At 59.8% G+C, this 54,448-nt stretch carries 42 protein-coding genes; 14 read left to right on the top strand and 28 right to left on the bottom strand.

Annotated features, from left to right (window positions below; genetic code table 11):
* The first annotated feature begins 12 nt into the window (after positions 1-12).
* Positions 13-147 carry a hypothetical protein gene (locus D0550_RS36880; protein ID WP_206606367.1) on the top strand — a complete coding sequence of 45 codons (135 nt, stop codon included), beginning with the start codon at positions 13-15 and terminating at the stop codon, positions 145-147.
* Positions 148-173: 26 nt separating this feature from the next.
* Here D0550_RS36880 and D0550_RS17590 read toward each other — a convergent pair whose 3' ends face one another.
* The 8 genes from D0550_RS17590 to D0550_RS17555 form a co-directional block, all read right to left on the bottom strand.
* Positions 174-896 carry an HAD family hydrolase gene (locus D0550_RS17590; protein WP_161965892.1) on the bottom strand — a complete coding sequence of 241 codons (723 nt, stop codon included), beginning with the start codon at positions 894-896 and terminating at the stop codon, positions 174-176.
* Positions 880-2,214 carry a coproporphyrinogen-III oxidase family protein gene (locus D0550_RS17585; protein ID WP_116810500.1) on the bottom strand — a complete coding sequence of 445 codons (1,335 nt, stop codon included), beginning with the start codon at positions 2,212-2,214 and terminating at the stop codon, positions 880-882. Before D0550_RS17585 ends, D0550_RS17590 begins: the two co-directional genes overlap by 17 nt.
* A gap of 74 nt (positions 2,215-2,288) precedes the next feature.
* Positions 2,289-2,924 carry a nicotinate-nucleotide adenylyltransferase gene (nadD, locus tag D0550_RS17580; protein WP_116810499.1) on the bottom strand — a complete coding sequence of 212 codons (636 nt, stop codon included), beginning with the start codon at positions 2,922-2,924 and terminating at the stop codon, positions 2,289-2,291.
* A gap of 18 nt (positions 2,925-2,942) precedes the next feature.
* Positions 2,943-3,971 (bottom strand): beta-ribofuranosylaminobenzene 5'-phosphate synthase family protein, encoded by a 1,029-nt coding sequence (locus D0550_RS17575; RefSeq protein WP_116810498.1) that lies wholly within the window; start codon positions 3,969-3,971, stop codon positions 2,943-2,945.
* Positions 3,946-5,238, bottom strand: coding sequence for a TrpB-like pyridoxal phosphate-dependent enzyme (locus D0550_RS17570; protein ID WP_116810497.1), 1,293 nt, complete (start codon positions 5,236-5,238; stop codon positions 3,946-3,948). The genes D0550_RS17575 and D0550_RS17570 overlap by 26 nt, the downstream gene beginning before the upstream one ends.
* A 237-nt stretch (positions 5,239-5,475) precedes the next feature.
* Complete coding sequence (locus tag D0550_RS17565) at positions 5,476-6,435, bottom strand: ParB/RepB/Spo0J family partition protein (protein ID WP_275129251.1); 960 nt, start codon at positions 6,433-6,435, stop codon at positions 5,476-5,478.
* Positions 6,436-6,640: 205 nt separating this feature from the next.
* Positions 6,641-7,438, bottom strand: a complete 798-nt coding sequence (locus D0550_RS17560) for a glycosyltransferase family 2 protein (protein ID WP_161965890.1) — start codon at positions 7,436-7,438, stop codon at positions 6,641-6,643.
* 10 nt (positions 7,439-7,448) lie between these two features.
* A complete protein-coding gene (locus D0550_RS17555) occupies positions 7,449-9,017 on the bottom strand; it encodes a carbamoyltransferase C-terminal domain-containing protein (RefSeq protein ID WP_116810502.1) in 1,569 nt (522 codons plus the stop codon).
* Positions 9,018-9,208: 191 nt separating this feature from the next.
* Here D0550_RS17555 and D0550_RS17550 point away from each other — a divergent pair, with 191 nt between their 5' ends.
* Positions 9,209-9,478 (top strand): acyl carrier protein, encoded by a 270-nt coding sequence (locus D0550_RS17550; protein WP_161965889.1) that lies wholly within the window; start codon positions 9,209-9,211, stop codon positions 9,476-9,478.
* Positions 9,471-10,640, top strand: coding sequence for a glycosyltransferase (locus D0550_RS17545; protein WP_116810493.1), 1,170 nt, complete (start codon positions 9,471-9,473; stop codon positions 10,638-10,640). Before D0550_RS17550 ends, D0550_RS17545 begins: the two co-directional genes overlap by 8 nt.
* Before the next feature lie 24 nt (positions 10,641-10,664).
* Here the strand turns inward: D0550_RS17545 and D0550_RS17540 are convergent, their stop codons facing one another.
* The 5 genes from D0550_RS17540 to D0550_RS17520 form a co-directional block, all read right to left on the bottom strand.
* Positions 10,665-12,560, bottom strand: a complete 1,896-nt coding sequence (locus D0550_RS17540) for an HAD-IIIC family phosphatase (RefSeq protein ID WP_116810492.1) — start codon at positions 12,558-12,560, stop codon at positions 10,665-10,667.
* Between the two features lie 21 nt (positions 12,561-12,581).
* Entirely contained in the window at positions 12,582-13,760 is a 1,179-nt protein-coding gene (locus D0550_RS17535; protein WP_116810491.1) for an ABC transporter permease, read from the bottom strand.
* Complete coding sequence (locus tag D0550_RS17530) at positions 13,757-14,959, bottom strand: ABC transporter permease (RefSeq protein WP_116810490.1); 1,203 nt, start codon at positions 14,957-14,959, stop codon at positions 13,757-13,759. The genes D0550_RS17535 and D0550_RS17530 overlap by 4 nt, the downstream gene beginning before the upstream one ends.
* A 75-nt stretch (positions 14,960-15,034) precedes the next feature.
* Positions 15,035-16,300, bottom strand: coding sequence for a serine hydrolase domain-containing protein (locus tag D0550_RS17525; RefSeq protein ID WP_116810489.1), 1,266 nt, complete (start codon positions 16,298-16,300; stop codon positions 15,035-15,037).
* Positions 16,301-16,318: 18 nt separating this feature from the next.
* Complete coding sequence (locus D0550_RS17520; protein WP_116810488.1) at positions 16,319-17,716, bottom strand: MATE family efflux transporter; 1,398 nt, start codon at positions 17,714-17,716, stop codon at positions 16,319-16,321.
* A 387-nt stretch (positions 17,717-18,103) separates the two neighbouring features.
* On the opposite strand from D0550_RS17520, the gene D0550_RS17515 reads away from it, so the two are divergent.
* Positions 18,104-19,756 carry a condensation domain-containing protein gene (locus D0550_RS17515; protein ID WP_116810487.1) on the top strand — a complete coding sequence of 551 codons (1,653 nt, stop codon included), beginning with the start codon at positions 18,104-18,106 and terminating at the stop codon, positions 19,754-19,756.
* Between the two features lie 589 nt (positions 19,757-20,345).
* Here D0550_RS17515 and D0550_RS17505 read toward each other — a convergent pair.
* The 6 genes from D0550_RS17505 to D0550_RS36875 all read right to left on the bottom strand — a co-directional run bounded on the left by D0550_RS17505 (position 20,346) and on the right by D0550_RS36875 (position 26,398).
* Complete coding sequence (locus tag D0550_RS17505) at positions 20,346-20,981, bottom strand: hypothetical protein (protein ID WP_116810485.1); 636 nt, start codon at positions 20,979-20,981, stop codon at positions 20,346-20,348.
* A gap of 458 nt (positions 20,982-21,439) precedes the next feature.
* On the bottom strand, positions 21,440-23,617 hold the full coding sequence (locus D0550_RS17495) for a Kelch repeat-containing protein (protein ID WP_116810483.1): 2,178 nt from the start codon (positions 23,615-23,617) through the stop codon (positions 21,440-21,442).
* Positions 23,618-23,808: 191 nt separating this feature from the next.
* Entirely contained in the window at positions 23,809-24,372 is a 564-nt protein-coding gene (locus D0550_RS17490) for a dihydrofolate reductase family protein (RefSeq protein ID WP_116810482.1), read from the bottom strand.
* 85 nt (positions 24,373-24,457) lie between these two features.
* The gene (locus D0550_RS17485; protein ID WP_116810481.1) at positions 24,458-25,117 is read right to left on the bottom strand and encodes a suppressor of fused domain protein; all 660 of its coding nucleotides are present in this window, start codon (positions 25,115-25,117) and stop codon (positions 24,458-24,460) included.
* 69 nt (positions 25,118-25,186) lie between these two features.
* A complete protein-coding gene (locus tag D0550_RS17480; RefSeq protein ID WP_116810480.1) occupies positions 25,187-25,705 on the bottom strand; it encodes a hypothetical protein in 519 nt (172 codons plus the stop codon).
* Positions 25,706-26,014: 309 nt separating this feature from the next.
* Positions 26,015-26,398 (bottom strand): zinc-ribbon domain containing protein, encoded by a 384-nt coding sequence (locus D0550_RS36875; RefSeq protein WP_116810479.1) that lies wholly within the window; start codon positions 26,396-26,398, stop codon positions 26,015-26,017.
* Positions 26,399-26,878: 480 nt separating this feature from the next.
* Here D0550_RS36875 and D0550_RS17470 point away from each other — a divergent pair, with 480 nt between their 5' ends.
* Positions 26,879-28,318, top strand: a complete 1,440-nt coding sequence (locus tag D0550_RS17470; protein ID WP_116810478.1) for a M20/M25/M40 family metallo-hydrolase — start codon at positions 26,879-26,881, stop codon at positions 28,316-28,318.
* Between the two features lie 699 nt (positions 28,319-29,017).
* On the opposite strand, the gene D0550_RS17460 is transcribed toward D0550_RS17470, so the two are convergent.
* The 5 genes from D0550_RS17460 to D0550_RS17445 all read right to left on the bottom strand — a co-directional run bounded on the left by D0550_RS17460 (position 29,018) and on the right by D0550_RS17445 (position 38,318).
* Positions 29,018-31,690 (bottom strand): hypothetical protein, encoded by a 2,673-nt coding sequence (locus D0550_RS17460; protein ID WP_153067212.1) that lies wholly within the window; start codon positions 31,688-31,690, stop codon positions 29,018-29,020.
* 270 nt (positions 31,691-31,960) lie between these two features.
* Positions 31,961-33,766 (bottom strand): type I restriction-modification enzyme R subunit C-terminal domain-containing protein, encoded by a 1,806-nt coding sequence (locus D0550_RS35540; RefSeq protein ID WP_206606365.1) that lies wholly within the window; start codon positions 33,764-33,766, stop codon positions 31,961-31,963.
* Entirely contained in the window at positions 33,708-35,384 is a 1,677-nt protein-coding gene (locus tag D0550_RS35535; RefSeq protein ID WP_206606364.1) for a DEAD/DEAH box helicase family protein, read from the bottom strand. Before D0550_RS35535 ends, D0550_RS35540 begins: the two co-directional genes overlap by 59 nt.
* 190 nt (positions 35,385-35,574) lie before the next feature.
* Positions 35,575-36,756, bottom strand: a complete 1,182-nt coding sequence (locus D0550_RS17450) for a restriction endonuclease subunit S (RefSeq protein ID WP_116810475.1) — start codon at positions 36,754-36,756, stop codon at positions 35,575-35,577.
* Positions 36,753-38,318 (bottom strand): type I restriction-modification system subunit M, encoded by a 1,566-nt coding sequence (locus tag D0550_RS17445; protein ID WP_116810474.1) that lies wholly within the window; start codon positions 38,316-38,318, stop codon positions 36,753-36,755. Before D0550_RS17445 ends, D0550_RS17450 begins: the two co-directional genes overlap by 4 nt.
* A 508-nt stretch (positions 38,319-38,826) precedes the next feature.
* Between D0550_RS17445 and D0550_RS17435 the strand changes: the two genes are divergently transcribed.
* The 6 genes from D0550_RS17435 (at position 38,827) to D0550_RS17415 (ending at position 45,103) form a co-directional block, all read left to right on the top strand.
* Positions 38,827-39,372: a porin family protein gene (locus D0550_RS17435; RefSeq protein ID WP_161965888.1), complete on the top strand. Its 546-nt coding sequence runs from the start codon at positions 38,827-38,829 to the stop codon at positions 39,370-39,372.
* A 13-nt stretch (positions 39,373-39,385) separates the two neighbouring features.
* Positions 39,386-40,573, top strand: coding sequence for a BamA/TamA family outer membrane protein (locus tag D0550_RS17430; protein WP_116810472.1), 1,188 nt, complete (start codon positions 39,386-39,388; stop codon positions 40,571-40,573).
* On the top strand, positions 40,570-41,226 hold the full coding sequence (locus tag D0550_RS34925) for a hypothetical protein (RefSeq protein WP_161965887.1): 657 nt from the start codon (positions 40,570-40,572) through the stop codon (positions 41,224-41,226). Before D0550_RS17430 ends, D0550_RS34925 begins: the two co-directional genes overlap by 4 nt.
* Positions 41,213-42,334, top strand: coding sequence for a sensor histidine kinase (locus D0550_RS17425; RefSeq protein WP_161965886.1), 1,122 nt, complete (start codon positions 41,213-41,215; stop codon positions 42,332-42,334). Before D0550_RS34925 ends, D0550_RS17425 begins: the two co-directional genes overlap by 14 nt.
* On the top strand, positions 42,331-43,701 hold the full coding sequence (locus D0550_RS17420; RefSeq protein WP_116810470.1) for a sigma-54-dependent transcriptional regulator: 1,371 nt from the start codon (positions 42,331-42,333) through the stop codon (positions 43,699-43,701). Before D0550_RS17425 ends, D0550_RS17420 begins: the two co-directional genes overlap by 4 nt.
* A 160-nt stretch (positions 43,702-43,861) precedes the next feature.
* Complete coding sequence (locus D0550_RS17415) at positions 43,862-45,103, top strand: DUF2254 domain-containing protein (RefSeq protein ID WP_275129250.1); 1,242 nt, start codon at positions 43,862-43,864, stop codon at positions 45,101-45,103.
* A gap of 192 nt (positions 45,104-45,295) precedes the next feature.
* Here the strand turns inward: D0550_RS17415 and D0550_RS17410 are convergent, their stop codons facing one another.
* Positions 45,296-46,072 carry a VOC family protein gene (locus D0550_RS17410; protein WP_116810468.1) on the bottom strand — a complete coding sequence of 259 codons (777 nt, stop codon included), beginning with the start codon at positions 46,070-46,072 and terminating at the stop codon, positions 45,296-45,298.
* A 396-nt stretch (positions 46,073-46,468) separates the two neighbouring features.
* Between D0550_RS17410 and D0550_RS17405 the strand changes: the two genes are divergently transcribed.
* On the top strand, positions 46,469-47,842 hold the full coding sequence (locus tag D0550_RS17405; RefSeq protein WP_116810467.1) for an MBL fold metallo-hydrolase: 1,374 nt from the start codon (positions 46,469-46,471) through the stop codon (positions 47,840-47,842).
* Between the two features lie 280 nt (positions 47,843-48,122).
* Positions 48,123-49,454: a DUF445 family protein gene (locus D0550_RS17400; protein WP_116810466.1), complete on the top strand. Its 1,332-nt coding sequence runs from the start codon at positions 48,123-48,125 to the stop codon at positions 49,452-49,454.
* Between the two features lie 164 nt (positions 49,455-49,618).
* Here D0550_RS17400 and D0550_RS17395 read toward each other — a convergent pair whose 3' ends face one another.
* The gene (locus D0550_RS17395) at positions 49,619-51,640 is read right to left on the bottom strand and encodes an AsmA family protein (protein WP_116810465.1); all 2,022 of its coding nucleotides are present in this window, start codon (positions 51,638-51,640) and stop codon (positions 49,619-49,621) included.
* Positions 51,641-51,781: 141 nt separating this feature from the next.
* On the opposite strand from D0550_RS17395, the gene D0550_RS17390 reads away from it, so the two are divergent.
* Positions 51,782-52,240: a YybH family protein gene (locus D0550_RS17390; RefSeq protein ID WP_116810464.1), complete on the top strand. Its 459-nt coding sequence runs from the start codon at positions 51,782-51,784 to the stop codon at positions 52,238-52,240.
* 19 nt (positions 52,241-52,259) lie between these two features.
* Here D0550_RS17390 and D0550_RS17385 read toward each other — a convergent pair whose 3' ends face one another.
* Positions 52,260-53,447 (bottom strand): hypothetical protein, encoded by a 1,188-nt coding sequence (locus D0550_RS17385; RefSeq protein WP_206606363.1) that lies wholly within the window; start codon positions 53,445-53,447, stop codon positions 52,260-52,262.
* 220 nt (positions 53,448-53,667) lie between these two features.
* Entirely contained in the window at positions 53,668-54,000 is a 333-nt protein-coding gene (locus D0550_RS17380) for a hypothetical protein (RefSeq protein ID WP_116810462.1), read from the bottom strand.
* Positions 54,001-54,448 lie beyond the last annotated feature (448 nt).

Here is a 54,448-nt window from a genome sequence, read left to right as displayed (position 1 = left end):
GCAGCGTCAGATGTGTATAAGAGACAGGGCAATATCACAGCCGAGAATGTTCTCGCGTTTGCCAGCACAGGGGTACATCGCATTTCGATGGGCGCTCTCACACATTCCGTGACTGCATGCGATATCAGCCTGAGAATCGATTCATGAGTGAGCTACGCCGCGCAGCGCTCGATTCAGTTGAGCGGCGAGCTCTGGACTGGAGCTCCACGCGCGGGAACTGAACCCGAAAGTACTGCTCGCAAACCGCTCAAGTCACGGATGACGGCGAGTGGCTCGTAGCTCGCCAATACTTGCGGCGAGGTTTGGCCTGAACTGACGGCAATACAGTCGATACGACCGTTCTTCGCGGTCAAGATGTCCAAGTAATGGTCACCAATAAGGACGAACTCGTCACGAGAGCGGTTGCGCCACTTTTCGCAGATCTTCGTTATACCTTCAGGATCCGGCTTGCCACGGACCTCGTCACCGCAGAGGATCGAATCAAAGCATTCCAACAGTCCGTGGCTCTCCAATGTGCGAACGACTCTGGCTCTATATTTTCCAGTCAACAGGGCCAGACTGAAGCCTTCACTCGCCAATTCCAGAAGAAGGCCAGGCACAGGAGGAATCGGTACCGTCCTCTCGACCATGTATACGTCGGCGAACCGAAGGAAGTGCCGCGCTATTTCGTCGACTTCGGCCTTTGACAAGGCGGTATTCAACGAGGAGATGGCGTGTGAAAGAGGAAGCCCGATGGTCGTTCGTATCGGGGCTTCCTGCGGAATCTCCTGACCAAGCGCAGCAAAGGCGCGCTGCATACATTCTACGACGCCGGCTGACGTGTCGAACAAAGTGTAGTCGAAGTCGAAGATCAAGATCCTGAATCGAGAGGTGCGCACCTCAAAAGTCCCTTTCAAGTATGAGCGTACCGTCTTTTTTCCGGCCCAATGTCTGCAAAGATCCTTTTCTGTTCGGCGAATAGAATAACTTACTGATTCCGTTGATATGGAATATTCCTCGCGCAGTCAATCGAATCTCGCGTGCGTCCTGCTGTAGCAACTCCTGATCCTCGAGCCATCGCAGCTTATCGCCAAAGACCGATTCAACCCTTTCGCCATACTGCCCGAAGAATCTTTCCTTCAAGAAAGGGAACATTCTCAGACCGAACACCATCGTGCGCTCCATACGCTCCTGCCGGGATAATGTCAGACCGGCATTGACCGAGTCTTCTCCACGTTGGATCTTCCTTATGTAGTCGGCAGTGTCGTAAGTGTGGATGAAGAATGAGCCTCTAAAGTAGGAAGTAGCGCCCGGGCCGATTCCGATCCACTCTCCATCCTGCCATTGCAGGAATGTGTTCACGCAAATGTTGGCACGGTCGTCGACAAAGTCGAAAACGTTGTACTGCTCGTAGCCAAGCCGCTTGAATTCGGCTCGAGCAGCAACGAGCTGCTCGAACTCATCTTGTTCGGTCGGCAGGCTGAGTTTCTGCTTGACAAACGCGTTGTGAAATTCGGTCTTCGGCCGAACCCAAAGAGGGTATAAAGACACCTGGTTGACACCGAGTTCGCGAGCAATGCGGATCGACTCGAGAAGCTCTTCGGTACTCTGCGACGGATTCCGGTAGATCAGATCGATGTTCAAGATCGGAATGTGCGAGGCTCTCGCCATTCTGATCGCCTCGATATTCTCCTCCTGAGTAACACCTCGGCCGAGAATCTCGAGCAATCTCGGCTCGAAGGATTGCACTCCAATACTCAGCCTGCTCGTCCCAGCCTTCGCGAGGGCGTCTATCTTTTCCGAATCCAGCGATATCGGGTTTCCCTCCACCGACACTTCGGCATTATCGTCGAAGTCGAACTCCGCGCGAAAGAACGTAAGGAGATCGAACAGTTCTTCCGCCTTGAGAAAGGAAGGCGTCCCACCTCCGAGATATAGGCTGTCGACGCGCACGTTCTCGTGCCATCTCAGCTCCTTACAGCGCAGGGCGTGATCCTTGATCGCACGAATGTAGGTGCGGACCAGGTCTCGTGTTGAATCGTCATTTCTGTTCTTTATTTGCACGTTGTAGTTGCAAAAGGAACATTTTTTGTCGCAATACGGGATATGCACATATAGCCCCGTGGAGAAGGGCCGTGTAGACGGCGCTCGCTCTACCTCCCCTTCCGCGAACGCTCCGAGAGCGGTCGGATACCAACGCACATAGTCACGTTCAACAGTGTCGAGGTTCAGCACGATTCCCTCCGATACGTCCCTTGTATACGGACACCCAGCGGATTACCGCGTCAGTACAGTGCGCGAGCAGTGCTTCATCCACCGTAGCAAGACTGCTCAAGAATGATCTGGCGTACAGGCTCGGGCACGAGAAATCGGGGATCGACGCCTGCCTTTATCGATTGCCGGAGCGCGGTCGCTGAAATTTGCAATGGCGTCACCGGTGCGACGAAGATATGCCCGGACTTCGCGGTTCGTAAAGCGGCAGGCGTCTCGACACCACGTTCTTGCACCAAGTCGTAAACCGCTCCGGATCGAGGCAGATCGCTGCCGGGCCGCCGCGCAACAACTATGTGCACGAGGTCCAAGATCTCCCGCCAACGATGCCATTTATCCATTCTTGCGAACGAGTCCATACCCGATAGAAAGCATAGAGAAAGCAAAGGATGCTCATTGCGAATCTCAGAGAGGACATCGTATGTATAGACTGGGGGTTCTCTTGAGAAAGCGCGATCGTCGGTTTTGAAGATCTGATGACAGGAGACAGCCGCTCTCACCATGTCCACCCGTAGCGCCCCGCCGACAGATGGCGTGGTTCGCAAAGCGTGCGTCGGCCACGGCAGGAATCGAACTTCGCTCAGACCGACAACTTTCGCGACTTCAAGCGCGGTCCGTAGATGTCCGCAATGGATCGGATCAAAGGTCCCTCCGAATAGTCCAATGGCCTCCATGGCTAATGCGACTCCGTGTCAACAAGCGAGCGCTATCAGGTTTGCTCCGCGATTTGCTCCATCTGTGACATGCAAATCGCCCCGTGCCGCCGAGCTCAGACCCTCGATCAGTTTGGATCGCACCTCTTCCCGATTCGGGAACTTCGTCTTGCAATAGAACCCAAACAATGTCGGCCCGGTCGAGGATAATCCCACGCCTCGGATGCCGAGCCGCGTCAGGCATTCGGCAACTTGCTTCAACCCGGCCAGATCGCTCCTGGCCCAATGTCTTGCCTTCCAACCGACATTCTGCAAGCGTGTAATGCTGTTGCAAAAACCGTCGAGATCCGTTTCCACGATTGCCGGCATGGTTTCCATCAATAGCGAATGACAAACCTGTGCTACTTCTTCGCTGGCGATCGGCGTATTGCTTTGCATGAATGAGCGCTCTTCCTCGCCTGAAAGACCTCTGAAACCCTCGGGAATGAACACCACAACCCCCCAGTTGCTTGGAAACGCGCAACGAAAGAGCAGTGGTGGAAGATCTCCCGGATCGGCAAAGCTGCTGGGCTTGAATGCGGGCTGCGACGATTCGATGCGACGACCGCCATCAACAATGAATCCGCCGCTGTGAAACGAGTGGACCCCGATTCCCGACGTTCGCCCTCTAGTCGAGTAGCGTGCAGTCTCTTCCACGGACACCCTTTTGTCGCAAAGACGGCCCAGTATCGCCAACAAGGCAAGCTGCCACTGAGTGCCTGACCCTAGACCGGCGTGCCGAGGGATCGAGCTCAACACTTCGAGCTGAAACTTCGTATCCTGCAGCTCCAGCCTGCTGGCTGCATACTCGAGTTCGCGCCGGATGTAGGAGTGCTCATCCGGCTCGACTCCGACGATCTTCAGTTCAGACGCCGCGGCGATTCGCAGATGACAGCGCGGATATTCAATCGCGAAACCGACACTGCCATTGATACGGCTCAATCGACCGGACATATCGACCAGATCGATATGAATCCTCGCGGGCGTACTGATTTCTATAACGCTACTCGAGCGACAGTTCGTCCGCATAACCCTTCAGGTCCAAGTAGCCGTGACCGGAGAGGCACACTACGATCACATCTTGCGCGTTCGCGTTTGAAGCGATGTCTAGTGCGGCTTTGATCGCATGGCTGCTCTCAGGTGCCGGCAGAATGCCTTCTGTCTTGAGCAGGATCTGACCGGCTTCGAACACGCTTGGTTGCGAAACTGTCTTGGTTGCAACGATCTTGTTCTTGACCAACGCCGACAATACCGGCGTTTTGCCATGATAGCGCAGTCCCCCGGAGTGGATTTTTGGAGGCTGGAAATCATGCCCTAGCGTATACATTGAGATACGGGGCGTATGTTTGCCGTAGTCGGCCCAGTCATAACGATAGTCGCCGCTCGTCAAGGTCGCGATGTTTTCCGGCTCGCACGCCACAAACGTCATGTTCGACCCGCCTACCTTGTCTTTGACGAACGGGCCGATGAACCCGGCGAAGTTGCTCCCGCCGCCGACACATCCGAGTAGATAGGTCGGACGGCGTGAAAGCGCTTCGAGCTGCATCTTCGTCTCGATACCAATTACCGTCTGATGCAACACCGCGTAATAGGACATGCATCCGAGAGCAAGTCGGTGATCTTGAGAAGAGCGCACCAGCTCGATGGCCTCGCTCATTCCGATGCCCAAGCTGCCGGGCTGATCTGGATCTTGCTCGAGCAACTGGCGACCAAGCCGCGTGATACTGCTCGGCGACGGATAAACTTCTGCGCCTGTCATGCGCATCATGAACCGCCGATACGGCTTGTCGTCATAACTCTTCCGGGTCATGAAGACTTTAGTCGCCAATCCAAACCTGCTGGAAGCCATTGACAGTGCGGATCCCCACTGACCTGCGCCCGTATCGGTGACCAGAGTGGTCACTCCCTTGTCGCTCTTTGCATAGAAAGCCTGCGGCAGAGCCGTATTCAGCTTATGACTACCTGCTGGATTCTGATCTTCGCGCTTCAAGTAGATCTCGGCTCTGGTGCCGATATGCTTCTCGAGCCCGCGCGCGCGATACAGCTGCGTCGGTCGATACTGCGAATATGCTTCAAGCACCGGCTGCGGTATATCGATCCAAGGATTGGATGCATATTCTCCCTGGAGAAATTCGATTCGCAGCGCTTCCGACGACCACAGCCAATTGAAATCTTCGACGCTTGCAAGCCGCTCCTCGACTGGATGCAGTGGCTTGGGAATTTTGAAATCGAGTTCTGGAACGAGGTTGTACCAACTCTTCGGAAGCAATGAAGATAGCGACTGTTCCGTGTTCATTGATATTCCATTATTAGATCGTCCTGGTGAATCGAAGAATACCCAGATATCACATGCAGTCAATCATGGCTGAGAAACGTGAAGACAGTTTGCAAACATTTATAACTTGCTCTGGAATCGCAGGCGGTTGCGATTGGCTGATTGCAGGGATCACCGCAGCAGCCGTTCGTTCTTCGCCCCGTGCCTGACTGGTGTTTGTTCCATGACGGCTCGATCAGCACTCGAGGTGGCCCGGACTCAAACCAGACGGCTTCCGAGACGAACCTCAGCCCGGGACTTCTGCTTCACGCGGTCATTGGCGGCATGATCGTCGGCATCATCGGAGAATCGCTCCTGCGACTCGGACGCTTCGGATACCGCTTGACCGCGTCTTGAAGGCGACTTGAACGCGCTCTGGAGAGCGGCCGTCACTTCCGACACACCATTCTCCAGCACCGCCCTGATCTCGCGGACCAGCGTTTCGCAGACCTCCGGCACGACTCGATTGCGACCGATGATCACGTGCACGTCCCGCGCCCGGAAAGCAATTCGAAACAGGGGTTTCCCGTCGGCGCCTCGAATCACCTCGTGACGTGCGCGTGCCGCGATCGGCTTCGTATCAGCGTCGACGTGTACGAGTTCATCGAATATCGATTGCGCGCTGGCCCGCTGGGTGCGCTTCTTCGCGAGATTTCGCGCCCGAGGCAGCATGCGGTCGCGGCATTCCGGCTCTCGACAGCGTCGCGCCAGGGTTACTGCCCACTCCTCCCTGATATCTTTCGGCGACGCGAAGGCGCTAACGACCACGGCAGGCAGCTCGGCGTAACTCAGCAGTCGCGATACTTGCGCTTCCGAGATGCGCAACTCCTTGGCGATTTCAACCTGACTCTTGAAGTAACCCGCGGTGAGCCAACGCTTATAACTTCGCCCCCGCTCGTACGGGCTGATGTCCTCGCGCACCCGATTCTCGATGTCCATTGCGATCAAGGCCGCCCGATCATCGAGCTCCGTCAGCTCGATCAGCAAGTCGCGCCCCAACTGCTGAGCGACGAACAATCGGCGGGCACCGTACACGAGCTCGATCTCGTAGCCATCGCGGCCTTGGACCCGGCGCCCCAGCACGGGGTGCTTCTGACCGTGCCTCTTGATGCTTTCGATCAGGGAGGAGCAGGACTCGATCGTGACCTCCTCGCCGTTGCGATCATGCATTCTCCACATCTTGCATCGAACTGGACTAACAAGTTCCATCTTGTCCTTCCGTGTATCCAGATTCAGGGTCCCTCCATTTACCGCAACGAAAGAGCAAATCCAATACCGATATCGACCGATATATCATCTCGGCTGAATCGATGCGGGCGTTGTGTCCTTACATGACGAAAGGTCGCAACGTCTTGAAGCAAGGAGCGTTTCAACTCCGGGTGCACTAGATCCTCGGCACGGCGCTGGAGCGGACGTAGCACAGCGACGACTTGAAATGTTCCGACTGCATCCGTTCGTGGGCCCGCCGGGGCGGCTCGACGAACTCCACGGCGCAGCGGACAGCTTCGCTATGCTCGGGTGAAAGCTGGCTCGAGCGGCGGATCAACGTTGCCAGGTGTTCACCTCCAGACGTGTTGACGCCGTTGCAGAGATAAACGTACGCCGTGGGCTCATACACCGGATATACGAGATTGTGTTTGATGAGCTGATTGACGAAATCGTAGTCCTCGAAGCGGTTCATCGACGGATAGCGAATGCCGAGCTGCTGGATCCTGGGCCTCGAAAACATCGCGCTGTTCTCCCACAGTCGCTCGTAGCCGAGGTAGGCCTGGGCACTGTTGAGGTCGTAGATGATCAAGCGGGCGAGGATGGCTGCGCATTTCTTCGATGCGCAGATGGCACCGTACTGGAGCGCCAGTCGTTCCGGGCCGTGCCAATCGTCGTCATCCCAGACGCACAGGAACTCACCGGACGCCCGCTCCATCGACACGTTTCTCAGATCACCCAGCGCGGCTCCCGGCATCTCGATCGCAACCGGCCGCAGCTGATCGCTCGCGAACGCCCTTACACACTCAGCCGTCGCTCGATCTCGCGGGGGATGTACGATGACCAGCTCCTTGTTCGGATACGACTGCGCGAGAAAGCATTCGATGGCCCTTCGCAGCAGGTTCGGCCGGTCTCTGGACACACACAAGCATGAGATCAAAGGCGCAGCGGTCAAATCCATCAGCTGGCTGTTCACCCGCGATTCCTTACAACATGTAGAAGCGCTCGCCGACGACGAATCCATCCAACTCGCGCTCACGCGCGTAGGCGATCAGGTCGCTCATCCGATTGATGAAGCCTGCGCCTTTGAAGTTGAGCGAGGTATTGCAAAGCACGCCGTAGCCGGTCAGCTGCCGGAATCGAAGCAGCAGATCATGCATCCGCGGGTTGTCCTCTGAGGTTACGGTCTGCGCACGGGCGGAGCCGTCCACGTGCGTGATCGCCGCGAGTGAGCTGGACATGACTCTTTGAAAATACAGCATGTGGGGCGATGCAGCCCGGCTGCTCTGGAAATGTTTCTGGAAGTCCTCTTGCAGGCAGATCGGGGCAATCGGCCGAAACTCCTCTCGCTGCTTGATATGATTGAGTCGATCCCGCGTCTCGGCACTGAACGGTGCGGCGAGCAGCGAGCGATTCCCGAGAGCCCGAGGGCCCATCTCATAACGACCCTGTACCCAGGCGATGACCGCCCCATCCCGCAGCTGCCGACAGACGTCATCGAGATTCAAGGGAACCGAGGACACATCGAGCTTCGCACCCAGATCGTCCACGAACTCCTCTCCGGCATAGACATTCCAGTCCACCTTGGCACGTCCGATGTGTGCGTGGGCCGCATCGATCGCGGCACCCAGAGCCACGCCGGAATCGTTCGTACACGGCGGCACGAAGACATCCTCGAACAAGCCGCAATCCAGCCACTTGGAGTTCCAGTCGCAGTTGAGGCCGCATCCCCCCGCAATCAGCAACGGCAGCTTGCGCTGCAGATGGGTGCGCGCGAAGCTCAGAAAGCGGTCGAACAACGCCGCGGAGAATTGCCATGCGACGTCCTTGAACTCCTGCGAGCGCAAGCCGACGTTGCAAAAAGGGCTGCTCTTGAATTTCGCCTTGTGCGCCTTGAAGTGCGAGCCGCCGTAGACGCTTGGCATGGACATGACGGCCTGGATGAGTTCGCTTTCAGCATTCGACGGTACGCGTTCGGCTCCATGGGCGGCGAGAGCCATGAGCTTGCCCGCATCCTCCATGCGCACCGACGTAGGAAACATCGGCACGGTGGGATCGGCCAGGCCGTAAAGGAACGCATACTTGCTGCCCGGCTCGGCAAGTACCTCGCCGACAGGATGGATCCTCACCTGCTCATCCACGTAGTAGAACGCCCCGATCTTCCCTTCCCACACGAGCACGTAGCACGGCTGCCCCTGCGGGAACGGCGCAAGGCCGTAGCTGCACATGATGTGCGAGCGTTCATGCGACGAGTGAAACACGGCAATCGACTTGCCCATGAGCGTGGTCATCGCCTGCACCAGCGACTCCGAACCGGTGCCCATGTAGCTGGCATCGGACCTGGCAATCAGGTCATTGGATCTGCTGTGCCATCCGGAGATCGCTATCGCATCCGGCAAGCCCGCAAGCTCCAGCGATCGGATGAACAGATTGGGAGAGATCAGCGCATGCCTGGAGCCGCTGTCCTTTTCCGCTTCCAGGCAAAAACGTAGCGTCTCATCCTGGAGCAGGACGGCGCTGCCGTCGTGTCCCGCGTTATAGGCGAGTATTTTCATGAGCGTCCCTGCTTGCCTCGGGCCAGCCATCATGCTGGCGGCACCCAAGGAAATCGTATTTCCTTGCATCTCGTCAACTGTCACGTGCGGGAGGTGAGCAGGCAGGCTGGTGTCGATCCGCCCCTCGCTCGTGTACTCTGCGCTCCACCGGCGCCCCGTCACGCGCTCGGCTCGCGCATGGAATGACAGGAATGGACTCCAGCACAGCAATCTCTCACAAGCTCATCGAACAGATCTGCAGGGTGTGCGTGATCGACGCGCAATCGCTGTCGCACGCCACTGCCCTCGATGACATCGGCCTCGACTCAATTGCGCTGTCGCTGGTGCTGCGTGCGATCGAGGTCGAGTTCGCCATCGAGTTCGACGAGGAGGACGTCGTTGAATTCCTCGGTGCCACGACGATAGGGGAGTACGCGCAAATCCTGCGGCAAGCGCTGGAGCGCAACGCCAGCCGTGCCTAGGATCCTGATCGCCACCCTGGGATCGCTGGGTGACGTGTTGCCGCTCATTGCAGTCGCGAAGGCGTGCCGAAACCGCGGCTTCGAGGTGACATTCGCGGCGAACCGCAGTTTCGGGAAAACAATCGCATCATATGACTTGCAGTTCGCTCAGCTCGGGGCGGCCAGGGATGCGATGACCTTTTCGCGTCCAGGCGCGGACGTTGCCATTCCCTTTATCGAGCAGGCGCTCGACCAGCTCGACCATCACTTCGATGTGCTACTCGAGTTCGGGGCGGATGCGGATGCCATCGTCGCGCCGTACTGGGTGTTGCCATCACATCTGGTGGCGCAGAAGCTCGGCATTCCATACTTCGCATGTGCCTTCAGTCCCGCCTATCTGCTGCGAGGGAGCGACAGCGGAGCCGAGGACAAGCGCAGGCTGAAGATTCCGGCGCATTGGCATGCGTCGCTGGCGGCGCTGCGTCGGCGGGTTGGACTACCCCGTGCGTTATTGCCCTACGCGGAGGCGTTTACGACGCCGGCTGCTTTGCTGGGTTTGTTTCCCGCGTTCATGCACAAGGGCGTGATCCCCGGAGTGGAACGGTTGATCGTATGCGGATATCCGCGCCTGCAGCAGCGCGCGTCGATCGGCCAGGACGAAGAATTGAACGAGTTCCTCGACGCACGCACCGTCACGATCTCGTTCGGCTCCTACGCCGACGAGCTCGACGCCAGCTATTTGTTCGATGAATCCATTGCCGCGTGCAGATCGCTTGGGCTGAAGTGTCTGTATCTGAGTGCGTTCGTAGCTCGGTCTGCTCATTCATCTCCTGACGTGCTGGTGCGCGCCTACGTCGACCACGATGTCGCATTCCCTCGTTCGGGCATCATCGTGCACCATGCAGGGATGGGGACGCTCATCGCTGCCTGCTCACATGGAAAGCCAATGGTCTGCGTGCCCTCCGCGTATGATCAACCTCACAACGCGAGGCAAATGCAAGAGTCGATCGGGACGCCAAGCATTCCCATGGCGAGCTACTCGCGGCACGCCTTGACGGATGCGCTCATGCGTGTCATCTCCGAGAAGGAGCATGCGCTTGCCCGACTGAATAGCCTCATGAAGTTGGAGCGCGATGGCGCCGCTACAGCCACTGACGTTCTGACTCGAGCGATGGCTCGCTGAGGGAATTCGTGTCGAGCAGCGCCATCATTCCAGGCCGAGATTCGATGAGAAGCTCAGCGGACCGTCTTCCCATTGCGATGGCGAGTAGGCCGTGCCTTGCAGAGCTCGAAGATTGCGAGCGCGAACCCGTATCCAATCGCAAGGTGCGTATAACGAACGATCTCGTGACAATTGGTAGCGGCGAATGTCGGCATCGCCAGGCGTGATCAAAACAAACCCGGCGCGGGGGAAAACTTCGCTCACTGGTGAGTTCTTCTTGCTGGGCCGATATTCGGCGGTCAGGTATTCGAGCGGGTAGAGCTCGAAACAGATCAGCTTCAGACTGTTGAGTAGCGCGACTTCGAGCCCTCGCCCGAGTGCGCGACAGCTTATCACCAGGTTATCGAGGTGAGCGCACGGCTCCTGAGAGCGGCTCAGGATGGCTGCGGCGATCCAGCCCAAATCCCCGAAGCGATCCTTGGCATGCACCATCACGGCAATGCGGGAGGCATCGTCCACACAGCGTTGCAGTTCTCCGAGGCCATACCGGCGACCGGTGGCGTTGAACTGATTGGTCTTCATGAACAGCTGATGTGCTCGGGCGACGAGGTCGCGGCTCAAGGGCTGCAGCTCGATCGTGGTTTCGAGACTGCGCAGATATTCGGGCAGCTCGACGAACTGACGCCGCGCTGCCTCTCGCGCGGAGCCTTGCCGATAGTGAGCAGACTTGTCCCAGTCCTCATGAGTGATGAGGGCTCGATCGAGGCTGTGAATACGATCCAAGCAGCTCACACTCAACGCCGAGTCCTGCGGTAGCAGCACGCACTCGACTTCCGGCAGTGCCCGCCGGATCAACTCGATCTCAGCCGGGTTGTCATCGAGAAACACCAGGCTGTCCGTGCCGATATTCAACTCGGCTGCAATGTGCTGCAGCCCCTGGTCCTTGCTGTCCCATCCTATGCGCATGCAGACGAAATCCTCCGCTCGCAGCGGCATGTCCGTGCGGATGCGGAACAGCTCTGCCACGTCCTCCGGGTTGTTCTTGCTGCAAGCGGCGAGGAGTATTCCCCGCTGTTTGATGACAAGTAGCTTTTGTTGAAGACGATAGTGGGCCTCGCTGGTCGCGTCTCCCTTGCCGACGCGCACGCCTCGTGGTCCATCTTCTCCCAGCACGCCAGCCCAAAGCGTATTGTCCAGATCGACGACCAGACATTTACGAACGCGGCCCAGAGCGACTTTGATGTGACGCGTAAGTTCATCCGCCAGCAGCGGCATGAACGACTCGTGCCACGGAATTCTTGCTAGCAGATAAAGGCGCAGATCTCGTGCGCGGCTTCTGCCGAACTGCGCGGTCAATCTCGCGATATCGACTAACTGCACGCGCGGCTCGAAACGGAACTGTTTTGCGATGTTCCGATTCAACTCGGCGAACAGTTCCTGCGGGTCGGGCTCACCCCGCCAGTCGGCAAGTCCGGCGCCATCGTCGCCATGATCGAAGAAATTGCTCAGCAGAATTGTCGCGTCGGTGGACGCGAGCGCGGTAGCGACGGTCGCGCATACACTGTCGACGAACGCACGCCGCTGCTCATGTCCCGCGATACCGTGTTCGAGCTCCCAGTGCAGAAATATCAGGTCGGGCTTGAAGCAATGCAGCTGCGAGTGTGGGTCCAGCAAGGTCTGGGTGACCTGGCCGAACTCGATGGCATGAAATACCGGCACGAGGCCAGCACACGCCAGGTGCACGAGAACATATTCCGGCAGAGGATCAAATGTGACGTTGCCGCCGAAGGCAATGCGGACGTGCGGTTCTCCTGAGGCCTGCGTGAGTTCTCTGGCGAACCTGCGCACGTCGCCCGCAGAGAGCGTCAGTGGATCTCTGCCCAGCAGGCCTTGTGGGGAGACCGTTTGGTTCTGCAGATGAGCGACAACAATGTCTTCCATGCGGGTGAAGATCGCGACTTTTCAGGTGTGCCGAATTGCGGCGGCGCTCATCCGTACCGAACGGATTGCTGGCGGTAGCCCGGCGGCGATGCCAACCAGCACTCCTATCAACATGCAGTACACCACGGCTTCGGCAGTCACCTGCAAATCGAATGACGTTTGGTTCAGCCGTGCGGCGCCGACCACCAGGCTGATGGACGAGCCCCCCAGCATACTCCAGGTCAACAGAGCTCCCAGGCAGGCGCCGACCAGGCACAGGAGTACGGCTTCCAGCAACTGCGCCATGACGATCGAATTCGAGTCGAAGCCGATGGCGCTCAAGGTTTTCAATTCTCTGCTGCGTGATGACACCGATACGTGTATCGCGTTCATGGCTGCGAATACAGCCGCAATCGCCATGAGCGTGCCGACCAGCGCTGTGACCACCTTCAGCGGAGCGCTCGATCGCGTCGCCAGGGCATTGTAGTAGTCCGCCTCCGAGATCACTTGCAGACGATGCTGACGATCGGCTTCGATCCGCTGCTGCAGCGCTGTCAGCGCGGCCGGCGATTCGACCCGTACCGTGACTGAACTGATGTGGGTGGCCTGATAGAACGATCGCAACGTCTCGCGATCGGCGAAAATTTCGGAGTCATGCGTGCTGCCCCCGGAAGAGAAGATGCCGACGATCCGCCATCGTACGCCTTTGATGGGCAGTTCCTCGCCCACCCGCAGCGCCGGCATCGCTCGCACGATTCCTTGTCCCACGATGAACTCGTGATTGCCGGGATTGAACATCCGCCCCTCGACGATGCGAACTTCAGGTCGCACCTGCTGAAACTGGTCGCCGACGCCGCGAATGGGATAGGCGACGATCTTGCCGCTGTCCGTGTCTGGCAGGTTGATGACGCGGACCAACTCGCGCGAGAACCATTGCTCTGCGCCGCCGGCGGTGCCCTGCTCGGAGACCAGAAGATCGCGGACCTGCAGCGTCATCAAGCTGTTCAACTCCGAATCCGATCCTCTGCGCAGGACCAATGCTCTATCGTCTCTTCCCGCAGCAAGCATCGCGGAGTGCAGCCCGTCGCTCACTGCCATGAAAAAGCACAGCACCGCGACCGCGCCGGCGGAGCCAAGAACGACGACACCCGCCGAGCCGGGCCGGGCCACTATTCGGCGTAGACCGAGGACGAATAATGAAAGAATGCGTCGTACTTTCATGACTCGCGCCTCAACGCGGCCACGATCGGCATTGACGAGGCTCTATATGCCGGAAGCGCGGCGGTCGCGAGTGACAGCGCGATGACGGCCAGCGCGGCCGAGCTGAGGGTGGCCGGCCCGATCGTGAACGCACCAAACTGCTCGGGCACCTGGGTTACCAGAAACGCGGCGATCACCAAGCCTGCCGCCGCGCCGAGCGCAATGAGCACAAACGCGTCCGCGATCACAAGCGACGAAATATATGTGCCGCTGAACCCAGTGGCTCGCAATACCCCAAATTCCGGCAGCCGCTCATCCGCAGTCTGCCGCAGCGTATTGCCGGTTACGAAAAAGACCAGTACGAGTGTGGCGCCGACGATCGAGCGCACAATCAATTCGATGTCGCCGAGTTGCCGCATTCGGTTGAATGTGAGCTCCTTGCCGCTTTGGGTAAGCGTCTCGCCGGCGGAGTTCAGGAATGCATCGTCGATTGTAGCCGCGACTTTGCTTGCATCCGGCGCACGCGCGACTCTGACCCAGAAGCTCGCCACCGTGCCTTTGCCGAACGCACGCTCCTCGTCGAAATAATCGTAGTTGATGAGGAACCCCTCGGCATCGCGTGGATCGTCCGCGGCATAGGTTCCCAGAATATCGAACGTCCAGTCCTGCGAGCCTCGCGAGTTCTGCCACAGGTTGGATGTGAGTGGAATGCGATCCCCGGCCTTCCAGCCGTAGCGCTTTGCAAGCTCAGTGCCGACGATCGCTCCGGTGCGATTCGCTTGCATGCGGCGGACCACCTCGGGATCGACCTTGAATCGAAATACCGAGATTACGTGTTCGATATCGACGGCGTGGCCGCCCACCCACTTGCCGGGCTCCTGATAGTACGCGAGCAGATAGGCTGTCGAACTCACGGCTTGCACGCCCGGAATCGCTCGCAGCTTGGCCGCATGTGCAATGGGCAACGGATCCATGCGGCTCACCCGGCTCGTCACCAGGAGCCGATCCGCGGATTGGGAAAGATCGTGGATCGCAGCATCGAAGCTGTCTTTGACGCCTTGAACGACTCCGAACAGGGCGAACGCGGCGCAGACGCATGAAATAGTCGTCGCTGAACGCACCCAGTTGTGCCGCAGCTCGCTCGTCACCAGCACCAGGAAGTTCACGATGTATTCCTCGGCATCGCTTCCATCCGAATCGGGAACACAGAACACAAACATGAGTTCGAGCCGCGTTGTCCTCGTGCGGCTCACGTCGCATACTAGTGGCGCGGTCGAGGGCTGTAAAGGCGCGGATCACGTACTGATCCGCTGGCGACGTAACAAATTGCGCCCATTCCAGATGTGATCGAACGTTCCGTGCGCGTCAGGCACGAACTGCAATACCTGCAATGGCGCGAAGGGGCGGGCCGCGGGTAGAAACATATGATTTTCCGCTGCGATGAGCGGCTGCGGCGCGCTGTGAGTTTCCGCAGACCGAACGTGATTCTCCACGGCTTGGTAATGCAAAGTTCCATCGATGCTTCTAACGACAACTCGCAAGGCAGCGTTGGCGAATGAGCCTTCGTACTCGGACAATCGAACCGTGGCGAGTCGCGCCGGGTCGAGCGTCCTGGGCAGGCGCGACAAGGAAAATTCCGGCAGCATCGTTGCGAATGTCCTGGTGAAAGCCGCGAGCGTGGCCTCACTGCCATAGAGCAGCAACCCGGTGCGCGATTCGGGATTGACCCGGATGACCGTGATATGTCCCGGCAGATGCGAGTTGTGACCAAACCATCCGCAGCCGAAGCTCTTCCAGCCAATACACGTGCCTTGTTCGGAGGGTGACCAGCCAGGCAATGCGATAGGGTCGCGCATCAGGGCGCGGGGATTGAACGGCGCATCGCGCCCCTCTTGCTGAAAGCACAGTTCCAGGAATGAGAGTATGTCGCATGCTCTCAGATCGAGTTCCTCGGCGACCGACGGACAGATAGTCGAAGCTCCTGCCGGCATGTGAGCCGTGAAGTTCAGCGGCCGCAGGAGCTGCTCGCTGAGCAGCTCTCCATAGCACTTGCCGTGAATTCGTTCGAGCACGCCCCCCGCCAACCAGCAGCCAGCATTGCCATAGCTGCACAGCTTGCCGGGCGTCGATAGTGGGGGCATCGCTCCCAGGCGATTGCACAACTCCGCGACGTCCAGCTTGTCATCGGCGAGTCGCGGCGCACCAGGCAACAGCGAATCATCCAGGCTGTGCGTGTGGTCGAGCAATTGTCGTATGGTCATGTCCACCGGCAGGCGTGCCGTAAAGAATCTTTGCGCTCTGTCCTCCCAGCTCACGTCCCCTCGGCGCACGCACAGATCCATGAGTGAAGCGGTGAACAGCTTCACCGCACAACCTATGCGGGTGAGCTGCGTGCCAGCGGCTTGCATGTTCAGGCCGGATGATCCCACCACGGCGAAGTGTCTTTCCTGCCCATTCGTGAATCCGAGGATGAGCTCACCCTTGCGCGGCGCTGCCGAGGGCAGCCGTTTGCTGATGTCGGCCCACTCGATGCGGTCCTGTGATCGATGTAACGTTGTCATGATAGATGCAGAGGATTATCAGCGAAGCGGCGCTTGCTCCTGCGCGACAGGCACCCACGCGCCTCGGGCGGCGCGGGCGCGGTACGTCTTCGCCAGCCATACGAGGCTGACGATCGCCTGCAGGACGAGCGTCCAAACGGACAGATTCAGCATCATCTCGAGCGAGCGCTCCGGTGCGAGCGGTATGAAAAGCAGCGGCGCCGCGAAGCTCGCCAGGCGAATGCATGAGGTGAGTAACGAGAACAGCGTGTTTCCCAAAGCCTGCATGGCGCTGGAACATGAGAAAACGATCGCGATGGGCACCAGGCTCCATGTGAGTACATCGAGCATGAGGCTGGCCTGCGCGACCGCCGAGCCCGGGGGCGACAAGCCTTGCACGAACGCCATGGGATACAGCTCGCAGGCAATTGCAACCAGCAGCGAAAAGGATAGATTGCTCGCGAGCGCAGTCTTGAAGGCACGAACGGCGCGATCGGTATTGCCGCCTCCCAGATTCTGGCCAGCCAACGGGACGAGCGCGAACGCGACCGCCATGACAGGCAGATAGAGCACTTGCAGGACTCGGCTGGTCACCGCGAACGCCGCCTGCGTGTCCGATCCCAGGTCGCGAATGGCCCAGTAGCACACGCTCGTGTAAGCAAACATCAGCAACATCTCACCGCTTGCCGGCAGACCGAGCCAGAGCACCCGTCGTAGTTGCGTGGACTCTGGTCGCCAACCAGCCGCGCGGAAGCCGATGTGACGATCCAAGTATCGCCACAGAATGATCGCGGACACCACGATCGCAAGCGTTCTGGCCAATGCTGCGCCCGGCACGCCGAGCGCGTGCGACGTTCCAATTCCAGCGATGAGCACTGGCGCGAGAGCGATGTTCAACCCGACAGTGATGAGTTGTACCGTGGTGGCCACCCTAACGGCACCCAGGCCGCGCAGCGCCGCTCGCATGGTGCTGACGGCAAACTGTATCCACAGCCCGGGGAACAACCAGAACAAGTATGAGATACCGAAACGCGCAGCAGTCTCGTCGGCGGTCAGCGAGCGCAGGTATGGTGGCGACAGCCAGTAACCAAGCAGCAGGACCACGACGCCCAATCCGCCGCCCAGCAGGAGCGACTGCTGCAAGATCCTTCGGATCGCTTCTCGATCTCGGCGTCCGGCGGCGTTGGCCATCAGCAAAGACGTTCCCACGTTCATGATCTGCATAAAGGCCGTGAACAGAAACAGCACCGAACCGGCCGCGCTGACGCCAGCCGTCGGCGCATCACCCAAGCGAGCGATGAAGTACAAATCGACCAGGAAATAGAGATTGATGATCGCGAGGTCGGCGAGGATGGGGACGGACAGAGCGAACAGGTGCCTGGCCACAGGTCCGCGAAGCAGGTCCCTTACATTCACGAGCACTCCATTGCGATCCATGCACCAAACGTTCGTCGGGCGTCGCGAGACGCGACACTTTATATCAATGCTCCCGCGGGTTCACGTCGCCGCGGCTGCTACGGAGCTATCGTCTTGCCACGTCAGTCACAGCTCATGTACGATGGAATTCAACATGGATGATGTTGACCCTCCTTGAGCACTCAAGGGTGGATCGAAAGCAGGTATTGTCCGGAAGGTTGCACGCAGTGTTACTTTTCGGCACCGAAGCCGCGCTCCATCGCGGTCTGTACTCCGTTTCCAGGGATGACATGATCGAACGAGTACGAACCAGCTCGCATCTGCCGGCTGAGCTCCGGCCGGAGTTCCCGCGCAAGGCCACTGTTCCACGCGGCCTCTTCATTCATACAAACTCTCTTGCGTCAGCCAATGCGTACGGATGAAGCCAGAATGCTGGAAGCGGCGGGCGACGATTCGGCGGTCTCGGCAACGGACATTGCTGACACTCTTGCCGAGATCTGGGCGAGCGTTCTCGGGCAGGAGTTCGCGACACCGGACAGTGATTTTTTCGAGTCTGGCGGAAACTCCCTGCTGGCCATGCAGATCATCGTTCGGATCGAAGCCCGTCTGCAGATTCAGCTGACACCCGCGGATCTTTATGAAAGGCCCACTCTCGGCGAGTTGTGCGCATACCTGCCGACCGTGCAGGTCAGTCCCACGGAGCCGATTCGCCGAGCATCGCGTGACGTGCCCGCGCCGGTCAGCGACCTGCAGGAACTGCAATTGTCTCGTTTGCGTGAACGCGACCTCTTGCCGTTGACCGACCCTGACGAATCCATCTGCATCGGCTATGGAATCCGCGGCGACCTCGACGAGCAAGCCCTGAAAGAAAGCCTCGAGATTGCGTGCCACCGGCACGAAGCTCTGCGCACATGTTTCGACGTGAGTACGAGTCCGCCCACGCAAATCATCTTGTCCGATGCGGCGTTGGATTATTCCGTCGTGGACTTGCGAGAGCCATCGAACCAGTCTCCGGAGGATCGCGTCCAGGCGTGTATCGACGAACTCAAGCGGCGTCCGTTCAATTGCCTGTCGGACGCGCTGATTCGTTTTCATCTGCTTCGATTGTCGGCGACGCAGACGGTGCTGGTCCTGATGAGCCATCCACTGGTGCTGGATGGTCATGCCATCGACCTCCTGCAGCACGAAATCTCGCATGGCTACTCATGCATTGTCCGGAACGTTCCCTATGTGCCCGCCGCGGTGGCTCTGCAGTACAGCGACTTCGCGATCTGGCAGCGACAATTCCATGCCTCCCGAGAACAGCAGGCCAGGGCCTATTGGAATGAAGTGCTGCAGGGGTTCGGCTCGCTGAGGTTGCATACATCGTTGCGCCGGCCAGCTCCGCAGATACCGCAGAATCAAACCGCAGTCCTGGAGCGAGATATCGATGAGACTCGCCCGCTGGTTCAGAAATTTTGCGAGCGCAATCGACTGACCGTGTACTCGTTCTATCTGGCTGCGTACGCCATGACCATGCACGAGCTATCGAACGCTACGTCCATGCTGATGTTCACGGCCTCCGCGCAGCGCAATCGCATGGAGTTCGAGCACATAGTTGGCAAATTCTCACGCGGCGTATTGCTGCCCATCCATGTTGACCCACAGATCGGATTCGAGGCATTCGCCAGGCGGCTCACGGAGACGCTGATTCGGGCGCAAGATCACATCGAGATGCACCGAGCCAGGTTTGTAGAGATCTTGCAGAGGGCCATGACTTCTCAGCATGCGCAAGACTCCCGTCTCGGCTTCTCCTACGAGACGTTCCAGGAGCTTTCGTTGGAGAAGCTCGATGTCGAGAGCTTCCCCATCGGCCTTGCAAGCGGCCCGCGGTTCGACTTGAACTTGCGCGTGTTCGAGCGTCGTGGCCAGACGCGCGCCAACTTGTTCTACAGCGTCGACTCGTACACGCCTGAGGCAATCGAGCACGTTTTGGATGCTTTTCAGGCGATTGTTCGGGCAGCGTGCGGCGGGGATTCGACGCCCCCTCAGGCGCGTCCCGCCGCTCTTCGGGTTCGGTGACTCTATACAAAAGTGAATGGCCTTGCCGCCTGGAGCATCATCGGCAACGACGCTATTGGCCAGGCCAAGGAAGACTACCGTAGATGCAATCCAATCGCGTTTGTTCATCGCGCTTTCTTCTAAAGGGGCTACACAAGAGCTGCAAGCGGATGCTAGCTCGCCGCATATACTGCCAACTGAAGAATAGACCCGAGAAACGCCAGGGAGAATAAGCCGACAATCCACAGCCAACCGTTCGCACCTCGTGTTCGCAGCAGATAGAACGGAAGGTAGAGGATCCAGATCAAATAGATGAAGAGACCGATGTCAAACGAGGGGCGATATATCTCCGGCCTGGCTCGGCTGTCTTCTTCAACCCAGAATGCCAATAGGAACGGAAAGACGTAACCCCACACCCTTTCGAACTCTACAGACGTTTCGTAACCCAGATGGAACACAGTTGCCTGATACAAGGCAACGACCACACTCGTCCCCACTATCCATCGAATCAAAGCCGCGCTGCGCATGTGCTACCCGAGCTAACGGCACCGCTGAAGCGCGCGAGGCTTTGTGAGCGTCGGCTCGAAGCGATTGTTCGGCACTTCTAGCTTCACTGTAGTTTCCCGCGCCGGAGTAGCGACCAGGAGTACACACAGACGAGTAGCGCGATCGCTGTACCAAGCGCGATGCTTGGAAAACTGTTCTCCAGGAACTGCTTCCCCCAACGCCCGGCGGCAACATGCCACACCCAACTCACGATCGACAATCCGAGGCTTGCAGTGAAGAGATACGGCGCGGGTCGTCTCATTTTAAAAAGAGACACTGTGGCAGCAAGATTCAGTGCAATCCCAGTGACCATCTGTGCGTGATCGACAACGGTGAAAGCCGAATACAGTTCCCGTAGCTCTGGAGGCAGAACAACATCTCCGCTGAAAGCAACGTAGTATCCGAAGACCATGAACACCGCGCCGAAGAATTGAAATACGCTGATAGCCCAGACAGTCTTCGGACGAGCGTGGGGCCTATCATCATTGCGAGCTTCGGTATTTGCGGATCCAGACGCCGCTTGAGAAACCACATGCCGCGTGAGTGGAGGCGTTACTTCGCCGGTAGCAGTCCGCACCGCAAGCTCCGCTTGAAGGTTCTGAAGGTTTCGCGGGTAGCGCGCCCTGTTGATCAACGACAGCGCTTCCTTCAGTTGCTGAAGGTCGTACTGAGAGTAGTCGATATTGCCGTCCTGGTTCATTCTGAGGCCGAACTTGATTTAGAAGTGCGCTCTGCGAGGGATAACCTGGGCGCTGCTAATGACCTGGACCGGAACTCTCCCGTAAGTCTACGTGCAACCATGCAAATTGACACATATTCCGCCTATGCACACAGCAATAACCAACTTATGGAAACCGGACGCCCAAAGTTGCAAGAGCGCAGCCATTAGAATCGCGACCGGCAAGGCGGCGAACGTCAACAATGTGTCGAACCTGGTCATCGACTTGCCCCTCCGATGCGCCGTCCGCTCCAGCAAGGTGTTAGGCGACCCGACTTCGCCAATCAGAGTACCGCCCCCCGCCGAACTGCGTAGCGCGCCGAGGAAACAGATGGCGAACAAGGCAACGCCTCCGATGATGAGCCATTACGATATCTTGTTTTCGCCGGGACTGGCGGCTACGACGCTGCCGTTTCTCGACGCGTATCCGCAGTAAGCAGTCACTGCGCAGTCACGCGCCACACATCGGTCATCAGGCCATCGGAGTTGGGGGTCGTCTGCCCCCCGAACATCCACAACTGTCCGGACCCATCGGTCCACGCCGCGCCGGCCGATCGACTGGAAGGAACATTGGTGTTTGACGGCATACCCTGTGTGCCAAACACGGAGGGCGACTGTCCGACGTTCGATCCACTCATCCACGACCATGTATTGCTGGCGGGCGAATACTTCCACAAATCGTTGACGCGATCCCTGGTATGCAGGTGCGGTGTTTGAGCGAAGCCACCGAACAGCCAGAAATTGCCCGCGGCGTCGGTCCATGCGGCGGCGCTGAATCGGCCTGCCGGGATGTTGTCGGTGGTGGCACCGGGAGGCTGATACACACCGAAGCCGGTAACGTAGGGAGGATTCAATGCCTCGCCATGCATCCATGCCCAAAGGCCGGTGCTCGGATCGAAACGCCACAGATCGTTCAGCCTGGTGTCATTGAGGTTGACGCCGCCGAAGACCCAGATGTTTCCTGATGCGTCGGCCCATATGGAAGCATTGCCGCGAGCGCTTGGCCGATTACCGGAGGAAGGCTCGCCGCGCGATCCGAATACGCTGGTTTGCCCGGGGGCATTGCTGCCACTCATCCAGCTCCACACACCGCTGGCGGGCGAGAATCTCCAGAGATCGTTCATCGCGCCCATGGTGCTGTTCGCACCGACGCCGTTGCCGCCGAAGATCCAGACGTCGCCTTGGCTGTCTCGAACCAGGCTGCCGCTGGATCTGCCACCCGGAATGTTGTTGACTGAAGGCGTAACACCATAGGTTCCAGAAGCTGCGTTGTTGGAACCGTCGACGCCGCTCGTCCAGATCCATTGTCCGGCAGCGACGTCGTACTTCCACAAATCGTTGAGGAACCCTGGCACTCCCGCGCTCGCGCGACCGATTCCACCGAACAGCCAGAAGTTGCCGCTCGCGTCGACCCACGCCAAGGCGCCATCACGTGAGCCGGGAAAGTTGTCGGGCGCTGCCTGATTGAGTACGCCATAGTGTCCGTACAGGTCCACGGAATTCGAGCCGCTGACCCAGGTCCATTCGCCGCTGGCGATGTCGTAGCGCCAAAGATCGTTGCGAGTACCGCTTTCTCCAGCAACCCGTCCACCGAACAGCCAGAGATTGCCGTCGGCGCCGGCCGCATATGCGTAAGATGCACGAGCGCCGGGCGTATTGGTCGAAGAGGGAGTGCCGCGCGTGCCATACGAAGGTAGAGCGCTCGGCGTTTGCGGACCGCCGACCCAGGTCCACGGCACCAACGAAGCGTTGCACGTGACTCTGTGAACGACCGGGGAACCGCTGGGCGCGATCTGCGTCAAGGTCGGCGATCCGTTCTCGAAGGTGCAGGTCTGACCGGTCGGTTGAGCGGCGACAGCCACCGTATATTCCTGTCCGAGAACGACATAACCGAGGTCGGTTCGCCGTGGATTGGGCTCGCTGTGATTGGGCCGTCGACCCAGGGTCATTGGCTCGCCGTTGTTGACGGTGACCGCCACGGAGCTTCCCGTTGCGAGTCCGAACGATTCGGTGGCAATGAATTGACCGAGATCCAGGTGTACCGACACCGTCATGTCCTGGCTCGTCGCATTGGAACCATCGGCATTGCTGGTGGTGAAGCGCAACGTGGTCGAGTAGTCACCAGGATCGGTTCCGCGGCCCGCACCTATGCGCACCGACGCCGGACTCGTGGGCTGCGAAGGCGTGTACACCCTCAGCCACGTCGGCAAGGTTTGTCCCGGTAGTGCGCCGACCGTCAAACGCTCGCGCTGAAAGGTGACCGTGACATTCTCTGCAACCACGACATCCTGATACGGGATTTGGGCGTTCGAGAAGCCGGACAGTGTCAGGGATGCCGTTGATATGGTGATCGGCGCTACGGGGCCATTGCCGCCGCCGGTAGAACCGTTATTGCCGCTGCCGGTGGAGCCATTGCCGCCGTTGTTGCCGCTGCCGCTGTTGCCGCCGCCGTTGTTACCGCTGCCGTCGGTACCGCCGCTACCAGTGCCGCCGTTGTTGCCTCCACCGCTGATTCCGCCGTTGCCGCCGGAGTTGTTATCGCTGTTGCTGCCGCCGCCGCAGGCCGCCAACGCGAATGCGCACAAAATGTGCAGAGACCATCGCAACAGGACTTTCATCTGGATTCCGTTCGTCTCGCGCAACCGCTGTTTAATTATGTCGAGACTCGAGTTTTCGGGTTGTGCGCGGATATATAGCAGAGGCGGCGGGCCGAATTCATTCGTTTAAGCGAGCAATCGCACCAGCGAATCACTCGATCGGATGCTCCGAGGATGAAGCTGCGGTGAGCAAAAATTCATCGGCGCCGAAGTTAGTATGTAGCCGCGCGCCGGTAGTGCATGGCGACCACGCCATTGCTGAGCGGCTTCGCCGAGACCAGCTCAAGCCGTCGCGTATTGGGCAACCCGCTCTGGTACAGGGTCGGGCCGTGGCCGACGATCCTGGGGTGAACGAGGAACTTGTACTCGTCGATCAGATCCAGCCGGTCAAGCTCGGCCGCGAGCTTGCCGCTACCGAGGAGCACGCCGGCCGGGGTCGCGTCCTTGAGCTTTTGCACGCCCGAGCGCAAGTCGCCGGCGATGTGGTGACTGTTGGTCCACGGGAAGTCCGTTCGCGTCGACGACACGACGTACTTCGGCTTGATCTCCAGCTTGACCGCCCATTCGCGCACCGCGGGCGGCGCCTCCACATCGCCGCGGGCGACTGCCGGCCAATAGCTCTCCATCATCTCGTAGGTGACGCGGCCCCACAGCATCGCCCCACTCTCGTCCATGAGGCGGGTGAAGAAAGCGCGCGTCTCGTCGTCGGCGATTCCCTCCTGGTGGTCGACGCAGCCATCCAGGTTGACGTTGAGGCAGAAGGTTAGAAGTCCCATGCGAGTCTCCTTCGAGTTGGGTGGTCCGCTGGACCGTCGCTTGTCGACGAGTACCTCACAGCGGCTGTCATCGGTCGATTAATTGTCAGCCATCACGACGCGTCAGATCAGTTATCAGCATAGGGTTGGTTCGACGATGTCCGTCGATGATCTCCTGGCATGACCGCGATCGATTCTTCAGATCTCGCAGCTCCAGCTCCGTGATGCCAAACGCTTGCACGAACTCCACTCTTCCATGAGGAGAGTCCGTCGCTGACAGCAACGGATCGGACACAAAGGCAAGCCCTACGATGCTCGTTTCATAGTCCCGTCTGATTGGTCCGTTTGCAGGTATCCAATGATACTCGTCGAACCACTTTCCGGACTGAAACACATATCGCGCCAGATTCTGCAGCAGATTGCAAACCCAGATTGGCTGTTCCTGCGGCGGCAGCTCAGACGCAAGCCGGAATGTCATCTCGAACCCGAACTTGCTGAAGTCCTTCCCGAGCGCTTCCTCGTTGTAATAGAGATCGGTGTAGCCATAAGTGCAGAAGTGCAGATGATCGATTCCGCCCGCTCGACTCTCGTAGGCACTGATTCCATCGATCGGATCGGGGCCACCCAACATTGCCTTGATAACCGTTCCCCAATGCTTCGGCTCCTGCGGGCCGTAAATCTCGCGCAGACGGGCGTCGATCGCGTCCCAGCCGGGAGCGGCATCTGAACTGCTGCCGTAGAGCTTTCGGTATTCCTGGAGATCCATATGTGAAAGCTAACGCCGAGATTGTCCCGCGGACCCGCACGCCAGTGACGAATCGCGCGACATTGGGCCTTAGCGCAAGGCGCGCCCTGTTTTCGCTCCTTCGACCTTTTCCTTGTTCTTCACAACGGTGGCGAAGTACCGATAGCCCAAGATTCTTGCGGGCGTAGAGACCGTTTCGATGGCGGGATTTCGGAACACATCGATGATCGCATCGCCACCGAGCTTGGACGCGCTTTCCCGCAGCACGCTGAGCGCCGACACATCATCGCGCGTCTCTGCGTAGTATGTGAGTTTGGCGATACGGGTATAGGGGTATCCCGGCTTGGAGGCTTCACTGATCTTATAGTGGTACTCCCAGTCTTTGACCAGATCCGGCGTGGTCAGTGGATTCCAGGAGACGTAGTAAATCTCGATCTCAGAGGGCTGCGAGCTCGTTGCATATACTTGCTTCGTAAGAGACTCCACATCAGGCGCGGCCCCCACACGCTGTGCGAAAGTTTGGTCCATCAAGAACGTCGTGCCTCCGATTTGGGCACAACCTGCTAGCGACAGCAACGCGAACAACGACAGCAACCGTTTGGTCTTCATACCTACCCTAGCCTCTCCGCTTCCGAACGCCCTATTGTCGATCCGACACCGCCCCGATCAGGCATGGTCGATGTGTTCAGCGTGTTGTTAGCCATGGTTGCGCGCAAATTCAGTAAAGCGCCCTGCAATACCAAGCGACGAAGAGCAACGCCGGTATTGTACCGATCGCCGTGCATATCATGCCCGCGCCCATATCCACGTCACCAGCGCAATGATGGCCGGCGCCAACAACCAGACTCGAAGTGGCATTCCGAAAGTCATGCCTGACGCCGCCGCTGTGCCGCGAGCCGGAACCGCGGCTGTTATGTTTCACTTTCGCTCACGTTTGCGCGCCAACCCTTCCAGATGAACTCGCCGCGCCTCCGCTTTTCTATCTTTGTCTGCCCTGCGACAACTACGACAGAGAACGGCCTGAGTGAAGATATTGCCCTTAGCAACTTCGTACCACCACTTCTGTCGCTCGGCCGGCCACACTTCCTGTTTTCCGCACTGCCGACATACCACAACCTTGTCTACATAGAACTTCGGGAGCGGGCTATAGGTGTTGTTGTGTGCGAGCTGTGACGCGTCAGCCGCCACTGCACCGGGTGGAACTGGAGCGTCATTGTCCGACAGATCGATAGTAGAAAGCTGCTTCGCTCTTTGAAGCTGACTCTCCGTCAACCTTTGCTTCTTACGCTTGCGACTCGTCATGGCTCTTCTGAAACACAACCCCGCGGGTAAGCCGCGCTTTTGCGAGTCGGCCGCGCAGCGCGCGCGATCTTGACCTGCTTGGTGGGCGCGCCTTTGATCACTCCACCCACTCAGCAAGAAGGTCCACGACACTATAACCTACGGACATGGAGGCATACGCCTTTCGGGTTCGGAACGTGTGTCACAGGTTCAGCACGCCCTGATTGCGAGCGGGTCGCCGCCGATCGATGAGTAGAGCACAAACTACTTCATCAAAGCGGGCAAGCACCCGATGCCGTGTTTCGGTGCTATCGAAAATCGCAGCCGATAGATCGCGCAGCCACCGTCAGGCACAGTGACGATGAGCGCCCTCGGTTACCGCGAAGCCTTCGCAGGATCCATTGGGCTTCAATTGCCGCATGACCAGCGCGCGCGTGTTCTGCGTAAAGTCTTCTGCTATTGTGCACTCACGATATTTCTCACAGTGAATGCGGAGATCCCATGCGTTCGAAGGTTCAAGTCGGCATCGCTTTGGCACTGCTCGCAGCGAGCACTGCTCACGCCGACATTACCGCCAGCCGGCAGACGGCGGCGTCCAAGAGTGCACGTGCCGGTGAAGCGGAATTCCGCGAACTGTATCGCGAGCTGATCGAGATCAATACCACGCTTTCCTCCGGCTCGTGCACCGACGCGTCGAACGCAATGAAGGAGCGGCTGTCCGCGGCAGGGTATCCGGAGAGCCAGCTGCACGTGATCGTGCCGCCCGGCCGGCCGAAGGACGGCAACCTGGTCGCCCTGCTGCCGGGTACGGATCCAAAATTGAAGCCCATCCTGCTGCTCGCACACATCGACGTCGTCGAAGCCAAGGCCGAAGACTGGGAGCGCGATCCGTTCAAGCTCACCGAGGAGAACGGCTTTTTTTACGCCCGCGGTGCCTCCGATGACAAAGCCATGGCGGCCATCTTCGCCGATTCGATGGTTCGCTGGGGCAAGCAAGGCTACAAGCCACGACGGAGCATCAAGCTCGCGCTGACTTGCGGCGAGGAAACGCCGAACGTGTTCAACGGTGTGCAACATCTGGTCAAAGAACATCGCGAGCTGATCGACGCCGCGTTCGCCTTGAACGAAGGCGGCGGCGGCCGCTATGAAGCCAGCACTGGCAAGTACCAGTACAACGGCGTCCAGGCGGGCGAAAAGCTGTATCAGGACTTCACGCTCGAAGTCACCAACCCGGGCGGCCACTCCTCCCGACCCACGCCCGACAATGCCATTGGCCAGATGTCGCGCGCGCTCGATCGCATCGTCAAGTTCCAGTTCCCGGTGGAGTTCAACGACACCACGCGAGGCTACTTCCGCCAATACGGCGCCATCGTCGGCGGCGAGATGGGCAAAGCCATGCAGGCTGCTGCCAACGGCGACATGGACGCGGTACAGCGCGTACAACAGGATCCGAGCTTCAACGGCACACTGCGCACGACTTGCGTGCCCACCATGGTCGAGGGCGGCCACGCACCCAACGCTCTGCCCCAGAACGTCAAGGCCAACGTCAATTGCCGCATATTCCCCGGCCATGCTCCGGAGGAGATTCGTCAACAACTCATCAGTGCCATCAACGAGGCAGGCGTGAAGGTGAGCTTCCAGGCGCCGCCGGAGCAGGCCTCGCCGCCCCCGCCGCTGACCCCGGAGATCCTGGGGCCCATCGAGAAGCTGACGAAGGAGATGTTTCCTGGCGTGCCTGTGCTGCCTGCGCAAGCCAGCGGCGGCACCGATGGTCGCTTCATGACTCCAGCCGGCATTCCGACCTATGGTGTCTCCGGTATCTTCAGCGACGGCGCCACCAGCAACGCGCACGGGCTCAATGAACGCATCCGCGTGCAGTCCCTGATGGAGGGACGCGAGTTCCTGCATCGCTTGGTACAAATGTACGCTGGCGGGAAGTAGCCACACCGGGATGCCGCCCCGAGCGGCATCCTGTCGTCCGCCAAAGCGGACAAAAATTACGTTCGGCGGCGGTGGCGGCACCACCGTCGCCATTGTAGGCCAAGCGCCGCAGGCCTCGCTGAACAGCGCGGCTCGCGCATCCTGGCTTTAAGTCTAAGCATCAACTTCAAAGCACGTGTGCGTCCGCGCCGAACGACCCGTCCGGCAGAGACGTCACTGATTGAGACTCCGCTGCTTTCGCTTCATTACTTCACCGAGAAGTCCCTCGGGCGCACATTCGCCGCCACTGAGAGCCTCTTCAATAAAAGGCATTGCGAGCTGCGGCTCCTGGATGCTTTGTGTGTAGGAATAGGTCACCGCTATGCGGCGTGAGATGCAACGACACATTGGCTCCGCTGAGGCACGCAGTTCCTTTTCTGGAAACGGGCGTGGGTTTGAATTGCCCACCTGGGCTGCCCGGGCGAAGTAATCACGGCGCGCGGGCTCAACTATTCCCTCGACACAGCCTTGCGAATGCTCCGCAAGGGCTTGCTTCGTCCATCCCAACTTGAGCTCAGAGTCCGAATCGGCCCCGAGCGCCGACAGTGCCACAAGGACTCCGCATACGAAGATTATTCGTCGAATGACCACGGCGCTCTCCCGTTGCCTGACGGGCCCTGGCAATTGTCGCCAGGGCCCAGAGAGTGATGATGCTGCCGGCTATTCACCTGAGCTCAAATTCCAGCGCACCGTATTGATGCTGCTGCCTGCGTTCCGCGCTGCCGAAAGCATGGGCGTATTCGTCGGCACAACGACGAAGTTGCGGTTGCCGGCGAATATCAGTGCGCCGCCGTCGGGCGTGATGTTGGCAAGCGTTTGGCTGTAGCAGGAAGACATCATGCAGCCGGGGTAATCGTCGAACTCGAAATAGCCCTCGAGCGGCAATGTCTGCGGAGCAGTGACTGGCGTGCTCGAATCGAACACATAGATGCGAGGGTTGTACGCCGGAGCGGAGTTGTTGTAGTCACTCTCTCTGATCAACAGGACGTAGACCTTCGCGCCGTCTGGAGAGATCGCGGCAATGAGGGGAGAGTAGTCGCTCGAGCTGGAGGGCAACACGATGTCGCCGACGAGGTTGAGCTGGCCGTCGAACACCTTGCCGTAACCCACCAGCACGCGCTCGCCATCGTCGCTGAGCATGATGTGAGAATTCATACTCACCGGATCCGGGCGGTAGTGAAGAATCGACTCCCCGGCGTCGGCGTAGACCAGCGGATAGGTATCGAAGGCCGGATTCACGGACGCATCGACCCCGACGATCTTCTCGCCGTTGCGTGAGATGGTCATCGGACTGAAGCTGCCCCCCGAGGGCGCGGCTGGCGACCGCGTAATCGATCGGATTTCCTTGGTATTGATGTCCAGTGACCGGAACGATTGATACCACAGGCGCGAATCGTTGCTGACCATCAAGCCATGGATGCCGGCGGGATACTCACCATAAACCGAGCCGCCTGGAGTACCGAAGCTGGAGTACTCGCTGCCGGGGACGACGGCCAGTGTGTCGCGATCCAGTAACGAGAACCCATACTGGTCCCCGGTGATGAAGTTCGCACCGTCTGGGGTCAGACCAATTCTCCGCCCGCCAGCGCCTATAACAGATTCAGCGACTGTCGAGCTCGACGTCACCTCGAAGCGCATCAAGGTGGAGGAGAACGCAACGACGTAGGCGTGCCGCCGTTCGGCGTCGTAGAGGAATGGCCCCCCCACGAAAGGAACATTGACTGGAATCGCTTTGTACGCGTACGCCTCCTCGGCAATTACACGCACGTCGCGCGTCTGCAAGGAGCGATTCAGCGCATTCGTAATGCTGACGGTATGGTCGCCAAGCGCCAATGCGCCGGCCTCCACGACCATCTTGGAATCATTGACGACCTGGGCCGAAACAAAGGACGCGTTGTCGATGCGCAGTCGGCTCAGGGGTGCGGACAAGCCGCTGAAGCCGCGGCCACGGACGACGATCTTGGAGGACTGTCCCGCGATCAGCAGATGCGGGCCGACGCCGGTGACCTCTGCGAGCCTCAGTTGTACCTCGATGTCGCAGTCGATGGGCGACAGACTCTGCGATGGGCTGCCGATGCGGATGGTTGCCTCATGGTCGGTGAAGTTGGCCCAGCCGTTGACGGCCGCTGGATCGATCGCGAACTCCACGTCGGTGCCGGTCAGCCCGCTGGCGCGTGTGATAGTGAGCCATGGCGTGGTTGTGGATGCAGTCCATTCGACTGGTCCGCCTCGCACTATGTCGATGCGCGCGCGGCCGGAGAGTTGAGCATGCGTCGTGTCGGAGTTGATGTTGAGCCTGGTCGTGGCGGGCTTGATGTATCCCGGGCCCACGGTCAGAGCAACCGGGATCGACAGGGATTCAAGAGCAGGCACGGTGTTGAACACGATCTCGGCGGTGTAGGTGCCTTCCGGGAGCGCAGCTGCCGACGCTGTGACATCAAAGCCGCCGTCTCTGCGCGTCATCGTGAGCCAGTTGCGCGCTTGGCCCAAGTATCGAATGCTCTCCATCACACCTGGCGTCCAGGTCGGAGGTGTGATCTGGAGCGTTCGAGTCACCTGCGTACCTTCGCTGACGCCGAAGGCCAACGTCTCGGGTACGGCGAGAATTCCATGTGCGCCACCAGGAGGCGCACTGACCTCATACGTGACGGAGAGGACCCCAGACGCGCCGCCGCTGGTCGCGCGCACCGATGCGTTGTAAACCCCGACGGGCATCGAGTTTGCCGCCAGTGTGAAGGACGACGCGCTCCGGTTTGTGACGCTCAGCCACTCTGGGAGGCCAGCGCCCACGTCATATTGGCTCATTCCCTGTGGCAGCTCGATCGTCACGTCGGCGGATGTTCCCTGACCACTTTGAGCTGTCAGCAAAGCCGTCGCCGGTGCGAATCGCACGCCACGCTTCACAGTCACGGTGTACGCGACAGGTATGGGCGTGCCACCGACACGCCTGGTGCAGGCCGCATCCGAGCAGGCGAGAAAGTTGATTCGACCGTTGTAGGTGCCTTCGGCCAGGCCGGGAGCCGCCTTCACCGAAATCGTGCCCCTGGTGCCACTGACGACGATGGGAATCGTCGGATCGATGCCCGGGCCTTCGACCGTCGCGCCGACATAAAGGTTGCCGGTGTATTCGCCGCTCGCAGTGGCATTGATGACCCGCGTTGGTGGCTCGGCTCCCTCGAAGAATTCAAATGTGACACTTGTGCGGTCGAGGCCGATGCTGAACCCTGCGCCGCCGCCCCCACCACCGTCACCACCACCACCGCCACCGCCACCGCCACAAGCCTGAAGCAGGCCCAGCAGAACCAAGGCCGAGACCACACGAAGCAATCGCATCCAATCCTCCCCGACACGCGCCGTATCCGTTGCGGATAAATCCAGCAAACGGACGGCACGCGACCTGGATCAGTCGTCCCGCTTGTGGAGGTGCTGCGTATTGTTGGGCCCGCCCGAAGCGGTGGGCGTTTGTGACGCAGAACAGCAACCTTGCTCACCTTCTCAGAATCGCGGTGGGAAGTCGAATGCAACTTGACAGTGCGCCGCCTTCGTCATCCTCAGGCGGGCCAAGATGTCGAGAAGATTTACGGATCGTCGCGGTGAATCCAGTCAGGCTGCACTCGCCGCCGCGCGTATCGCTTCCAAGGTCACAACCAAACGATCCACCTGGTGGGAGTTGAACAGTCCGTCCGGCCCTTGCGGCGTCAGATCCGTAAACGGCGATTCATACAAACGCGCAGCATCCATTACGCCGTGCTCCGTCAGATGGTTGACGATGAGGTTGATGAACTCGATCTGATTGCCGCTGAAAGTCGTGTCGCGCAAAAATTCGCCGAACGCGTCCTTAGCCGCACCCCGGTCCAGACCCACCAACGATCGCACGAACAGACCGAGACCCGCCGCCTGCGTGGCGGCACGCTCCAAGTCGTCCCTTGCACCGACACCACTGTCCACGAGCATCCGCTCCAGCTCCGACAGATCGACGGGCGTCAATGGCTTGTTCATTCTCACTTTGTTGACGGCGACATGGTCCTGATGTGCCCGCAGGAATGCCTGCGCCTTCGCCCGGAATCGCGCCAGATCGTTCACCTCCTTGAACTGCGGAAGATCGAACTCGACCTCACTTCCCATCTCATCTTCGAAATCGGAGTACAACGGTTTTCTGTGAACTTTGTCGATGAGCTGAACGAGATCGCGCAACCTCCTGCGCAGCGCTTCCAGCATCCCGACCTTCACGTCCTGCCAATACTCATCGCTCTGCACTTCCAGAATCAGCGGCATCTGTGCGCTGACCATGGGAATCGATGCCTTCTCCTCCAGCAGGGCTGCGATCTCCTTGACCTGATCCCGGAGCCGCTCGAAGGCACGCTCGCTCCGTAGCACCGCCAACTGCAGCTTGAGCAGCAACAGGTCGAACCGCTTGGCTTCCTCATTCTCGCTCGGCATTTGCGTGGGCAGGATTGCCACGCTTTGGGTCAACTCAATCCGATCGTCGGGCGAGAGCGCATTCCATGACTCACGCTTCGCATATTTCTCGACCAGGCGCCGCTTCGGCCGGATCACGAAATTCTCCAGATTCATCGATTCGATTTCTTGCAGCAAGCGCGCGGCTGTCAAACTCCGCACATCCTTCTCCTGCAATCCGTGCAGGTCTTCGACATTGGCCGGATCGACACCGCTGCCTGGACCGGGAGGACCGACCTGTTCATCGATCTGCGCAACCAGCTCCACGCGCGACTTGAACAACTTGGTGCCCAAGGCGTCCGCCACCCGCCCATCCGTCGCTGGAAGGTTCTGACTGAAATACTCGAGATTCTGGCAGTAGTCGAAGAGGAAGAAGAATTCTTTGTCTTTTCCCGGGCCGAACAGGCTCTCAGAAAGCCGCGTGCCACGCCCGATCATTTGCCAGAACTTCGTCTTGGACCGAACGAGCTTGAAGAACACGAGGTTGACGACCTCGGGAACATCCACGCCGGTGTCGAGCATATCCACAGAGATCGCGATATGCGGCGGCCTATCCTTGATCGAGAAATTGTCGATCAGCGTCTGGGCATACTCGGTCTTGAACGTAATGACGCTCGCGAACTCGCCACGGTAATGTGGATAGTTGATGTTGAAGCGCTCGGCAATGAAATCGGCGTGGGCCTGGTTCTTGGCAAAGATGATGGTCTTACCGAGACGATCGCCGCCTGCGACCGTCAGGCCGCGCGTCATGAGATGCTCGAGTACTTTGTCGACGGTATCCTTGTTGAACAGCCATTTGTTGACCGCCTCAGCTTCGACGTGATCCGGCGTACCGTCGTCGCCATCCCATTCCAACGCGTCCCACTGATCCTTATCGTCTTCCGACAGGTCGTCATACCGAATCCCTTCGCGCTGGAACTTGAGCGGTACCGAGACAGCTCGCGGCGGCACGAGGTACTTCTCCCTGACGGCCTCCTCGAGGGAGTAAGCATCCGTCGGCAACGCCCTTTCTCCAGATCGAAAAACAAAAGCCGTACGTGTTGCGATCGACCTCATCCTTCGGTGTCGCAGTCAGCCCGACCAGCAGCGCATCGAAGTAGTCGAAGATCGCGCGGTACTTTTGGAACACCGAGCGGTGCGCTTCGTCGATGATGACCAGATCGAAGTGACCGACGCCGAAGCGGCGCTGTCCGTTACGCGTCTCGTCGATGAGCCCCATCATGGTCGGATAGGTCGAGACGAATACTCGCCCCTCGCCTTCCTTGTCTGTAACCAGATTGACTGGCGAGGAGTCGGGAAGATGCCTGCCGATCTCGCGAACCGCCTGCTTCACCAGCGCGACACGATCCGCGAGAAACAGCACGCGCTTCACCCAGTTGCATCGCATTAGCAGATCCGCTAGCGCGATCACGGTCCGCGTCTTGCCAGCGCCGGTCGCCATGACGAGCAGTGCCTTGCGCTCATGATCCTGCTCGAAGGCTTCGCCGACCTTGCGAATGGCTCGCCACTGGTAATAGCGCTCGACGATCTTCTTGCTGATTTCGCCGGAGGCCAGCGGCTTCTTCGTCGACCGGCGCTGGACCAGCAGCTCCAGCTCGCCCTTCTTATAGAAGCCGTGAACAGGGCGCGGCGGATAGTTCGTATCGTCCCAGAACCAGTGCTCATAACCGTTGGAATAAAAGATCAGCGGCCGCTGCCCGAACTGCTTCTCGAGGCAGTCGGCGTAGAGCCTGGCTTGCTGTTGCCCCACTCGCGAGTCGCGCCTGGTACGTTTCGCTTCGACCAGCCCGAGCGGCTTGCCATCGTCGCCCCACAGAACATAGTCGACGTGGCCGATGCCCTGGCCGTTGGGCATTCCTGCAACTTCGAACTCACGGTCCCGACGCTGATCCAGCGGCCACCCGGCCTCTTTGAGCAACAGATCGATGAAATAATCGCGGGTTTCGGCTTCCGAGTAGTCGTGTGTATCGGGCTGGGTAGTCGCTGCCTTTCGTGCCTCGGCAACCTCCGCCCTGAGGCGCTTCAGCTCATCGTCGAGAGACGACCTGTCCGTCAACAGCTGCGCCAGTTTTTCATCGCGCTCGCGCAACTGCGCTTCCAACTGCCGCAGCTGTTCGGCGCTGCGCTTCTCTATCTGCTGCGGCTCAGGCAACGCGGACGGATCGAATTGAAGCCCGGGCGCCGGACGCCCAACCCGCCCATAGGTTCGGGCGAGCCAGTACGCCACATGAAACAGTTCCCGTACGGCAACCAGCGCGTCCTCGACAGGAATCGCCCGATGGCTATGCACGGCGCGATTGCCCAAGGTGACGATGACACGCGCTTTGCTGAAGACTGCATCGCCGGCGGCCTTCTTGAAGGTCGGCTCGTGGATCAGAGCGGACAGGTTGTCCTGGTACGGCAGCTTGAGATTTGGATCATGTTTGAACGCCCAAGCCACCGACAGCTCCAGCGCGCGGCGGGCATAGAAACATGCGGTCCGCGGATCGGCATGCACCGCGCCCTCCGCTTTCTTGAAGGCATCAAGCTCTGCAGGCCACTCTCGTTGCAGAAAGGCGAACTGGCTCATGCTCTGGTCCCTCAGGGGTTTCCATGCCTGCGGTGAGGATATCCGTATCGCCAGCATACTTGAACACACGCCGCACCAACGCCTTGTTTGCCGTGGCGGGCGTGAGCTTGGTCGCATTTACCAGCGACATTGAGGTGGCAACAGGCTGAGGGTGCAGGCTGCGGTGCACCGACAGCGCTGACGGCGCGGCCTATAGCTCCCCGCGAAATGCGTGTTCCTGAATAGACTGGAATAAACCGTGCCCTTGAGCTTCAGCCGCCAGTTGCATCCTTCTCTGGCGCTCCAGCTCTCTGAGCCGTTCTCGGAACTCGCTCTGCAGCTGACGCGGAGTCAGGAGCACCTCTGTCTCCGACAGTTGCTTGATGTTCAACGTCGGCTGACTGACCGTTCTCAGCTCACTTGTAAAATAGCGTTGAACATGCGAAGTCTGAAGGTAGGCATATAAGAATGCCCGGAGATCGTCATCCGCAATCGGAACCCGCGCAACAGCGCGAGCGATATTGAACCCTCTTACACTCTCATCCGTCGTAGCCACCAACCCGATGGTTCCCACACAGCTGACGAGCAACTCGTTCCCTCGCAATCTGGAACGCTTGTAGGCAGCCTCGATCGACGGTGCTATTCGTTTCAGGTTGGCTTGCTCTACACGTCCGTCGACCAGATCGCTCACTCGAATCAGCGGCACTCCGTTCCTCTCGTCATTGCCCGGCTGCACCACACCATAGTTGATAGTGTCATCGGCACAAATGAGCGATTCGAGCGGTTGTTTGGCGAAGCCCTTTGGATTCGTCGTCGGGTCACCGAACATGTCGAGGAAGATGGCTTGGGCGAGCGTGTCGAGTTGAGCTATGACTGCACGGCGCTTGGCGCGCAGGGCGTCGGCCTTGTCCAGGATCTCGGCGATTCGGCGCTGCTCTGGGAGAGGAGGAAGACGAACCTTCACCCCTCTGACCAACTCGCTATTCAAGTTCTTGACTGTTGCACCGGCCGCAAGCCGCTCAAATTCCGCGTAAACAGCCTTTGAGCCGAGCAGGTGATAAAAGAAATCCTGGCTGATCTCCTGCCGGGGCGAAAGCACGAGCCAGCCGTCGTGAATGCACCCTGAGGTTTTCATGATGTAGGGCCGTCCGAAACTCATTGAGTTCGTCAGCAGGAAATCGCCGGGCTTCACGGCACGCGACTTCTTCGCACCCTCTGCGCGAATGCGCTTCTTCGTAGCGCAGATGTACTTCGATCCCTCCGACGCATCGCCAATCATGATCCAATTGATGCCATCGGATTGATCGGTGATGAAGCTGTCGATAGGACGCGGCGATCCGCCGCGTGAGATATCGAACACATCACCAAGCCTGACGCTCGGCCACCCGCTCATCCCAACATCCTCTCCAGCTCCTTCATTCCTTGCTGAATCTCCGCCTCGAGTTTCGCCAGCTCCGCTAGCACTTCCTTCGGCTTGCGATGCTCGATCTGCTCGTACACGATCCCCTTGTAGCGGTTGAGGGACAGGTCGTAGCTCTGCGCGGCGATCTCGGCTTTCGGGACACAGAAGCTCTGCGCAGTTCGCGGACGCTGACGTTCCGCGCCGTCGCGGCGAGACCATCGTGCAAGCAGATCGGGCAGATTGTTCTTCGTGTGCTCTTCAGCGCTCAATGCAGTTGCCGGCGTCGCACCGAGCTTGTCTTCCGAAAGCAGCGGCGTGCGCTTGTCATCCAAACTCCAGCCGTCGGCCTGCACGTCGTAGAACCAGACGTGATCCGTGCCGCCGGAGTTGGTCTTGGTGAACAGCAGGATGGCGGTCGACACGCCTGCGTATGGCTTGAACACGCCGCCGGGAAGCTTCACGACTGCGTCCAGCTTCTGGTCCTCCACGAGCATCCTGCGCAGGGTCTTGTGGGCTGTACTCGAACCGAACAGCACGCCGTCCGGCACGATGACGGCGGCGCGACCGCCCGGCCTGAGCAAGCGCAGGAACAGCGCCAGGAACAGCAGCTCGGTCTTCTTTGTCTTGACGATCTGCTGCAAATCCTTCGCCGTACTCTCGTAATCGAGGCTACCGGCAAATGGCGGGTTGGCCAGCAGCAGCGTGTACTTCTCGTCCTCACCCGAGTGTTCCTGAGCCAGCGAGTCCCGATAGGTGATGTTCGGATTCTCTACGCCATGCAGCAGCATGTTCATGCTGCCGATGCGGAGCATGGTCTTATCGAAGTCGAATCCGTGAAACATGCCTTGGTGGAAATGTTTCTTCTGTTTCGAATCGTGCAGCAACTGGGGATGTCGATCGCGCAGGTATTCGCCAGCCGCCACCAGAAACCCGGCCGTGCCGCATGCCGGATCGCAGATGACATCGTCGGGCTTGGGCGCGGTCAGCTCCACCATCAGACGAATGATCTGCCGCGGGGTGCGAAACTGGCCGTTCTGCCCGGCACTCGCAATTTTTCCGAGCATGTACTCATAGACGTCGCCCTTGGTATCGCGAGCTTCCATGGGTACGGCATCGAGCAGGTCGACCACCTTGGACAGGAGCGCTGGCGTGGGGATCGTGAAGCGCGCGCCTTCCATGTGCTGAGCATAGGTCGAATCGTCGCCACCATTGCGCCTTGCCAGGCCTTCGCGCAGAAATGGGAACGCATGCTTGTCGACGACTTCGAACATCTCGGCAGGCGCGAAATTCTTGAACTTCGACCACCGCAGATGCTCATAGGGCCGGCCGCCGCCCTCGCCTCGTTTGTCCTTACCGGTCGGAAAAACGCGCCGCTCCATCGGCCGCTTCAACCGTGCGGCCTTGTTCTCTTCCAAGGTATGCAGGTCGTCGAGCCGCTTGAGAAACAGTAGATAGGTGATCTGCTCGATAACCTCGATTGGGTTCGCAATGCCGCCCGACCAGAACGCATTCCAGACCTGATCGATCTGGCTCCGGATTGATCCTGTGATCACCAAGAATCCTCATGTGTTGCACAGGGGCATCAAGAAAATCCCCCCATGAGCGCGCGTTATCGTCAATGGTTTGCGGGCCTTCCTCCGCAAGGGAATGCGCAACTTTTCCCAGCTTGTCCGTGGCAACGGAAACAAGCTCCAGCGGCTGTAGAACCACTGGCTTGCCTTCGATGATGAGCGTTGGATTGAAGCGCGGCAGCGGAACCTTGTCGAGATAGGCAAACCGCATTGCGCATCTCCAGGAGAGCCACGCGCATACTATGCGCATGGTGAACGGGAGGCAAATCGGATCCCCCGCCAGACCCGGCGCGAGGTGAATCTTGCCACTGACTCAGGCCGCCGTGCAGACAGGTGTCCACTAAATTGGACACCGCTCCGCTGCCGCGCGCCCCTGCACTCCCCATGAAATATGGGATCCGAAGCCTCGCGCGTGATTGGCACAGCGCTTGCTATCTGCCTCCACGAGTTCGATGGGCAACTCGTGAGAACCGGATCAGGGAGCTGTTGGATGAATCGCAAATATATGTTCAGCGCACTGGCGATCGTGGGCATGGCTGTGAGCGCCGAGGTACATGCCGACGCCAAGCATTCGGGTGTCTATCTCGGCGCAGGTGTCGGCGAGGTCACGAACAAGGTAGCTGGCTTCGAAGCCGACGGCGTCGCAGTCAAGCTCTTTGGTGGATATTCGTTCAACCAATACTTCGCACTGGAAGCGGCGTACATCGATGCAGGGACACTGAAAGACACCGTCGATGGCTTGGATGTCTCCGTCGACAACGACGGCTTGGTGGTGGCTGCACTGGGTAAGTTGCCGCTCACCGATGCGTTCTCGCTCTTTGCCAAGCTCGGGTACACCTTCTATGATCAGAAGGTGATCGCAAGGCGCGGGGACTTGAGCGTCTCCGAGAAAAACAGCGGCGACGACCTGCTCTACGGAGTCGGAGCCAATCTCCGACTGGGTCGTAGGCTCGAACTGCGTGCCGAATATGAAGTCGTCGACGTCAAGGATGCGGATTTCAATCTTTTCTCCGCCAGCGCTGTGTTCCGCTTCTGATCCGAGGCCGAACATGAAACTCTCGAGCACACTAACTGCGCTGCTCGCAGTGGCTGCAGCGAGCGGCGCGCATGCAGCGGAACAATCTGAGCTGCAGGTCCAGACCGTGGAATGCCGGGGCAATCATTCCACCTCCTGCGAATTCATTCGCAGCCATCTCAACCTGTCGGCGGCCATGCCGTTGAGCGAACTGGAGCTGCGCAACGCGCAGCTCAGGCTGTCGTCGCTGCGAAACTTCGAAGCCGTCGATGTGCGGCTGGAGAAGGGTACGCAGCGGAACGCCGTCATCGTCGTGATCCATGTGACTGAAGCCAGTCCCATCACGACGGAATCGCTCGTTGGCCTGTCATCCCGCCTGGATGCGACACGCAGCGTGATCGCCGGTCGAGTCGCACATCAAAATCTGTTCGGATCCGGCAAGACGATCGATCTGGCCGCAGTGGCCGCGACGCCGCTCGCCGGTGAGCCGTACGACGAGCAGTATGAGGTTCACCTGCGCTACGCGGATCCGAATCTATTCGGCTCGGATAACTATTTCGCGGTGGCCCGGGCGAGTTGGATCAATGCGAGTCGTCGCGACATCTACGGCAATTTCTCCGATTTCGAAGGTGCCGAGCTCGACGTGCGCGTCGGGCGCAGATTCGGCGACTTCTCCTACTTCATGCTCGCCGCGACGTTCCGTCCCAATCCGGACTGGGTCACCGGCGAGTGGGACTTCGGCGGGCCGACGAACTTCGATGTCACGGTCCGCGACCGGCAACGCGGCTATGGGCTCATTTACGGCTGGAACTCGGAGGATGATCTCTATTTTCCGACGCAAGGCTTCAGCTTTCACATCGGCGCGGGCTGGGATTTCGGCTCGGGGTCACCGGCCAATCGCTCGCATGTCCAGTTTCGCCAGACATGGCAGCTCGATGACGGCCTGCTCACAGTGAAGTTGGGCGGCTCGCCCAGCCCGGAGTATCGAACGTCGTTCGACGACAGCCAATTGTTCTCGATCAGCTATGCGCGGGCCTTGCAAGCCAGCGATGGCGTCAAGCGCGGGCGCTGGTACATCGAGCCGGGCGTCGGCACCGCCGGCTACACCAATGAGGACGAAAGGATCTACGAAGTCGGGATCAAAGCCGGCGTGCGCCTCGACACCAGGACGTTCGGCATCGTCGATCTCTACCTGATCGCCACCCGGGATCCGCAGCGATGAAGGCATTGCTGGCGCTTGTGCTGGCGCTCGCGACGACGGGTTCCCTGGCGGCCGAACTGGCTCCCGTGCGAGACGACGCCCACTTGGGTGCCCGCCTGCAGGGCGCATCGCTTCCGGAGAGCTTTCGTCGCGACCTCACCAGCGGCCTCACCAACCGGCTGCTGATCCGTTTGACATTACATCAGGCTGCCCGTGAGCTGCGCGCCCGCTCCGTCGAGATCGCCATCAGGTACGATCTTTGGGACGAGACGTTCACCATGACCAGGACGATGGACGGAGTCAGCATGGATACCACGACCTACCAGGACGCTCAGCAGGTGATTCGCAAACTGCAGCAGATCACATTCTCCGAGCTGTTTCCGACCAGCAGCATGCCGGCGGACATCGACCTGATCATGCGGGCGGTCGTGCTGCTCAATCCGATCGATCGCGAGCGCATGGAGGCGATCAGGACCTGGGTGGCGCGGAACCACAAGCGGTCCTCGCTCGATCCGGCCGGCGCACTGAGCGTCGGCGATGCGTCGATATCCAGCGCGATCATGGAGCGAATCTTCGAGCAGTATGCGAACGGCGCGGACGTTGCAGCCGTCTGGCAACAAACGCTCACGAGCCAGCCTTTCCGTCTGGACGGCCTGCCTCATGAATCGCGCTAGCGTGGGCTCGTTGTTGTTCGTAGCGCTGCTGGTGATGGCGGCGGTGCCGCTGCTCGCGTCCTTCCATTTGCTGGAAGACACCTTGCGGACCAGCCTGCGTCTTGGGTTCAACGAAGACGTCGTGCGGGTGCTGGAGCAATCGTCAGTCAATCTGCGAGCGTTGGGCAAGCTCGATAGTGCACAGCGCGATCACTATCGTGCGCAGTTCGAGGACGTCGAAAGGCTCAGGCAGATTTATCTGGCTCCAGAGCTGGTGAGTCAGAGCATCGAGAAACCATTGAAGATGTACTTCGGGCTGGGCCTCGGCATGGCCGTGCTGGTGTCGCTGGGGGTGGCGACGTTGCTCAGCCGTCGCGTCGCGAACAGCTACCGGATTGCTGTCGACGAGCTATTGCATGAGCGAGAGCAGGTTCGTTATTTGCGTGAGATGTCGTCGTGGCAAGAGCTCGCGAAAATGCTTGCTCACGAAATCAAGAACCCGCTCACCCCCATCGAGGTGCTGGTCACTTCCCTGTCCAGGGCATACCAGTCCAAGACTTCGCAGGAGTTCGTGACCCATCTGAACGAAACCGAGGCAATGGTCGCCGAGGAATTGCAGCAACTCAAAGCAACGGTCAATAAGTTCAGCGAGTTCGCCCGCCTGCCGCAGGTTCAGCTGACTCGTGTGGACGTCCTCGATCTGCTGCGTCAGCAGTTAAGAGCGGTCTCGAGCACGATGCCCTCGACAGCGTTGGAGCTGAGAGAGCCCGCGGAAGTGGCAACCTTATACGCCAATATCGACACGACATTGTTCAGGCAAGTCCTAACCAATCTGGTGCGCAATGGCGTGGAAGCGAATCCTGGCCGCGAGGTACGTTTCACGATCTCGATCGGAGCTGGTGAGCGCAACGTGGAGTTGAGCGTCATGAACGATGGGGATCCGGTGCGCGCCGAGATCGTGCCACGCATCTTCGACCCGTACTTTTCCACTCATGCCAACAAGGACAACATGGGACTGGGGCTCGCGATCGTGAAGAAAATCGTGATCGAGCACCATGGCGATATTCGCTACGAGGAACGGGACGGGCAACCGCTGTTTCTCATCACGTTGCCGCGGGTGCCGGCATGACCGCCGCCGCCCGACCCGTGGTGCTCGTGCTCGATGATGAGAAGAACATCTGCAAAGCAATCGAGCTTGCTCTCGGCCAGGAGGGAATGGACGTTGTCACCGCGCTGGATGTCTCGACCGCGCTACGTACCCTGCAGGAACGCATCGTCGATGTGGTGATCGTCGATATCCGGTTGGGCGAGATCGATGGCTTGTCGTTCTTCAAGCGCATGCAGGCGGACGGAGTTACAGCGCCAGCGATCTTCATTTCCGGTCAGGCGACGCTGACAGAGGCAGCGCAGGCCGTGAAGATCGGCGGCTGCGATTTCCTCGAGAAACCGTTCAGCTCGGCAAAGCTGATTACTACGGTGCGGCGCTGCCTGGATATGTCCACGTTGCGGACTCAGCTCGCGCTGGCCGCATCGCGCAGCTCATCGGGTGAGATCGCCGGTCAGTCCGGGGCGATCCGCAAAGTGATTGTCGACATCGCACGAGTGGCGAACAGCAATGCAAACGTGCTGATTACCGGCGAGAGCGGCGTGGGCAAAGAACTGGTCGCCAACAGTATCCATGCGCGCAGCGATCGTGCCGGCCAGCCCTTTGTGAAGGTGAACTGCTCCGCCATTCCGGACAGTCTCATCGAGAGCGAGCTGTTCGGGCATGAGCGAGGCGCATTCACGGGCGCAACCGCCCACAAGAAAGGCTTGTTCGAGATCGCGCATCGTGGCGTGATCTTTCTGGATGAGATTGCGGACTTGTCGCTGTCGGCGCAGGCGAAAATCCTGCGCGTCCTGCAGAACGGCGAAATTCAAAAAGTCGGCTCCGAGACGGTGACGAAAGTCGACGTGCGCGTACTCTCGGGGACGCACAAGGATTTGAAGAAGGCGGCAGCCGAGGGGCGCTTTCGAGAAGACCTGTTCTACCGACTCAACGTCGTGCCGATCAGAGTGCCCGCTTTGCGGGAGCGCATCGAGGACCTCCCTGAGCTGATCGCCGTGCTCGCGCACCAGCTCAGCAAGAAGAACAACCTCAAGGCGAAGCCCATCGACGAGGAAGTCGTCGCCGAGCTGCAGCGATATGCATGGCCCGGCAACGTTCGCGAATTGCAAAACGTGCTCGAGCGCATGATGGTGATGAGTGGGGAGCGGATCACCGTCCTCGATGTGCCCGAGGAGATCCTGTCCTCGGCCGACGCGGACGAGGAACGGCACGACGGCTCCGCACTCAAGGACTTTCGCGACCGTAGCGAGCGCGACTTCATCATCGCCACTCTGAAAAGAAACAAAGGCAACATCAGCCAGTCCGCGGCCGACCTTGGCATCCGCCGCACCTATCTGCACAAACGACTGAGCGTGCTGAAGATCAGCAAGAAAGAATACTTCCTCTAATCACGCTCGGGTCGCTACTGGCGGCCCCTTGATGCCATCGTATCGCCGGGGTCCGCAGTGGTGAAAATGCGCACAACATTGCGCGTCCTCCCTCTCTCGGGGACCCAAAGGGAGCGGCTAGGACTTAGAGCCATACCTTCCTCTAGAGCTGGCATCGACTGTGAGGCGCGCTCCATCCTTCTCCCGCCTGTCATCGGCATTGTGGTTCGTGCCCTCGATGTGTGTGATCGCCGGCGTGTGCGTGTCCTTCGGCACCATCGCGATCGACAAGGCTTTCGACTATCACTTGGTTCCCGAGTGGATCAGCGGTGGTCCCGACGCCGCGTTGCAAATCCTGGGGACGGTCGCAGCGTCCATGGTCAGCCTGGCAGCCCTGGTACTGACAATCACCATGGTCGTCGTGCAGCTCGCCATGGGTCAATTCTCGCCACGAATCGTCCAGCGCATCTTGCAGGACAAGCCCAGTCAGCTCGCCATCGGCGTATTCGTGGGTACGTTTGCGCATGCGATGCTGACCCTTCGCGAAGTGCAGACGGACGGTGCCGGCACGGTGCCCGGTCTCGCCGTGCTCGTTGCATTCGTACTCGTCGTCATCAGCATCATGGTGCTCGTCTGGTATGTGAATCACATCGGTCGCAAGCTGAGAGTGTCGGCTCTCATCGAGCTCGTGGGAGCCGACACCCGCCAGCTGCTCGACACGCTTTATCCGGATGCTGGCCAGCCCCGCCGCTGCGAACGGCCAACGATCGGGGCGCCTCACTCCGGCGTCATCACTCGAGTAGACCATCGTGCGCTCGTGCAGATAGCCGAGGCAGACGATTGCGTACTCAAATTGCTGCCCGCCGTGGGTGAGTTCGTGCCCGCCGGCGCTCCTCTGCTCGAGGTTCAAGGGTCGGTGCAAAGGCTGGATGCGGAAGCTGCCATAGGCTGCGTCGAAATTGGATTCGAGCGCACGCTCGATCAGGACCTGGCTTATGGCTTGCGCATGCTGGTCGACATTGCCGAGCGGTCACTTTCCGACTCACCGTTTCTGGATCCTACGACGGCAGTACAAGCGATCGACCGGTTGCACGACTGCTTGCGCCAGCTGGCGCCTCGTCCGTTTCCGGACGGCCGATATCGCGACGACAACGGCACCGAACGTCTGATCACTCAGGCCATGACATGGGATGATTACGTTCATCTCGCGTTCGACGAAATTCGCATGGCTGGCGCTGGCTCGCCCCAAATCGCGCGCCGCATGCGCGCGGCGCTCGAAGACTTGCTGAGCATCGCTCCGCTCGATCGCAAGGGCCCACTACAAAAGCAGCTCGACTTGTTGCAGTCAGGCGTTCGAGCCGCAATGACCGAGGCGAGCGATCATAAGCGTTCGTTGCGAGGCGATTCGCGCGGCCTCGGGTGACGCGAGCTTTATTGCTCGCACGCGATCAGCGCCATCTACTCGCACCGACGCTCATGTACCCATGATTGCCGACCGGCACGCCGACGCTAACCCCCACGCCTACATTGCCGGCGCATCCGCTGAGCAGGAGCGCTGCAATCACCAGTGAAGCAGCCGCCGCAAGACGAGAGATTCGACGCATGACGCCTCCGCTCAGGATCCTATCTTTTGCAATATCAGTAACGCACCGGTCGGATCTTCAATGAGCGCCATCGCTCCACCGCGCAACTGCGGCGACGGCGGCAGAATGACTTTACCTCCCAACGCCTCCACGCGAGCGGCGGCGGCAGCAGGATCCTCGACGCCGAAGGAAGTCAGCCACGTCGGTACGGCCTGCTCGGATGGATTGCGGAAAATGCCGGCGCGATTCACTCCGCCATAGGCGAGCAAAGTATATGGGCCACCATGCCGCTCGATGATGTGCGGTACGTAGCCGATTACGTTCGCATAGAAGCGACTGGCCGCATCAGGATCATTGGCGAGCAGTTCGGTCCAGACGACTCGTCCGGGAGCGGAGGCTGTCGTGCTGTCATCGGGATCGCCGATGCGGCTTCGTGCAAGCCCTATGACTGCGCCCTCTGCATCGACCACGACAGCGATGCGCCCAATGCCGACCTGCCGCGCAGGTACGACCACCCTGCCGCCCCCGGCTATTGCCCTGGCGACGGCGGCATCCACGTCATCGACCGAGGCATAGGGCAACCATCTCGAATAGCTCGCGCTGCCAGAATGCCTTGCTACCTCAACGATGCCGGCAACCAGCACCCGGCCCGATCGAGCTACTACATAGGGACGATCATCGCGCATTCTCTCTGGCTCGAACGACCATCCGAACAGCTCACCGTAGAAGCGTCGCGCCGCGTCGATGTCCTCGGTGATGAGGTCATTCCAAATGATCTTCCCGAGCAGCGGCTCGGCCGAAAAGGTCATGGAGGAAGTGTCGACGGACGTCGTCGTACATGCCGTGGGAGTAGCGACGAGAAATAGCAACGCAAGCCAAGCGCCGAGCCTCGTCGTTCGGTAGCGGCGTTGGTCTGCGTTCGCTGTCATTTCGCCCCTCGTGCGCCGTCAAGCGAGAAAGAGTCGAGCACGGCGGTCACCCTGCCGTACGAATGAGCCTGATCTGCCGGACAGCGGGACCACAAGTGGACCATGGTCCCCCAAGCGCTGAACAGTGACTTGCCATCGTCATCGCGCCAGCTGCGACGCTTGTAACATTGCGCGCCACTTTTTCCTTATGGAACCGAATTCGTCGCCGCACGTATGCTGCCGCGACGGACATGACCGCCCGCGCTGGACTGTTTGATGTCCGAACGGAGGTCTCCCGTGAATCTCGGATTCGAGACGTGCGGTAACGCAACACTGATCGTCTATGACGGCGGGATTCCCGTACTGGTCACGGACCCTTGGATCAAAGGGGCACAATACTTCGGATCCTGGGTGCTGCCGTATCGCTTCACCGCGCAGCAGCTGGAAGCGTTTGCATCGACCACTCATGTCTGGGTTTCGCACGGTCATCCCGATCATCTCAATCTCGATTCGCTGTCGACGTTCCGGGACAAGACTCTGCTGGTGCCGCGCCACCATGGCGGGCGGATTGTCCGCGACCTGAGCAGCGCCGGCTACCAGGCCCATGAGCTCGCGGACGACTGCTGGCTGCAAATATCACCTAACGTCAGGATTCTGTGCTTCGCGGATTGGAATCAGGATGCCGCGCTTCTCATCGCGCTGGGAGAGAAATGCCTCGTCGTCAATCTGAACGATGGCTCCGCCCTTGGGACCCGGGCAAAGCTGATGGCGCGCGTGAAGCCATTCAAACGCCGGTTCGTGTTCAAGCTGTTCAGCTATGGCACGGCCGACATGATCAATTTCTTCACCGAAGACGGGCAACGCATCGAACCGCTGCGGGGCGAGAGCAAGCCTCTGGGCTATGCCTATACCGAGCTGCTGAAAGATTGGGGAGGCACGCACACTGCTCCGTTCTCCTGCCACCACGTATTCGGGAGGACGGACTCGCGCTGGGCAGCGGACTATGAAACGCCGCTCGAGGCTCACGGCAACTGCTTCAAACGTCAGCGCGGCACGTTTATTCCCGGCTACTTTTCATACGATGTCGCCGCAGACCGCATTACCGAGACTCCGATGGAGTCGTTGCCGCGAGTATTCCGCGAGCCTGGCGAGTTCGGAGACAACTGGTCGGACTCGCTCGAGCACGAGGACGTGCAATCGCTGCGTACCTACTTCCAGAAGTTCGGGCATCTGCGGCAGAAGTTCCAGTTCGTCAACGTGCGAGTGGGCGGTCAGGACCATTTTGTGGATCTGGGAGGGCCAAAAGGTCGTGGCATTACTTTCGAAGCGCCGCGCCACTCGCTCATGACTGCGATCCAATACGAAATATTCGACGACCTGCTGATCGGCAACTTCATGAAGACCGTGCTTCATGGCGGAGTGCGCAAGCTCTACCCCGACTTCACGCCCTATGTCGCCAAGTATGGCGATAACGGCCGCGCCTTCAGCGTCAACGAGCTCAACAACTATTTCAGCAGCTACCACAAAGCCTCTGGCTTTCAAGGGTGGCTCGATCACGTACGCCTGGACTCGTCCCGCAAACTGCGCCGCAAGGTGCTCGCCAAATTCCACTCGGCGACTCCGGCCCTGTACCGAATCGCACGTGAAGGTTACCGACGCTTCATTGCCTGACCCTGGCGCCGCCGCGCAACCGTTGGTACAGCAATTTCAGTAGTTCAGGTGTTAGAGGCCCGCTCGAACAAATGAGGGCAACACTGCTGCGACACGCCAGCCATGGTGTGCTTTTCGATGCCAGCATCATCTGACGGCGGATCGCGACTAGCTCGCGCGCGAGCCGAGACTCATCATTGCGCGTCTTCATGGAAGCAAGCACCTCACAGGAGGAAACATCGGGATATCGCAACAGCAGTTGCTAGACAATCTTCAACAACTTCGACCCGAGGAGACACCTATGGCACAGTCATCCCATGACGTACAACAACTGAACCAAGCGATGCAAGCCGCGATGCGCGCGCGCGGCGGCGGCGCGCAATTCGGCGGCGCTGGCGCCCAGTTCGGTGGGGGGCAATTCGGTGGAAGCTTCAACAGGATGGGCGGCGATGGCGGTGGAGAACAGCAGCTGGGCGACCAACTGCGAGACCGCATTCGCGATGCGATTCACCAGCAACTGGTAGACGCGGTCCACGAGCAGCTGGCGGATACTTTGAAGAGGCGCGTACGCGAAGCGCTTCGGCGACGTTTGGCCGACGATGTTCGTGCTGCGTTCATCGAGGGACAGGGCGGTCCGGAAGGATTCGATGTCGAGCGCGTCGAAGCGAAACTGATCGAGCGCGTCTCGGAGAACCTGCACACCCGCATCATCGAAACGCTACGAGAACGCGCGGGCGAGATGCTTCGCAATCGCCTGAAACAGGTCTGCCGCGAAGCCGTCATGAACAGTCCCATCGCGCAGCAGTTCGGTCGCGAAGAGGCCGAATCGATTGCCTGGCGGCTCAGCTCCGCGATGGAATCGTCGTTGCGCGAGCGAATCATCAGTGCAGCACGAGAGCGCTTGAAAGATGAGATTCGCGAGCGCGTGCAGAAAGCAGTTCGCGAGCGGTTGCGTCAGGCACTGCAGATGGGTATCTCGCAAATGCAGTCGGGTGGCGCGGATCCGGAGCGACTCATATCGCTGGTGCGCGAACATCTGAGCGAAGAGCTCGAAGAGCGATTGGGAGACGGCATCAGGGAACGGCTGCGGGAAGTGGTTCGTGCGGGTGTGGGCGAGGCATTGGAGGAGCGCCTGCAAGGTGCCGTGCGATCGGCGATCTCGGAGCGCCTCATGGCGAAGTCATCTGCGGGCGGCCAACAGCGGTTCGGATTCGGCGGACAAGCCGCGGGCGGTGGCATGTCAGGCGCGAACAGCGGCGGCGGGGCCCTGTCGGAATCCATGTTGGATTCGCTGCGCGAGCGGATCGCGGACAACATTCGCGAGCGCGTCGCCCAGGACGTCCGTGAGCAGCTCAAGTCGGTCGTCGAGGATCGAATCGAGAGCGCGCAACGTGAGCGCCTGGGCGCAGCGGTTCGCGCGGCGTTGGCGGAACAGATTGCTCTCGGAGAGACATTCAACGTCGAACATATCGCCCAAACGGTGCGGGACCGCATCGTGGATCCAGTGTGCGATCTCATCGTCTCAGGCATTCGCGAGCGGCTCGGTGAGATAGTAGGCAACGGACTCGCCGAATCCGTCCGCAACGCCGTATCGGAAACCACGCAGGGAGCCCCTTCATCGGGCGTGCACTAGATTTCGCTTGAAACCAGCTAGCGCGCCAGCCGCGCGCTGATAAGCGAGATCCGGGGAACACAGAGAGCGCACCGCACGGACGCTGCGCTCTTCCCCGGATACTGGCGTCTCCACAGACTCTTCGGCTCCTTGAATCGTCAATGGCTCGGGCGATCTAAGCGGCGTCAGGATCCTGACTTGGCGCTGTCCAGCAGCGCCGCGCAGTTTTCATTCTCTGCCAGGCCCGGATCGACGAAGGCGATGATCGCGGCGAGCGGCGTCAGTACGACGCCGATCGCAGCGGCCACAGCGCCCTGCCCCGCCACCTTACCGACATTCACGCCGATGCTCGGATCGAGCAAGTGTCCATTGACCTCGACCGGAGTGCGCAGCCGCGCGATGCGCAGTTTCTTCGGCTCGCCTTTGATGGAAAGATCGAGCTCTTCGGGACCCAAGCGAACTTCACCGCGTGTTGTGATGCGTACATCCTGCGTATCGAAGACGACATTGTCGGCGCGCATCGTGCCGTCCTTCACTTCGAATTGAGCGACTCCGCAACGGATCGGCGCTTTATCGTCGTTTCCTTTCAGGAGTAGACCGAGACCGCGAGCCACATTGATGCCGGTAAGCTCGGCAAGTGCCGCATTGACTTCGCCGCTCGGCAAAATCAGCGAAACGCGTCCATCCGCACCGGCCATCAGACTGTGCACGGAATCCCCTGGGCCCTCGATGATGGCGCGTCCGTGGATCACGCCTTCCAATGGCGGCTGCGCATCGGGCTTCTTGCCTTTCAACTGATCCAGCTGCACATCCTTGATTCGAATATCCAACTTCGTCTGCGGAATCTTGCCGCGAGCGTCGATGCGAGCCGTGCCGCTCAGCGCGCCCTGCGGCATCTGGAACTCGAATGGCGACACTGTCAGCAGGCCGTCATCCAGCTGCACGTGAAATGCGACCTTCTGCAACGGCACCGAGCCTGCGTCGATGGTGCCCGCCTGAAATCGCACGTCAGCATCCATGGCGCGAACGCGATCGACTTGCAGATGTGAGGTTGGAAACAGACGCGCGTTGGGATCTTTCTTCGCCTGCTTCGCTCCTGCAGTCGTCGCCGCCTTGGGCGCGTCACTCTTCGCCTGCAACGACCCGGCCGTGGCAGGCTTCGAGCCCAATGCAGGGGCGAGGTCAACCAGTCGCAACTGTCGAGAGTGCAGATCCCCCGTAATTGTCGGTCGCTTGCGGGACGCATCGACGGTGAGATCGCCAGCGATATCGCTTTGCCCGATCTTGCCCGCGACTTTGGTCACTTTGAAGATCTGAACATTCCGCTGAACATGCGCGGTGAGCTCGAAAGCAGGCGTATTGGGCAAGGCGAGCTGGGTCAAATAGTAGAGATCGGCCAGGTCGCCGCCTTTTGCATGGACATTGAGTTCGAGCCGCGCCAGGTCGAAAGGCTTGCGCACCGTGCCGTCCGACTCGACGCGAATGTCCCCGGCCCGCATTTGCAGCTTGAACGGATACGGCTCGTCCGGATCCAGATTGACCAGCGGGCCGCCACCCACGGTCAGATTGAAGGGCTGTTCGTTGATGCTGCCTTTGCCCTGAATCCCAAAGGCAAACTTTTGGTTCTGGGCAACGGACTCATGCGCCTGCACGCTGCCATCGACTTTGAGCTTGAGCCTTTCGTCTCGAATCGTGAGGCGCCCGTCCTCGACGAGGAAGTCGCGGATCACCGGAAGCTTCGGAGGTTTGCCCGCGGGCGCGTTGCTAGGACGCGTATTCTCGAATGTCCAATTCGCGCGTCCCTGGGCGTCACGATGCAGGTACACATCCGGCCGAACCAGCTCAACGCGCGGCAGGATGACATCCCCAGTAAATAACGGCAGCAGTTTTACCTGCACCTTGAGCTGTTCGATGCGCACCATGGGACGCTTGGCGTCCCACGGCGGATTGCCGACAGTGAGTCGCTCGACACTGGCCCGAGGCGTCAGCGACAACGCATGCACATCGAGCTTTCCTTCGATCGTCACTGCACGACCCGAGCGCGCGCTGGCCATGCGCTCGATCGGCCCCTTGAACCAGTTCCAGTCGGCGAACGCCAGAAAGAGCAGTAACAGCACGAAGATTCCGCCAATACTGATGGCAGTCCACTTCAGCACCGCTCGCCAGCTCAGCGGCCGCAAACGGTGCGTTGGGAGGTTGGCAGGCATCTCCGGCCTCGTGTAACCCGTGCAGCGTGATTACCTAACGATCCGCCACCCCACCCCGTTCCTCCGCTGGCCCATCCGGCCACTTGCTCGCAACCAGTTTGCGCGTATCGTTCGCCCGCCATCCGTTCGGGAACACTGCGCATGAGTATCAAGGCTTCATTGACTTCCTTCGTGGCTCTCGCCGCCTTCGCCAGTGCGGCCGCCGCCGATCGCACCCCCCTTTCCAAAGAGGTGCGCGATGCAGAGCAGGCATTTGCGGCCACCATGGCCGCCCGCGATCATGCAGCCTTCACACGACATCTCGCGGAGGACGCCATCTTCTTCGATGGTGAGAAAGCGATCCGCGGGAAGGCGGCTATCGCCGCCGCGTGGAAGGGGTACTACGAGAAACCGAATCCGCCGTTCTCCTGGACGCCCGAGAACGTCGAAGTGCTCGACTCCGGTGAGCTAGCCTATAGCAGCGGCCCGGTGTTCGATCCCAGCGGCAAGCGGGTTGGAACGTTCAATTCGGTGTGGCGCCGCGAATCGGACGGCACCTGGCGCGTCGTGTTCGACAAGGCCTGCAGTGCCTGTGACTGCACAAAAGCGCAGGGCGACTGACGGCCCTCGATTGCTCCAATCAGAAGATCGCTTTGAGCAAATAAGTCGCGAAGTCATTGAGCGAGAACGTCGTCAACAACAGCGGTACGAACGGCGCGGCCGAGATCACGGCCAGTCTGGCAACGTCCTGGAGACTGAAAGGCACCAGGCGAGTCTCCCGCACGACCGTGAAACTATTGCCCAGATCGGCCAGCGACTGAATATCGCCGCTGCCCAGCAGAGGCTCGTCTGCCGGTGCGCCGCCCTCCACCCACTTGCGCTGAAACTCGTTGGTGTAGCGGCTGACGAGCAAACCGAAGTCGCGCGCCGTGTTGCGCTTGGCTCGCACCAGGTGCGGCGTGAACACGGTGAGTGGAATGAGCGTTGCGCCGATGAAGAAAGCGAGAAAGCCGAGCACCTGTACCTTGAAGCTCATCAGGTCCCGGCCCGCATGGAAAATCTGGTTGGCAATCAAACCCGCCAGCATTGCGCCCTGAGCGAGCAGCACCAGCGCGAATGCGTTGACGCTGATTCCTAGAAAGCCCAGACCGGCGGCCCGGTCTGCGTGACTTGCCAGCAGGCACAGCCGCAGTCGTGACACCCGAAACAAGAACCAGAACCACAGGAAAAAGCGAAAGTACCAACGCAGCAGCACGAACTGGAAGATCGGCACGCTGACGAAAATGTTCCAATAGCCCGCGGGCGTGAGGTGTATCCGCGCCCCGTCTTCGCTCGCGTACCAGCTCGTCACCTCGAGTGCGACTTCATAGCGCCAGATCCACAAGCCCAGCGTGTACACCAGCGCCAGCAACGCCAGCTCGATGAGTACCGAATTGCGCAAGCGCAGGGTCGAGTCGATGGCGTCTTGAAACTTTGGCAGGTCCTCGGGCGCAACGATGCCACGCTCCACGAACTGCTGCACGACGAAGTGGATGCGCAGGTGCACGACGATCTCCGCCGCGATGAGGATCGGTAGCGCAATCAGGAATCGAACATGCGTTTCGATATCTTCGATGAAGGGAATCGGCACCCTGTGCCCGAACGCATCGCCGTGCAGCGCGGACAACAGCAGTAGCGGCAGCCACGCGACGCTCGCAAGTACGAGCATGCGCCGATGCACCAGCTCCAATGCATCTCCCGACAGATGCGTTCGCCGGAACATCTGATACAGCGGACCGCCGAGCACCAACGAAAAGTCGGGTTCCGATCCGGGCGTCGGCGCGCTCACGGGCAAGTGGCGCGATTGACCGTGTCTCGAGTTCTCATGCTGCCTACCCCCGATCGGCTACACGCTGCGATTTCCTATCCTTGCAGCTTGCGTCGAGGCGCAGGCAGCGCCTATCAGATTTCCGCATCCACGGTGCTTTCGGGACAGACTGCTGCGACGCGAGTCCGAGCCTGCCCAGCTCGGACTCCGACGCCTTTAGCCCGGTACGCGTACCTGCAGACTACGACCCGCCCGCTGCCGCGGCAGGGATTGCCACATAGTCAGCGCCGCAGGCCGCTTCGAGAAAATCCGCTGTGGGATCGCGTCGAGTCAGGTCGAGCGGCCAGTGCCAGTGACGACTGTTTGGCTCGGCCAACTTTTCGAAGTGCTCGGCGACCGCCGCAATCAGTGTTGCGTCCGTGACCGGATCGAGCCCCTGATAGGGATGGCCGTTGTAGTTGCCTCGATAGGTCAGCACGGCTGCCACGCTCGAATTGCGCGCGTAGATGCTGCGGATCAGCTCGCATTCGAGATCCTGCTCGGCCGCCTCGCTCAGCGCATAGCGAATCGCCAACGCAATGGCGAACTCGAGCCCCGGAGTGGGGATGCCATGTTTTCTTGCCAGTGCGATGCTGCCGAGGATCCGTTCGCGCCTGCGCAGCTTGCGCAGCGGGTCGCGCCCCTACGCGCTTGCAGGGATCTTTGAACGAAGAGCGGCAGCGCTCGATGAACGGCCGCATCATCATTGTGATGATCGCTNCCAGTTCCGGGCTCTCCAGCAGCAGCGCCGGCCGGATCTTCATTTCTCGATCAACTGCCGGACCAGCGCCATCACCCGCTCGTCTCCCATGCCGCGCCCGATCGTCGCATGACCCAGCAGGCTCGAGTACCAGGCGACGATGGCGTGTGTGCCGTTCCACAAACGATTCTTGATGNTTGTATCTGGGCGATGTCGTCGACCGTCTTCACTTGCCGCAGACGGCGCAAGGCAGCGCCTGTCTCTTATACACATCTGACGCTGC

The sequence above is a fragment of the Steroidobacter cummioxidans genome, from assembly GCF_003104955.1.
This window is presented reverse-complemented; position numbering and strand designations above follow the sequence as displayed.

Coding starts and splice junctions, on each gene's coding strand:
- nadD (WP_116810499.1), bottom strand. CDS start 2,924: ATGGAGGCCATTGGACTATTCGGAGGGACCTTTGATCCGATCCATTGC.
- D0550_RS17575 (WP_116810498.1), bottom strand. CDS start 3,971: ATGCGGACGAACTGTCGCTCGAGTAGCGTTATAGAAATCAGTACGCCC.
- D0550_RS17570 (WP_116810497.1), bottom strand. CDS start 5,238: ATGAACACGGAACAGTCGCTATCTTCATTGCTTCCGAAGAGTTGGTAC.
- D0550_RS17565 (WP_275129251.1), bottom strand. CDS start 6,435: ATGTGGAGAATGCATGATCGCAACGGCGAGGAGGTCACGATCGAGTCC.
- D0550_RS17555 (WP_116810502.1), bottom strand. CDS start 9,017: ATGAAAATACTCGCCTATAACGCGGGACACGACGGCAGCGCCGTCCTG.
- D0550_RS17550 (WP_161965889.1), top strand. CDS start 9,209: ATGGACTCCAGCACAGCAATCTCTCACAAGCTCATCGAACAGATCTGC.
- D0550_RS17540 (WP_116810492.1), bottom strand. CDS start 12,560: ATGGAAGACATTGTTGTCGCTCATCTGCAGAACCAAACGGTCTCCCCA.
- D0550_RS17535 (WP_116810491.1), bottom strand. CDS start 13,760: ATGAAAGTACGACGCATTCTTTCATTATTCGTCCTCGGTCTACGCCGA.
- D0550_RS17530 (WP_116810490.1), bottom strand. CDS start 14,959: ATGTTTGTGTTCTGTGTTCCCGATTCGGATGGAAGCGATGCCGAGGAA.
- D0550_RS17525 (WP_116810489.1), bottom strand. CDS start 16,300: ATGACAACGTTACATCGATCACAGGACCGCATCGAGTGGGCCGACATC.
- D0550_RS17520 (WP_116810488.1), bottom strand. CDS start 17,716: ATGGATCGCAATGGAGTGCTCGTGAATGTAAGGGACCTGCTTCGCGGA.
- D0550_RS17515 (WP_116810487.1), top strand. CDS start 18,104: ATGCGTACGGATGAAGCCAGAATGCTGGAAGCGGCGGGCGACGATTCG.
- D0550_RS17505 (WP_116810485.1), bottom strand. CDS start 20,981: ATGAACCAGGACGGCAATATCGACTACTCTCAGTACGACCTTCAGCAA.
- D0550_RS17495 (WP_116810483.1), bottom strand. CDS start 23,617: ATGAAAGTCCTGTTGCGATGGTCTCTGCACATTTTGTGCGCATTCGCG.
- D0550_RS17490 (WP_116810482.1), bottom strand. CDS start 24,372: ATGGGACTTCTAACCTTCTGCCTCAACGTCAACCTGGATGGCTGCGTC.
- D0550_RS17485 (WP_116810481.1), bottom strand. CDS start 25,117: ATGGATCTCCAGGAATACCGAAAGCTCTACGGCAGCAGTTCAGATGCC.
- D0550_RS17480 (WP_116810480.1), bottom strand. CDS start 25,705: ATGAAGACCAAACGGTTGCTGTCGTTGTTCGCGTTGCTGTCGCTAGCA.
- D0550_RS36875 (WP_116810479.1), bottom strand. CDS start 26,398: ATGACGAGTCGCAAGCGTAAGAAGCAAAGGTTGACGGAGAGTCAGCTT.
- D0550_RS17470 (WP_116810478.1), top strand. CDS start 26,879: ATGCGTTCGAAGGTTCAAGTCGGCATCGCTTTGGCACTGCTCGCAGCG.
- D0550_RS17460 (WP_153067212.1), bottom strand. CDS start 31,690: ATGCGATTGCTTCGTGTGGTCTCGGCCTTGGTTCTGCTGGGCCTGCTT.
- D0550_RS35535 (WP_206606364.1), bottom strand. CDS start 35,384: ATGAGCCAGTTCGCCTTTCTGCAACGAGAGTGGCCTGCAGAGCTTGAT.
- D0550_RS17450 (WP_116810475.1), bottom strand. CDS start 36,756: ATGAGCGGGTGGCCGAGCGTCAGGCTTGGTGATGTGTTCGATATCTCA.
- D0550_RS17435 (WP_161965888.1), top strand. CDS start 38,827: ATGAATCGCAAATATATGTTCAGCGCACTGGCGATCGTGGGCATGGCT.
- D0550_RS17430 (WP_116810472.1), top strand. CDS start 39,386: ATGAAACTCTCGAGCACACTAACTGCGCTGCTCGCAGTGGCTGCAGCG.
- D0550_RS34925 (WP_161965887.1), top strand. CDS start 40,570: ATGAAGGCATTGCTGGCGCTTGTGCTGGCGCTCGCGACGACGGGTTCC.
- D0550_RS17425 (WP_161965886.1), top strand. CDS start 41,213: ATGAATCGCGCTAGCGTGGGCTCGTTGTTGTTCGTAGCGCTGCTGGTG.
- D0550_RS17420 (WP_116810470.1), top strand. CDS start 42,331: ATGACCGCCGCCGCCCGACCCGTGGTGCTCGTGCTCGATGATGAGAAG.
- D0550_RS17410 (WP_116810468.1), bottom strand. CDS start 46,072: ATGACCTTTTCGGCCGAGCCGCTGCTCGGGAAGATCATTTGGAATGAC.
- D0550_RS17400 (WP_116810466.1), top strand. CDS start 48,123: ATGGCACAGTCATCCCATGACGTACAACAACTGAACCAAGCGATGCAA.
- D0550_RS17395 (WP_116810465.1), bottom strand. CDS start 51,640: ATGCCTGCCAACCTCCCAACGCACCGTTTGCGGCCGCTGAGCTGGCGA.
- D0550_RS17390 (WP_116810464.1), top strand. CDS start 51,782: ATGAGTATCAAGGCTTCATTGACTTCCTTCGTGGCTCTCGCCGCCTTC.